52 protein-coding genes, 2 tRNA genes and 2 pseudogenes (1 of these 56 running past the window's edge) are annotated in these 56215 nt (G+C 64.9%); 35 read left to right on the forward strand and 21 right to left on the reverse strand.

The window, feature by feature from the left end:
• The 4 genes from dnaK to hrcA form a co-directional block, all read right to left on the reverse strand.
• A protein-coding gene (gene dnaK / locus ABS761_RS12930; protein ID WP_350408753.1) for a molecular chaperone DnaK crosses the window boundary here: on the reverse strand, window positions 1-1316 show its 5' portion. It extends 607 nt beyond the left edge of the window; the window shows 1316 of its 1923 coding nt (coding positions 1-1316); the start codon lies at window positions 1314-1316; its stop codon lies beyond the left edge, outside the window.
• Window positions 1317-1428: 112 nt separating this feature from the next.
• Complete coding sequence (gene grpE, locus ABS761_RS12935; protein WP_350408754.1) at window positions 1429-2010, reverse strand: nucleotide exchange factor GrpE; 582 nt, start codon at window positions 2008-2010, stop codon at window positions 1429-1431.
• An 88-nt stretch (window positions 2011-2098) separates the two neighbouring features.
• Window positions 2099-3145: a ferrochelatase gene (gene hemH, locus ABS761_RS12940; RefSeq protein ID WP_350408755.1), complete on the reverse strand. Its 1047-nt coding sequence runs from the start codon at window positions 3143-3145 to the stop codon at window positions 2099-2101.
• 54 nt (window positions 3146-3199) lie between these two features.
• Window positions 3200-4213 (reverse strand): heat-inducible transcriptional repressor HrcA, encoded by a 1014-nt coding sequence (gene hrcA / locus ABS761_RS12945; RefSeq protein WP_350408756.1) that lies wholly within the window; start codon window positions 4211-4213, stop codon window positions 3200-3202.
• Between the two features lie 119 nt (window positions 4214-4332).
• Between hrcA and ABS761_RS12950 the strand changes: the two genes are divergently transcribed.
• Entirely contained in the window at window positions 4333-5256 is a 924-nt protein-coding gene (locus ABS761_RS12950) for an NAD kinase (RefSeq protein WP_350408757.1), read from the forward strand.
• A 14-nt stretch (window positions 5257-5270) separates the two neighbouring features.
• Window positions 5271-6920 carry a DNA repair protein RecN gene (gene recN, locus ABS761_RS12955; protein ID WP_350408758.1) on the forward strand — a complete coding sequence of 550 codons (1650 nt, stop codon included), beginning with the start codon at window positions 5271-5273 and terminating at the stop codon, window positions 6918-6920.
• A gap of 19 nt (window positions 6921-6939) precedes the next feature.
• Here recN and fur read toward each other — a convergent pair whose 3' ends face one another.
• Window positions 6940-7362, reverse strand: a complete 423-nt coding sequence (gene fur, locus ABS761_RS12960; RefSeq protein ID WP_350408759.1) for a ferric iron uptake transcriptional regulator — start codon at window positions 7360-7362, stop codon at window positions 6940-6942.
• Between the two features lie 224 nt (window positions 7363-7586).
• On the opposite strand from fur, the gene ABS761_RS12965 reads away from it, so the two are divergent.
• The gene (locus ABS761_RS12965; protein WP_350408849.1) at window positions 7587-7994 is read left to right on the forward strand and encodes an outer membrane protein assembly factor BamE; all 408 of its coding nucleotides are present in this window, start codon (window positions 7587-7589) and stop codon (window positions 7992-7994) included.
• Between the two features lie 3 nt (window positions 7995-7997).
• The gene (gene dapB, locus ABS761_RS12970) at window positions 7998-8789 is read left to right on the forward strand and encodes a 4-hydroxy-tetrahydrodipicolinate reductase (protein WP_350408760.1); all 792 of its coding nucleotides are present in this window, start codon (window positions 7998-8000) and stop codon (window positions 8787-8789) included.
• 84 nt (window positions 8790-8873) lie between these two features.
• Here the strand turns inward: dapB and murB are convergent, their stop codons facing one another.
• Window positions 8874-9875 (reverse strand): UDP-N-acetylmuramate dehydrogenase, encoded by a 1002-nt coding sequence (gene murB, locus ABS761_RS12975; protein WP_350408761.1) that lies wholly within the window; start codon window positions 9873-9875, stop codon window positions 8874-8876.
• Between the two features lie 277 nt (window positions 9876-10152).
• On the opposite strand from murB, the gene ABS761_RS12980 reads away from it, so the two are divergent.
• Window positions 10153-10228: transfer RNA gene (locus ABS761_RS12980), tRNA-Gly, on the forward strand.
• 58 nt (window positions 10229-10286) lie between these two features.
• Here the strand turns inward: ABS761_RS12980 and ABS761_RS12985 are convergent.
• The 3 genes and pseudogenes from ABS761_RS12985 to ABS761_RS16945 all read right to left on the reverse strand — a co-directional run.
• Window positions 10287-10715: pseudogene (locus ABS761_RS12985) on the reverse strand (DDE-type integrase/transposase/recombinase); the annotation flags it as partial.
• 88 nt (window positions 10716-10803) lie between these two features.
• Window positions 10804-10983 (reverse strand): annotated as a pseudogene (locus tag ABS761_RS16940) (type IV toxin-antitoxin system AbiEi family antitoxin domain-containing protein); the annotation flags it as partial.
• Window positions 10901-11179 (reverse strand): AbiEi antitoxin N-terminal domain-containing protein, encoded by a 279-nt coding sequence (locus ABS761_RS16945; RefSeq protein ID WP_502881434.1) that lies wholly within the window; start codon window positions 11177-11179, stop codon window positions 10901-10903. The pseudogene ABS761_RS16940 and the gene ABS761_RS16945, both read right to left, overlap by 83 nt.
• A gap of 18 nt (window positions 11180-11197) precedes the next feature.
• On the opposite strand from ABS761_RS16945, the gene ABS761_RS12995 reads away from it, so the two are divergent.
• From ABS761_RS12995 to ABS761_RS13015, 5 genes are all read left to right on the forward strand, one after another.
• Window positions 11198-11329, forward strand: coding sequence for a hypothetical protein (locus ABS761_RS12995; protein ID WP_502881439.1), 132 nt, complete (start codon window positions 11198-11200; stop codon window positions 11327-11329).
• Between the two features lie 94 nt (window positions 11330-11423).
• Window positions 11424-11684 (forward strand): ribbon-helix-helix domain-containing protein, encoded by a 261-nt coding sequence (locus ABS761_RS13000; RefSeq protein WP_350408762.1) that lies wholly within the window; start codon window positions 11424-11426, stop codon window positions 11682-11684.
• A 5-nt stretch (window positions 11685-11689) separates the two neighbouring features.
• Window positions 11690-12010 (forward strand): type II toxin-antitoxin system RelE/ParE family toxin, encoded by a 321-nt coding sequence (locus ABS761_RS13005; protein WP_350408763.1) that lies wholly within the window; start codon window positions 11690-11692, stop codon window positions 12008-12010.
• Between the two features lie 436 nt (window positions 12011-12446).
• Window positions 12447-14228, forward strand: coding sequence for an alkaline phosphatase D family protein (locus ABS761_RS13010; RefSeq protein WP_350408764.1), 1782 nt, complete (start codon window positions 12447-12449; stop codon window positions 14226-14228).
• A gap of 77 nt (window positions 14229-14305) precedes the next feature.
• Window positions 14306-15031 (forward strand): uracil-DNA glycosylase family protein, encoded by a 726-nt coding sequence (locus ABS761_RS13015; RefSeq protein WP_350408765.1) that lies wholly within the window; start codon window positions 14306-14308, stop codon window positions 15029-15031.
• Between the two features lie 70 nt (window positions 15032-15101).
• Here the strand turns inward: ABS761_RS13015 and wrbA are convergent, their stop codons facing one another.
• The gene (gene wrbA, locus ABS761_RS13020) at window positions 15102-15695 is read right to left on the reverse strand and encodes an NAD(P)H:quinone oxidoreductase type IV (RefSeq protein ID WP_350408766.1); all 594 of its coding nucleotides are present in this window, start codon (window positions 15693-15695) and stop codon (window positions 15102-15104) included.
• 175 nt (window positions 15696-15870) lie between these two features.
• Window positions 15871-18636, reverse strand: a complete 2766-nt coding sequence (mgtA, locus tag ABS761_RS13025) for a magnesium-translocating P-type ATPase (protein WP_350408767.1) — start codon at window positions 18634-18636, stop codon at window positions 15871-15873.
• A gap of 527 nt (window positions 18637-19163) precedes the next feature.
• On the opposite strand from mgtA, the gene ABS761_RS13030 reads away from it, so the two are divergent.
• Together ABS761_RS13030 and ABS761_RS13035 are read left to right on the forward strand one after the other, a co-directional pair.
• Complete coding sequence (locus ABS761_RS13030; protein WP_350408768.1) at window positions 19164-20402, forward strand: FAD-dependent oxidoreductase; 1239 nt, start codon at window positions 19164-19166, stop codon at window positions 20400-20402.
• Between the two features lie 137 nt (window positions 20403-20539).
• Window positions 20540-22075, forward strand: coding sequence for a phospholipase D family protein (locus ABS761_RS13035; protein ID WP_502881436.1), 1536 nt, complete (start codon window positions 20540-20542; stop codon window positions 22073-22075).
• A gap of 121 nt (window positions 22076-22196) precedes the next feature.
• Here the strand turns inward: ABS761_RS13035 and ABS761_RS13040 are convergent, their stop codons facing one another.
• Window positions 22197-22985 (reverse strand): alpha/beta hydrolase, encoded by a 789-nt coding sequence (locus ABS761_RS13040; RefSeq protein ID WP_350408770.1) that lies wholly within the window; start codon window positions 22983-22985, stop codon window positions 22197-22199.
• Between the two features lie 256 nt (window positions 22986-23241).
• The gene (locus ABS761_RS13045; protein WP_350408850.1) at window positions 23242-23856 is read right to left on the reverse strand and encodes an ABC transporter ATP-binding protein; all 615 of its coding nucleotides are present in this window, start codon (window positions 23854-23856) and stop codon (window positions 23242-23244) included.
• Window positions 23857-24074: 218 nt separating this feature from the next.
• Here ABS761_RS13045 and ABS761_RS13050 point away from each other — a divergent pair, with 218 nt between their 5' ends.
• Window positions 24075-24689 (forward strand): hypothetical protein, encoded by a 615-nt coding sequence (locus ABS761_RS13050; protein WP_350408771.1) that lies wholly within the window; start codon window positions 24075-24077, stop codon window positions 24687-24689.
• A 99-nt stretch (window positions 24690-24788) separates the two neighbouring features.
• Here ABS761_RS13050 and ABS761_RS13055 read toward each other — a convergent pair whose 3' ends face one another.
• On the reverse strand, window positions 24789-25598 hold the full coding sequence (locus ABS761_RS13055; RefSeq protein ID WP_350408772.1) for a family 1 encapsulin nanocompartment shell protein: 810 nt from the start codon (window positions 25596-25598) through the stop codon (window positions 24789-24791).
• Complete coding sequence (locus tag ABS761_RS13060) at window positions 25591-26613, reverse strand: Dyp-type peroxidase (RefSeq protein WP_350408773.1); 1023 nt, start codon at window positions 26611-26613, stop codon at window positions 25591-25593. The genes ABS761_RS13055 and ABS761_RS13060 overlap by 8 nt, the downstream gene beginning before the upstream one ends.
• A gap of 154 nt (window positions 26614-26767) precedes the next feature.
• Here ABS761_RS13060 and ABS761_RS13065 point away from each other — a divergent pair, with 154 nt between their 5' ends.
• On the forward strand, window positions 26768-27433 hold the full coding sequence (locus ABS761_RS13065; protein ID WP_350408774.1) for a 7-cyano-7-deazaguanine/7-aminomethyl-7-deazaguanine transporter: 666 nt from the start codon (window positions 26768-26770) through the stop codon (window positions 27431-27433).
• A gap of 13 nt (window positions 27434-27446) precedes the next feature.
• Here ABS761_RS13065 and ABS761_RS13070 read toward each other — a convergent pair whose 3' ends face one another.
• The 4 genes from ABS761_RS13070 to ABS761_RS13085 form a co-directional block, all read right to left on the reverse strand.
• A complete protein-coding gene (locus tag ABS761_RS13070) occupies window positions 27447-28781 on the reverse strand; it encodes a cytochrome c (protein WP_350408775.1) in 1335 nt (444 codons plus the stop codon).
• A gap of 10 nt (window positions 28782-28791) precedes the next feature.
• Window positions 28792-29337: a (2Fe-2S)-binding protein gene (locus tag ABS761_RS13075; RefSeq protein ID WP_350408776.1), complete on the reverse strand. Its 546-nt coding sequence runs from the start codon at window positions 29335-29337 to the stop codon at window positions 28792-28794.
• Entirely contained in the window at window positions 29334-32264 is a 2931-nt protein-coding gene (locus tag ABS761_RS13080) for a xanthine dehydrogenase family protein molybdopterin-binding subunit (RefSeq protein ID WP_350408777.1), read from the reverse strand. The genes ABS761_RS13075 and ABS761_RS13080 overlap by 4 nt, the downstream gene beginning before the upstream one ends.
• A gap of 230 nt (window positions 32265-32494) precedes the next feature.
• Complete coding sequence (locus tag ABS761_RS13085; protein ID WP_350408778.1) at window positions 32495-32830, reverse strand: Mpo1-like protein; 336 nt, start codon at window positions 32828-32830, stop codon at window positions 32495-32497.
• 63 nt (window positions 32831-32893) lie between these two features.
• Here ABS761_RS13085 and ABS761_RS13090 point away from each other — a divergent pair, with 63 nt between their 5' ends.
• The 13 genes from ABS761_RS13090 (at window position 32894) to cuyB (ending at window position 45827) form a co-directional block, all read left to right on the forward strand.
• Window positions 32894-33514, forward strand: coding sequence for a TetR/AcrR family transcriptional regulator (locus ABS761_RS13090; protein WP_350408779.1), 621 nt, complete (start codon window positions 32894-32896; stop codon window positions 33512-33514).
• A gap of 67 nt (window positions 33515-33581) precedes the next feature.
• Entirely contained in the window at window positions 33582-34517 is a 936-nt protein-coding gene (locus tag ABS761_RS13095) for an N-carbamoyl-D-amino-acid hydrolase (protein WP_350408780.1), read from the forward strand.
• Window positions 34518-34537: 20 nt separating this feature from the next.
• Window positions 34538-36019: a dihydropyrimidinase gene (gene hydA, locus ABS761_RS13100; RefSeq protein ID WP_350408781.1), complete on the forward strand. Its 1482-nt coding sequence runs from the start codon at window positions 34538-34540 to the stop codon at window positions 36017-36019.
• Window positions 36020-36088: 69 nt separating this feature from the next.
• A complete protein-coding gene (locus ABS761_RS13105) occupies window positions 36089-37045 on the forward strand; it encodes an ornithine cyclodeaminase family protein (protein ID WP_350408782.1) in 957 nt (318 codons plus the stop codon).
• A 95-nt stretch (window positions 37046-37140) separates the two neighbouring features.
• On the forward strand, window positions 37141-38394 hold the full coding sequence (locus ABS761_RS13110) for an ABC transporter substrate-binding protein (protein ID WP_350408783.1): 1254 nt from the start codon (window positions 37141-37143) through the stop codon (window positions 38392-38394).
• Window positions 38395-38532: 138 nt separating this feature from the next.
• Window positions 38533-39414: a branched-chain amino acid ABC transporter permease gene (locus ABS761_RS13115; RefSeq protein ID WP_350408784.1), complete on the forward strand. Its 882-nt coding sequence runs from the start codon at window positions 38533-38535 to the stop codon at window positions 39412-39414.
• Entirely contained in the window at window positions 39414-40418 is a 1005-nt protein-coding gene (locus tag ABS761_RS13120) for a branched-chain amino acid ABC transporter permease (protein WP_350408785.1), read from the forward strand. Before ABS761_RS13115 ends, ABS761_RS13120 begins: the two co-directional genes overlap by 1 nt.
• Window positions 40415-41137: an ABC transporter ATP-binding protein gene (locus ABS761_RS13125; protein ID WP_350408786.1), complete on the forward strand. Its 723-nt coding sequence runs from the start codon at window positions 40415-40417 to the stop codon at window positions 41135-41137. Before ABS761_RS13120 ends, ABS761_RS13125 begins: the two co-directional genes overlap by 4 nt.
• Window positions 41138-41845 carry an ABC transporter ATP-binding protein gene (locus ABS761_RS13130; RefSeq protein ID WP_350408787.1) on the forward strand — a complete coding sequence of 236 codons (708 nt, stop codon included), beginning with the start codon at window positions 41138-41140 and terminating at the stop codon, window positions 41843-41845. It abuts the gene before it with no gap.
• An 11-nt stretch (window positions 41846-41856) separates the two neighbouring features.
• Window positions 41857-43194, forward strand: coding sequence for an MmgE/PrpD family protein (locus ABS761_RS13135; protein WP_350408788.1), 1338 nt, complete (start codon window positions 41857-41859; stop codon window positions 43192-43194).
• Window positions 43184-44152: an asparaginase gene (locus tag ABS761_RS13140; protein ID WP_350408789.1), complete on the forward strand. Its 969-nt coding sequence runs from the start codon at window positions 43184-43186 to the stop codon at window positions 44150-44152. Before ABS761_RS13135 ends, ABS761_RS13140 begins: the two co-directional genes overlap by 11 nt.
• Window positions 44149-45066, forward strand: coding sequence for a polysaccharide deacetylase family protein (locus tag ABS761_RS13145; protein WP_350408790.1), 918 nt, complete (start codon window positions 44149-44151; stop codon window positions 45064-45066). Before ABS761_RS13140 ends, ABS761_RS13145 begins: the two co-directional genes overlap by 4 nt.
• Window positions 45067-45080: 14 nt before the next feature.
• Complete coding sequence (gene cuyB, locus ABS761_RS13150) at window positions 45081-45827, forward strand: cysteate racemase (protein ID WP_350408791.1); 747 nt, start codon at window positions 45081-45083, stop codon at window positions 45825-45827.
• A gap of 6 nt (window positions 45828-45833) precedes the next feature.
• Here the strand turns inward: cuyB and ABS761_RS13155 are convergent, their stop codons facing one another.
• Window positions 45834-46742 carry a LysR family transcriptional regulator gene (locus ABS761_RS13155; RefSeq protein ID WP_350408792.1) on the reverse strand — a complete coding sequence of 303 codons (909 nt, stop codon included), beginning with the start codon at window positions 46740-46742 and terminating at the stop codon, window positions 45834-45836.
• A gap of 70 nt (window positions 46743-46812) precedes the next feature.
• The gene (locus ABS761_RS13160) at window positions 46813-47526 is read right to left on the reverse strand and encodes a GntR family transcriptional regulator (RefSeq protein ID WP_350408793.1); all 714 of its coding nucleotides are present in this window, start codon (window positions 47524-47526) and stop codon (window positions 46813-46815) included.
• 401 nt (window positions 47527-47927) lie between these two features.
• Between ABS761_RS13160 and ABS761_RS13165 the strand changes: the two genes are divergently transcribed.
• The 8 genes from ABS761_RS13165 (at window position 47928) to ABS761_RS13200 (ending at window position 55785) form a co-directional block, all read left to right on the forward strand.
• Window positions 47928-48977 carry a TRAP transporter substrate-binding protein gene (locus ABS761_RS13165; protein WP_350408794.1) on the forward strand — a complete coding sequence of 350 codons (1050 nt, stop codon included), beginning with the start codon at window positions 47928-47930 and terminating at the stop codon, window positions 48975-48977.
• Window positions 48977-49642 (forward strand): TRAP transporter small permease subunit, encoded by a 666-nt coding sequence (locus ABS761_RS13170; RefSeq protein ID WP_350408795.1) that lies wholly within the window; start codon window positions 48977-48979, stop codon window positions 49640-49642. The genes ABS761_RS13165 and ABS761_RS13170 overlap by 1 nt, the downstream gene beginning before the upstream one ends.
• Window positions 49639-50931: a TRAP transporter large permease gene (locus tag ABS761_RS13175; protein WP_350408796.1), complete on the forward strand. Its 1293-nt coding sequence runs from the start codon at window positions 49639-49641 to the stop codon at window positions 50929-50931. The genes ABS761_RS13170 and ABS761_RS13175 overlap by 4 nt, the downstream gene beginning before the upstream one ends.
• A 94-nt stretch (window positions 50932-51025) precedes the next feature.
• Window positions 51026-52273, forward strand: coding sequence for a M20/M25/M40 family metallo-hydrolase (locus ABS761_RS13180; protein WP_350408797.1), 1248 nt, complete (start codon window positions 51026-51028; stop codon window positions 52271-52273).
• A gap of 62 nt (window positions 52274-52335) precedes the next feature.
• On the forward strand, window positions 52336-53466 hold the full coding sequence (locus ABS761_RS13185; RefSeq protein WP_350408798.1) for a metallophosphoesterase: 1131 nt from the start codon (window positions 52336-52338) through the stop codon (window positions 53464-53466).
• A gap of 65 nt (window positions 53467-53531) precedes the next feature.
• Window positions 53532-54773, forward strand: a complete 1242-nt coding sequence (locus tag ABS761_RS13190) for an MFS transporter (protein WP_350408799.1) — start codon at window positions 53532-53534, stop codon at window positions 54771-54773.
• Window positions 54770-55669: a DMT family transporter gene (locus tag ABS761_RS13195; protein WP_350408800.1), complete on the forward strand. Its 900-nt coding sequence runs from the start codon at window positions 54770-54772 to the stop codon at window positions 55667-55669. The genes ABS761_RS13190 and ABS761_RS13195 overlap by 4 nt, the downstream gene beginning before the upstream one ends.
• Before the next feature lie 42 nt (window positions 55670-55711).
• Window positions 55712-55785: transfer RNA gene (locus ABS761_RS13200), tRNA-Cys, on the forward strand.
• Window positions 55786-56215 lie beyond the last annotated feature (430 nt).

The raw sequence follows: 56215 nt of genomic DNA on the forward strand, positions 1-56215 counted from the left end.
ATGGTCACGGCCGGCTGGTTGTCATCGGCCGTCGAGAACACCTGCGAGAATCGCGTCGGAATGGTGGTGTTCTTTTTGATCATCTTGGTCATGACGCCGCCCAGGGTCTCGATGCCCAGCGACAGCGGCGTCACGTCCAGCAGCAGCACGTCCTTGCGGTCGCCCGAGAGCACGGAGCCCTGGATGGCGGCGCCCGCGGCGACCGCCTCGTCGGGGTTCACGTCCTTGCGCGGATCGCGGCCGAAGAACTCCTTGACCTTGTCCTGGACCTTGGGCATGCGCGTCATCCCGCCCACCAGGATCACGTCGTCGATGTCCGAGACTTTGACGCCGGCGTCCTTGATGGCGATGCGGCAGGGCTCGATCGTGCGTTCGATCAGCTCTTCGACCAGGGCCTCGAGCTTGGAGCGCGTGATCTTGAGGTTCAGGTGCTTGGGGCCCGACGCGTCGGCCGTGATGTACGGCAGGTTGATCTCGGTCTGCTGGGTCGAGGACAACTCGATCTTGGCCTTTTCGGCGGCCTCTTTCAGGCGCTGCAGGGCCAGCACGTCCTTGGACAAGTCGGCGCCGGATTCCTTCTTGAACTCGGTGATGATGTAGTCGATGATGCGCTGGTCGAAATCCTCGCCGCCCAGGAAGGTGTCGCCATTGGTCGAGAGCACCTCGAACTGCTTTTCGCCATCCACGTCGGCAATCTCGATGATGGACACGTCGAATGTCCCACCGCCCAGGTCATAGACGGCGATCTTGCGATCGCCCTTTTCCGCCTTGTCCAGGCCGAAGGCCAGGGCCGCGGCGGTGGGCTCGTTGATGATGCGCTTGACCTCGAGGCCGGCAATGCGGCCGGCATCCTTGGTGGCTTGGCGCTGGCTGTCGTTGAAGTACGCCGGGACGGTGATGACGGCCTCGGTGACCTCATCGCCAAGGTAGTCCTCGGCGGTCTTTTTCATCTTGCGCAGAATGTCGGCCGAGATCTGCTGCGGGGCGAGCTTTTTGTCCTGGGCCTCGACCCAGGCGTCGCCATTATCGGCCTTGATGATGCGGTAGGGCATCAAGTCGATGTCCTTTTGCACGGCCTTCTCGTCGAACTTGCGGCCGATCAGGCGCTTGACCGCGAACAGGGTGTTCCTGGGGTTGGTGACCGCCTGGCGCTTGGCCGGCGCGCCCACCAGGATTTCCCCGTCGGGCATGTAGGCGACGATGGAGGGCGTGGTGCGCGTGCCCTCGGAGTTTTCAATGATTTTGACCTTGCCGCCTTCCAGCACCGATACGCAGCTGTTGGTCGTTCCCAGGTCGATGCCGATGATCTTGCTCATGTTTGCAAATCCTGTCGATGATTGGATGAATGGGGTGGATATCCACCAATGACTCTAATGTGGGGGTCTCCGGCACGATTTCAAGCGAAACCGGCACCGGACCCGCCAGAGGTCAGGCGGTGCCCGCCGGGCCGGCCGAGACCATGACCAGCGCCGGACGCAGGACGCGGTCGGCGAGCAGGTAGCCCTTCTGCAGTCTCTGGGCGACGGTGCCCTGGGGATGCTCCGAGGGCACATTGGAGATCGCCTGGTGCCGGTGCGGATCGAAGGCCTCGCCGGGCTCGGGGGCGATCTCGTGCATCTGATTGCGCTCGAAGGCGCCGTTCAACTGGCGCAAAGTGGCCTCGACGCCTTCCTGCCAGGCCTGGGCGGTCTGCCCGGTCTGCGCCAGGGCGGCCTCGAGGCTGTCGCGCACCGGAATGAGGCTCTCGGCAAAGGACTCGGTGCCGAACTTGCGGGCCTTGGCGACATCCTCCTGGGCGCGGCGCCGGACATTCTCGACCTCGGCGTGGGCGCGCAGCATCTGATCATGATACTGAGCCACCTTGGCCTCGGCGTCGGCCAGCAGGGCGGCCAGGTCCTCGCCCTCGCCGGCCGGGACGGCGCCCCCGGCGGGGGCGTCCTCCGGGCCGGACGGGCCGGGCTCGGGAATCGGATTGTCTTGGGGATCCAGGTCTTGCTCGGATGCCGACATACGGGGGTCTCCACTACGGATGAAATTATTGGGGATGAAAAACGATGAGATGTCACTTGGGGGCGGTGCCGCCGATTTCAAGGCCCCCTCAAGCCCAGCCGCCCAGATCGCGCGCGATCAGGCCCGCATAGCCCCGCGCCCAGCCCGGCGCCGCGTTCAGACAGGGCACGTAGCGGAATTGCCCACCGCCCGCGCCGAGAAAGGCCTCGCGACACTGCATATCGATTTCCTCGAGGGTCTCCAGGCAGTCGGCCAGGAAGCCCGGACACATCACGTCGACCGTGCCCACCCCCTCGCGCGCCCAATCCCGCAAGGTGGGCAGCGTATAGGGCTGCAACCAGGGCGCGGCGCCGAAACGGCTCTGGAAGGCCACGTGCAGGCGGGCGCCGTCGGCGCCCAGTCGCTCGCGCAAGGCGCGGGCGGTGGTCATGCATTCGCGGAAATAGGGGTCGCCCCGGCGCACCGAGGCCTCGGGCAGGCCATGAAAGCTCAGCAGCACGCGGTCGGGAACGCCGGCGGCCGCCCAATGCGTCCGCAGGGCCTCCAGCAGCGCCTCGATATAGGCCGGATCCCGGGGAAACGAGGCCATGAAACGCAGCGCCGGCTGGCGGCGCAGTCGCGCGGCGTAAGCGCACACCGCATCGACCGCGGTCGCCATCGTGCTGGCGGCGTACTGTGGATACATGGGCGCCACCAGGATGCGGCCGCAGCCCTCCGCGCGCAGGGCGTCGACACCCGCGGGGATCGAGGGATTTCCATAGCGCATCGCCAGGCGCACGCGCGCGTCGAGGCCGCGCCCGGCCAGGTCCGCGGCCACCGCATCGGCCAGGTCGCGGCTGTACACCAGCAGCGGCGAACCGCGCTCGAACCAGATCTCGCGGTACTTCGGCGCCACGGCCGCCGGGCGCCGGGTAAGCACGAACAGGCGCAGGATCACCTGCCACAGCGCGGCCGGCAGCTCGACCACGCGGGGGTCCGACAGGAACTCGCCCAGGTAGCGGCGCACCGCCGCGGGCGTCGGCTCGTCGGGCGTGCCGAGGTTGATCAGCAAGACGCCCAGCGGGCCGGGCCCCGCATCGGGGGCATCGAGATCCAAGGCGGTGGGATCCGGGAGTTCGGGCAGGAAACGGGACATGTGAATGGATGGCGGAAACGAGGGGTCTATCGAGGTGCGGGGGGCCCAGCGCCCTCAGGAGGCCGAATGGCCAAGGGCGTTTGAGAGCATGCGGGCGGTGAGATCGACGATGGGGATGACGCGCTCGTAGGCCATGCGCGAGGGGCCGATCACCCCCAGCGTGCCGATGACCTTGCCGTCCACGCCGTAGGGCGCGGTGATGACCGAGACATCCTCGAGAGGCACCAGTCGCGAGTCGCCTCCGATATAGATCTGCACCCCCTGGGCATGGCTGGAGACATCGAGCAGATGCAGCAGGTCGGTCTTTTGCTCGAACAGGGCGAACAGGCGCCGCAGGCGGTCCATGTCGGCGGTCATCTCGGAGATCCCGAGCAGCTTTCCCTCGCCCGAGATCACCACCGCCTCGTCGTCGGACGTCTCGGTGCTGGTGCCCGCCTCGACCGCCGCCTGCATCAGCCGGGAGATGTCGGTCCGCAGGGACGAGAGCTCGCCGGCCAGCGCCCGGCGCACCTCGTGGAAAGATCGCCCCGAGAAATTCCGGTTGAAGAAATTACTGGCCTCGAGCAGTTCGACCTCGGTGTACTCGCGAGTCACGAACAAGATGCGATTCTGGACATCGCCCTCGGGCGTGACAATGATCAGCAGGACGCGCCGGTCGGACAGCCGGATGAACTCGATGTGGCGAAACACCTGCGAGCGCTTGGGGGTCAGCACCACGCCCGCGAACTGCGACAGGTTCGACAACAGCGAGGCGGCCGCGGCCACCGCCCGGCCGGGCTCGGCCGCCGGCAGGAATTCCTGCATGCGCTCCGCCGAGCCAGCCTCGTAGGGCTGCACCGTCAACAAGGTATCGACAAACATCCGGTAGCCCAGCGGCGTGGGCACGCGCCCCGCCGAGGTGTGGGGGCTGTGGATCAGACCCAGGTCCTCGAGATCGGCCATCACATTGCGGATGGTCGCCGGCGACAGATCGAACATCTTTGAAAGCGTGCGCGAGCCCACCGGCTGTCCATCGTCGATGTAGCGTTCGATCAGCGCCTTGAGCAGCGCCTTGGCTCTGTCATCCATGTGCCGTCCCAGTACCGGGAGGCTCGTCCTGCGGCATCTACCGCAGCGCAGCGCCGAGCATCCCCCTATAATCGGATTCTGCCCCTATTATTCCATTAATCGGCGAGGTATTCCGTCCCATGCACTTCAAAACCGTGGCCATCGTGGGCCGATACCAGGATAGCGGCCTCGATGCGCCGCTGCGCCGGCTCGCCGGCACCCTGCGCCACGCGGGCTGCGACGTGCTGATCGAGGCGGATACCGGCCGCAACACCGGTATCGCGGAATACCCCCTGGCCTCATTCGAGGACATCGGCCAGCGCGCCGACCTGGCCATCATCATGGGGGGCGACGGCACCATGCTGGGCGCCGCCCGGCGCCTGGCCACCAGCGGCGTCTCCATGATCGGCATCAACCACGGCCGCTTGGGCTTCATCACCGACATTCCCCTGGGCAGCGCCGACGAGGCCATCGCCAGCATCCTCAATGGCGGCTACGAGCTCGACGAACGCATCCTGCTCGAAGGCCGCGTCATGCGCGGCGCCGAGCAGATGTATTCCGGGCTGGCGCTCAACGACGTCATCATCAACCGCGCCGGACGCGGCGGCATGATCGAGCTGCGCGTCCAGTTCAACGGCGCCTTCATGTACAGCCAGCGCGCCGACGGCCTGATCATCGCCACACCCACCGGCTCCACCGCCTATGCCCTGTCGGCCAACGGCCCCATTCTGCATCCGCAGGTCAAGGCCCTGGTGCTGGTGCCGGTCGCTCCCCAGACCTTGTCCAACCGCCCGATCGCCCTGCCCGAGGACGGCGTGCTGAATATCACCATCCGGGCCCTGGGCCGGGTCGAGTCGGGCGCCAGTATCCACTTCGACATGCAGACCTGGTCCAACTGCCAAGAAGGCGACCGCATCGACGTGCGCCGCAGCCCCCATCGCGTGCGCTTCCTGCACCCGACCGGCTACAGCTATTTCGCCACCCTGCGCAGCAAACTCAACTGGAACCGCATGCTGCACCCCTGGGGCGACCCCGATGCGGACGCCGACACGGACACCGACTGAGACCGGTCCATGCCATGCTGCGCGAGCTGCACATCAACGACTTCGTCATCGTCACCCAGGCCGGCCTCGACTTCGAAGCCGGCTTCACCGTGTTCTCGGGCGAGACCGGCGCCGGCAAGTCCATCCTGATCGATGCCCTGTCCCTGGCGCTGGGCGAGCGCGGCGAGGCCTCGTTGCTGCGCGAGGGCGCCGAACGCGCCGACATCAGCGCCCGATTCGACGCCCCCGAGGCCGCCCTCGATTGGCTCGCCGAACAGGCCCTCGAAGGCCCCGAGCTCATTCTGCGGCGGGTGATCGACCGCCAGGGTCGCAGCAAGGCCTATATCAACGGCACGCCCGCGACTCTGGCCCAACTGCGCGACCTGGGCGCCCTGCTGGTCGACATTCACGGGCAACACGCCCACCAGAGCCTGCTGCGCGTTGCCGGCCAGCGCGAACTGCTCGACGCTCAGGGCGGCCACCAGGCCCTGGCGCGCGCGGTCGCCGGCGCCTGGCAGGACTGGCGCGCGGCCGCCTCCACCCTCGACGAGGCTCGCCGCGATGCCGAGGGCCAGGCCCAGGCCCGAGAGCGTCTCGCCGACGACCTGGCCGCGCTGGACGCCATCGATCCCCAGCCCGGCCAATGGCAGGATTTGTGCGCGCGCCAGGCGCGCCTCGCCCATGCCCAGACCCTGCTCGAGGGCGCGGGCCAGGCCATCGAGGCACTGGACGGCGAACAGGGCTCCGCCGCCCAGGCCCTACACGCCGCGCGACACGCGCTGCAACCCCTGCTGCGCCACGACACCGCTCTGGACGAGTTCTACCAAGCCGTCGAATCCGCGCGCATCGTCTGCGCCGACGCGGTCTCCGGGCTCAACGCCTACCTCGACCGCATCGAGCTGGACCCCGATGCCCTGGCGCAGGCCGAGCAACGCATGACGCGGCTGTTCGATGCGGCGCGCCGTTTCCATACCGAACCCGAGGCCCTGCCCGAACTGCACGAGCGCCTGCTCGAGCAAGCCCGGGCCGACGCGGCCGCGCTCGACCTCGAGGCCCTCGCCGCCGCATGCCGCGAGGCCGAGACCCGCTACCGGCGAGAGGCCGCCGCCCTCAGCCAGGCACGCGCCGCCACGGCCGCCCGGCTGGGCGCAGAGGTCGGACAAGCCATGCAGACCCTGGCGATGGCGGGCGGCGCCTTCGAGGTCGCACTGCACGAGGCCAAGCCCGGGCCGCATGGCCTCGAATCAATCGAATTCCTGGTGTCCGGCCATGCCGGGGTGCCGCCGCGCCCGCTCGCCAAGATCGCCTCGGGCGGCGAACTCGCGCGCATCTCGCTCGCCTTGTCGGTGATCGCCAGCCGCGCCGCGCGCGTCCCCACGCTGATCTTTGACGAGGTGGACGCCGGCATCGGCGGCGCGGTGGCCGAGGTCGTGGGCCGCCTGCTGCGGCAACTGGGCGAGCGTCACCAGGTGCTGTGCGTGACCCACCTGCCCCAGGTCGCCGCCTGCGCCACGCACCATTTCCAAGTCAGCAAATCCACTAATGGCGGCGCCACCTCGACCTCGATCCAGGGGCTGGGCCGGGCCGCGCGCGTCGACGAACTCGCCCGCATGCTGGGCGGCCTCACGATTACCGAGACCACCCGCAAGCACGCGCGGGAAATGCTGGGGCCTGACGCGCGCTAAGCGGCGCGCCAGCGGCGGATCATTTGCTGCTGGCCGAGCACTTTGGACAGATCCCGTACAGCATGACGGTATGGCTCTCGAGCGTGAAGCCGCTGTCCTTGGCAATGCGATGCTGGCGCTTTTCGATCTCGGGGTCCGAGAACTCCACCACCTTGCCGCAATTGGTGCAAATCAGGTGGTCGTGATGATCGCCGTCGTTGAGCTCGAAGACGGCCTTGCCGCCGTCGAACTGGCTGCGCAGCAAAATGCCGGCCTGTTCGAACTGAGTCAGCACCCGATAGACCGTCGCCAGGCCGATGTCGACATCCTCGGCGATCAGGGCGCGATAGACGTCCTCGGCGCTGTGGTGGCGGTGTTCGGCCTTGCGAAATATGTCAAGGATCTTGAGGCGAGGAAAAGTCGCCTTCAAGCCCATGTTTTTAAGTTCAAGCTGGTCATTCATGATTGAAGTATCCCGGGTAATGCCCTGAAAGGCAAGTTGCCCAAAATCCCCCGGCGCCTGCACGGAAGCTGCCCGCGCTATGATGCGCAAGTTCGAATACCTTTATGATAGCGGTTTTGGGGGGCTTCGAACCGGACGCCCCCATTTTCGACACAGGGAAAATTGTGCGAATCCTTGCCACCGAACACCTTTGCCGGATCAGGGCCTGCCTGGTCGCCGGAATCATGGCGGCCACGCTATCGGCCTGCGGCTCGACGAACTGGGGCTTTCCCTACCGCGCGACCATCCAGCAGGGCAATTGGATCACAACCGGACAGGTTGCCCAACTCGAGGTCGGCATGACGCGCGACCAAGTCCGCTTTGTCCTGGGCACCCCGACGCTGCAGGATCCGCTGCACGCCGACCGCTGGGACTACCCCTATTACAACCAGCCAGGCTACGGCAAAGACGAGTTGCGCAAATTCACCGTCTGGTTCGAAAACGACCAGTTGACCCGCTGGTCCGGTGATCCGCAGCCCGACCGCCAGCCCTTCCAGAAAGCCGACAGCGGCAAGGAGGCCATCGCCCTCCCCGGCAATGCCGGCACGGACGAGGATGCGGCGGGCGCGACACCGGAAGCGGTAAAGGAGTAAGCAATGCGTATTGCCATCGCGGGTGCCGAAGGGCGCATGGGCCGCATGCTGATCGAGGCCGTGCTGGACACCGCCGACCTGAAGCTGACCGTGGCGCTGGACCGCCAGGGTGCGGCATCGCTGGGCGACGACGCCGGCGCCTTTCTCGGGCGCGACACGGGCGTGCGGATCACCGACGACCTCGACGCCCTGGCCGGGGCTGACTGCCTGATCGACTTCACCCGCCCCGAAGGCACCCTCGCCCATCTGCAAGCCTGCGTGCGCCATAACGTCAAGGCCGTCATCGGCACCACCGGGTTCGATACGGCGGGCAAGCAGGCCATCCGCGCCGCCGGCCAAAAGACCGCCATTGTGTTCGCCCCCAACATGAGTGTCGGCGTCAACGCCACGCTCAAGCTGCTGGACATGGCCGCCCGCCTGCTCAACAGCGGCTACGACGCCGAGGTCTTCGAGGCCCACCACCGCAACAAGGTCGATGCCCCCTCGGGCACCGCGCTCGCCATGGGCGAGGCCGTCGCCCACGCCTGGGGCGTATCCCTGGACGAGGTCGCCGACTGGGCGCGCCATGGCAACACCGGCGTGCGCGAAACCGGCCATATCGGGTTCTCGGTGGTGCGCGGCGGCGACATCGTCGGCGACCACACCGTGTATTTCTGCGGCACCGGCGAGCGCATTGAAATCACCCACCGCTCCAGCAGCCGCGCCACCTATGCCCAGGGCAGCCTGCGCGCCGCGCGCTACCTGGCGCGCAAGGAATTCGGGCTGTTCGACATGCAGGACGTCCTGGCGACCTGAGGCCCCGATCGACGCCCCCGACCCTGGCCCGCAAACGCCGGACCGGGGCGCGCGGCGGATGGGCGCCTCGCCCCACAGCAAGACTCAGTCCAGCAGCACCGGCTCGCGCTCCAGTTCCACCCCGAACCGCGCCCGCACGTCCTCGCACACCGCCCGCGCCAGCCGCAACACATCCGCCGCCGCCGCCCCGCCGTGATTGACCAGCACCAGCGCCTGGCGCTCGTGCATGCCCACCGGCCCCAGGCGCCGGCCCTTCCAGCCCGCCTGCTCGATCAGCCAGCCCGCCGCGAGCTTCACCCGGCCATCCGGCTGCCCATAGGCCGGCAGGCCCGGGAATCGCTCGCGCAGGGCCTCGGCCCGCACAGCCGGCACCACCGGGTTCTTGAAAAAACTGCCGGCGTTGCCCAGCAGCGCCGGATCGGGCAGCTTGCGGCGACGGATGTCGCAGACCGCGTCGAACACTGCGCCCGGGGTCGCCTCGCCACCGGCCAGCGCGGGATGCGTGCGCAGATCCGGATAGTCCAGCACGGGATGCCACACCTTGGGCAGGCGAAACCGCACCGCCAGGATCAGCCAGCGGCCCGCGCCCGCCCGCTTGAACAGGCTGTCGCGATAGGCAAAGCCGCAACCCTCGGGCGCCAGCTCGACGCGGCGCGCCGCCTGGATGTCCCAAGCCACCACGCCCTCCAGGCGCTGGTCCAGCTCGAGGCCATAGGCGCCGATGTTCTGCACCGGCGCCGCGCCCACCGTGCCGGGAATCAGCGCCAGATTCTCGAGGCCGGGCCAACCCTGGCTCAGGCAATAGGCCACGAAATCATGCCAGGGCTCGCCCGCCGCCGCCTCGATCACCCACGCCTCGCGATCCTCGCGTCGCAGGCCAATGCCGCGCAGGCCCACCCGGGCCACCAGGTGGCGTGGCCGCTCGCACATCACCACATTGCTGCCGCCGCCAAGCACAAACACCTCGTGTCCCGCATCCGCCAGTGTGCTCAGGATACGGGCGTCCGCCTCGCCCTCGACATACAGCGCGCGCGCGCGCGCTGGCAGGCCCAGGGTATTGAAGCCTTGCAGATCCTGTTCGGTCATGTCCGGTGCCATGCGCATCCCAGCCCGCGGCAAAATCGTAAGCATAACGCGCGGATGCCGCACGGAGCCCGCGACCGCCACAAGCCCGATTGACAAGCCATGCCGAGGACATGCTAGAATTCGCCTCCCTGCATCGGTGGCGACGGGTTTGTCCAGCGCCTGGCGAGGTGCTCCAGGCCAGTGGAAACATCGTCTTCCGGGCGCCCGGGGCGGCCCGGGTTAATTTGACAGACGCCCCGATCGGAACTAGAATGCAGGGCTTAGCTTGATAGCTAACGCGGGAATAGCTCAGTTGGTAGAGCGCAACCTTGCCAAGGTTGAGGTCGCGAGTTCGAGACTCGTTTCCCGCTCCAGGATTTTTGTCCATGGACATCCACCAACGTCCATAGATGATTCAAAAAAGGCCGGAAACTTTGTTTTTCGGCTTTTTTTCGTCCAGAAATGAGCACCGCGATCAGAGTGCACAACAGGCCGGTCGGCGCTATCGGTGATCGTCTCAATGGCGACATCCAGCATGGTATTCACCAGGTCAGCATCGGGGCGCGTGCCCACGGACCAACTGACCACTAACCCATCGAAGCAATCGATCACGGACGACAGAGACACCTTGCCTGCCGGCAGATGGAACTCGGTAATGTCGGTGAGCCACTTTCTGTTCGATGCGCCAGCCTGAAAGTCGCGATTGAGCAGGTTCTGTGGCGCCGTACCCACCTCACCTTGGTAGGAGCGGTACCGGCGCCGCTTTACGGCAACGACGACGAGTCGCTCCTGTTTCATCAGGCGTCGCACAACCTTTTCAGAGACGCGGGTGTGCGCCCTGGACAGTGCCGCATGGATCCGACATTACGCTGGAATACGTGTGGGGACAAGAAAGAAAAATGTCTGCGTACGGATGAACGTGATGGCAGACGTTGTGTCGGCGTCATGTTTATCCATGAGGATTCAGGCTTAACAGGGTTCCATCGTCCAGCCGGCTCATCCAGCGCTTGGCGCTGCCGGAGCGTACCGGGTATTGCGCCAGCAACTCATCCACGTCGATGACGCCGGTTTCCCGCGCCCAGGTCAGGAACAGGCGCACGGTCTTGACGCTGGTGCAGCAGGCCAGCAACCCGCTCTTGCAGAAGCTGCAATGCACCGCTAGCATCAAAGTTGTCGTTGGGATAGGCATAGACGCCGTGCCCCAGGCGCACCAGCCAGCCGCTCTCGGCGTAGCGAGCGGCCAAATTGACCTTATGGTGGAACTTAACGACAAAATCCAATCGAAATCCGTCAGGTTGAGAAACGCGGCTGGATCGGCCCACCATCACTGACGACGGGCCAAGATTGGAAGGCGGTTCCGGTTGTTCTCCCAGTACGACTCGAAGGCAAAGATCATCGCCTATGCTTGGGTCAACGATGAATCATCGGTCAACCTCATGCAAGACATCTGCCTCTGCTTCGCCATCATCCATTGAGGAGACCAATGATTGAGGCCTTCAGCCCCCGACTCTTGCCATCGTATTCAAATTTAATTATATTGAATACCAATACCTCAGGTAGGAGCACACCATGCCAAGAGCAAGCACGACGACCATGACGGTCCGCCTCAGCGGGACTCTCAGCGACTTCGTCGCCACCAATGTGGGGGACCAGGGCGCCTACGAAAACGTCAGTGAGTACATGCGCGATCTGATCCGCCGGGACAAGGAGCGCACCGAGCGGGAAGCGTTTGACCGGCTGAAGACGGAGCTGGCCCATGCCTACGCAGCCCCAGAGTCTTCGTACCAGCCCCAGACAGCGGCTGACGTGATTGCACGCAACCAGGCTTAAACGCGTTGGCCAAGGTACAGATCCGAGTCCAGGAGGCAGCCTCCTACCGGATCGACGAGATCTATCGCTACACGAGAGATCATTGGGGCATGCAACAGGCTGACCGCTATATCACCGGCTTGTTCGAGGCTTTTGACGGAATCGAGAGCCGACGGACAACATCACGTCCCATCCCCGCTAAGTTCGGCATCAACGGTTACTTCTTCCGCTACGAACAACACTTCGTCTATTGGCGCCGGCTGTCAAACAACGGCATCGGTATCGTGACGATCCTCCACACGCGGATGCACCAGATTGACCGATTCAAAGAGGATTTTGATTTGTAACAACCGCTGTGCCTTCTCGTGAGACCGGAATTTGCCCATAATCTTGCCCATCCCGTTCGGATAGGATAGAAAAACCCTATTTTCATCAAAAAGTTAGAACCTGATCCAGTGACTCGTTTCCCGCTCCAGGATTCAAAAAGGCCCAAATTTCGGTTTGGGCCTTTTTTCGACCCCATGCCACCCACGAACGATGAACATCCGCCAGGCCATGGCGATCAGCGCTACCCTATGAACAGGGTCGAGCGCTCATCAGGCGCGACTCATCACACCGCCCCAACCGCATCGAGCCAGGACCCTCATGCGGTCATCCGTGCGGAAAAGAAAATCATCGATAACACCGGACCGATGTCGCTGGTGCCACTACGATAATATTTTCATGAGACGACTGCGACGCGGCGTGGCGTACGAATGCATTTGTCTAAAGAGGGGCTTGACGATGAATGAAAAAGATCTTGTGCTGGGGCCAGTCCTGTCGTTCCGAGGCACCGGCAAAGGCGATACCTGGAGAGTAACGGCGTTGATTGGCCTCAAGGCAGGTGTAGAGGCTCCAGGCTTCCAGGTGGATGGCAAGGCATGTCCACCTCCGCAGGAGCTCTTGCTCACGCGCGGCGAACGCTATCTGCGCTACGACGTATCCTGCAAAGTCTTGAAGGACGAGCGCACGGTGAACTACGGCATCCCTCGCGGGCTGACGTGGAACATGACAGTGCCGGGCAAGGATCTCCGTCCGCGCATGGCCTACGTATCGTGCAATGGGTTTTCCGACCCTGCCGTGATGAGAAAAATCATCCGGACTTCGAACGCAGTCTGGGAAGACCTGCTCTATAGCCATGATCGCACTCTGCGCAGAGCGCCCGGGGCTGGCGAGGTCAAGCTCCTGGACAAGGAACAGCTGTGGCACGAGGAGCGCATTCATGCCAGGGGGCTGCAGCGCTTCCACTTGATGCTCATGGGGGGCGACCAGATCTATTTCGACTCCATCTGGGAAGACGTCAAAGCGCTTCGACAATGGGTTGCCATGCCTCGCCAAGCCCAACTGGATTTCAAAGTGACCAAGCCCCTCGAACGTGAGATCGAGGCCTACTACCTGAATCTGTACAAGCAACGATGGCTCCCCACTGAAAGGCAGCCGTGGTCAACGACCACGGCTGCACTCGATGCAGGAGCAGCGATGGCATCCATGCCCACCATCATGATGTGGGACGATCACGACATCTTTGACGGCTGGGGATCGTATAGCTGCGAGATGCAGAACTGCGAGCTCTTTCAAACTCTGTTTCGCCACGCGCGCAGGGCATTCTGGGTGTTCCAGATGCAACATGCGGTGGCGGATCTGCCTAAGCTGGAGGACGCGACACCCATGGGCTTCTCCCGCCAGGACCCCATTTTCAAACCCATCCTGTGGAGCAAGGTCCTCAGCAAGGACCCGCTTGCGCTCCCGCTGCTCGATAATCAGCCAGGCTTTACATCAGCATATTCGATCGGCCCCGTCGCTATCGTCGCCGCCGACTTGCGCACCGAGCGCTCGCGCACCCAAGTGATGGGACCGGACACATGGCGGCAGATCAAAGCATGGACCGGTAATCTCAAACCCAGAGGGTTTGGGCCACAACCAAAGAATGGATGCCAACACCTGCTGCTCATGTCCTCCGTACCGGTGGTCCACCCGAAACTGCCCTTGGCAGAGCTTTTCCTGGATAAATTCGGACAAGACCACGTCACCGACAGCAACGCCGACGACCTGAAAGATCACTGGTCCCATGATGATCACGAAGGTGAACGAAAGCGCCTCCTGGAAGTGCTCTCCAGCGTAGCTCGCGACAAGAAAATCCGCGTTTCCCTGATTTCCGGAGACGTGCATGTGGCGGCTTGGGGAACAGCCTACCGCAGGGACCTCCCGGCCTCGGAGACTTGGTCCCAGATGCATCAATTCACGTCGTCCGCCGTGGTGCACCCCTCGTTGATGGGGGTGACAGAGCGGCTGTTTCTGGCCTGGTTGAACTCCAATGCCAAAAAGCCTCAAAACATCGACGTACAGTATGTCGCCGAGGTCATGACCTTTCCGGGCCATGACGCGCATGTCATGGCGGCGCGCAACTGGCTCGCTCTGGAGCTGGATCCCGGGACTGCTGGGGAATGCAAACTATGGGCAAGCTGGCGATGTGAAACCGAAACGAGTTTCTCAAACCATTTGGTGGCAGTGGCGCCCATTTCCTAAGTCGAAAAACAAGAGCGCACAGTACTGGGCGACCCAACCGCATCAAAATGCTCAACACCAGAACCTAGGCGAAATACATGACTGCACGACCCGACCTCGACATGGACAACCCCAGCACGGCCATCGCGCGCGTGCTTGCGGGCAGCTTGCAAACGCTGGCATTTGCCAGTGCCAGCCATGTCTATAACCCGCTGATCTACATGTGGGCGGCGCACCGGGAATACTTGCAGCGCCACGGCAATCGGGCTGGCCGGATTCTGCTGGTGGGGATGAATCCCGGCCCCTGGGGCATGGCTCAGACCGGAGTCCCCTTTGGTCAGGTCGCCATGGCGCGCGACTGGCTGGGGATCGAAAAACCCCTGGGCAGCCCCCTGCCGGAGCAGCACGACAAATACCCCATTACCGGCTTTGGCTGCCACCGCAGCGAAGGCAGCGGGGATCGTTTCTGGGGCTGGGCGCGCGCGCGCTTCGACAGCCCCGACCGATTCTTCCAGGATGTCTTCGTCTGGAACTATTGCCCCTTGCTGTTCCTGCGCAATAACCGCAACCTCGTCCCCGAGCAATTGCACAAGGCCGAACGCGAGCCACTGTTCGGCATCTGCGACGCGGCGCTGGACGCTGTCATTCACGCAACCCGGCCACGCGTGGTGATCGGGATCGGGCGCTTTGCCCATGGCCGCGCGCAGGCCATCGTGGGCGACACCGTGCCTACGGCGTACCTGCTGCACCCCAGTCCGGCCAATCCCACGGCCAACCAGGGCTGGGCCGAGGTTGCCGACCAGACCCTGGCCCCCTGGCTGTGATGGCGCTGGCGCTGCCGGCCTCAGACCACCCCCGGGCGCCACATGCTATCCGCGCGCCCCGGATCAGCCCTCAGGACGCGATTTTGCCTGCGAACTCGACCAGCCGCCGGCTCTGGAAACGGACGGCGGCCTTGGTCTCGTCGCTCAGTGCGCCCATGTTGGAGCTCGTGCCATAGGGGTTGCCGCCAGCCGCAAACAACGAGGGATCGGTATAGCCGGGCGCGACGATGATCGAGCCCCAATGCATGAAGGTCGTATACAGGCCAAGCAGCGTGGATTCCTGGCCGCCATGCATGTTCTGGGCGCTGGTCATCGCGCTGACGGCCTTGTTTGCCAGGTGGCCGCCCTGCCAGGCGCCGCCCAGCGTATCGATGAACGCGCGCATCTGGCTTGCCACGGTACCAAAGCGCGTGGGCGCGCTGAACAAGTAGGCGTTGGCCCATTCCATGTCGGCGGCACTGGCTTCGGGCACACTGGCGGTACGCTCGGCTTGCGCCTTCCAGGCCGCTTGCCCGGCCACCACCGATTCCGGCGCTGTTTCGCGCACCTTCAGGAGACGCACCTCGGCACCGGCTTCGCGCGCGGCGGCCGCGCCCTCTTGCGCCATTGCGTAATTGGTGCCATAGGTGCTGTAGTAAATGACCGCCAGCCGAACGTTGCTCATGGGTATTCTCCATTGGAAAAAGAAGCCGCCTTGCTTGTCGCCAAACAATTCCAGCAAGCCGCAGGCCATTCTTTTGCCAAAAGCCCGCGCGACGGTTCGAAGCGCGCGGGACCCCTCATTGGCGGGTAAAAATGATGCCATGCGGGTCGATCGTCAGCTTATAGCGAAAACAGGCTCATTGCCAGCCCCAACGACGACGATAGACTCCCTTCAGGGCTTGCGTCAGCGCCATATAGGCCAGCAGGATCAAGGGCAGCAGCACGAAGTACAACAGCGGCAACGCCTGCATCTTGAAGTAATCGGCCAACGGACCCATGGGCAGGAAAATACCCACCGCCATGATGAGGCCCGTCATGACCAAGAGGGGCGCGGCAGCGCGGCTCTGGATGAAGGGCAATTTGGAGGTACGAATCATGTGTACCACCAATGTTTGCGTCAGCAAGCCGACAACGAACCAACCCGACTGGAACAGCGTTTGTTGTTCCGGCGTTTTCGCGCCGAACACAAACCACATCATCGCAAACGTGAGGATGTCGAACAGCGAGCTGATTGGCCCGAAGAACGCCATGAACCGGCCGATATCGTCCGGCTGCCAGCGTTGCGGACGACGCAGCAATTCTTCGTCGACACGATCGAAGGGAATGGCGATTTGCGAAACGTCATACAGCAAGTTCTGCACCAAAAGCTGCATGGGCAGCATGGGCAGGAAAGGTAGAAAGGCCGAGGCCACCAGCACTGAAAACACATTGCCGAAATTCGAACTGGCGGTCATCTTGATGTACTTGAGCATGTTCGCGAAAGTGCGGCGGCCCTCGAGAACGCCCTCTTCCAGGACCATCAAGCTTTTTTCCAACAGAATAATATCGGCGGCCTCCTTGGCGATATCCACGGCCGTATCAACGGAGATCCCTATATCGGCCGCGCGCAGCGCCGGCGCATCGTTGATGCCATCCCCCATGAACCCAACCACATGGCCATTGGCTTTCAGCAGGCGCACGAGGCGCTCCTTGTGCGAGGGCGTAAGCTTGGCGAACACATTGTGGCTTTCCACGGCCTTGGCGAGTTCGCCATCGCTCATGCGCTCGAGGTCGCTGCCCAGCAACATGCCTTGTGGCGCCAGGCCAACCTCGCGGCAAATCTTTGCAGTGACCAACTCGTTGTCGCCTGTCAGCACCTTGACGGCCACACCGTGGTCGGCCAAGGCGCGCAGCGCCGGCGCCGTGGACTCCTTCGGGGGGTCCAGGAAGGCGACATAACCAATCAGGGTGAGATCCCGCTCGTCGGCAACGCCATACGTACGTTGTGCCGGCGCACCCTGCTTTGCCGCCACGGCAACGACACGCAGTCCTTCCTCGTTCAAACTTGCCGTCACACCCCGGATCCGGGCCAATAGCCGCGGCGTCAGAGGCTCGACGGCATCGCCATGGCGCACCCGGGCGCAGACAGCCAGGATCTCCTCGACGGCGCCCTTGCTGATAAGCCACTTGTTTTGATCATGATCAGCCACGACCACCGACATGCGGCGGCGATTGAAGTCGAACGGAATCTCATCGAACTTGCAATAGTTTCCGGCGAATTTCAGTGGGCGGTTGGCTTCCGCGTGCTCCAGCACAGCCACGTCCAGAAGGTTCTTGAGGCCCGTCTGGTAATAGCTGTTGAGGTAGGCCAGCTCCATGACCTCGTCGGATTCCTCGCCCCAGGCATCCAAATGCTGTGAGAGAAATATCTTATCCTGCGTCAACGTACCGGTCTTGTCGGTGCAAAGCACATCCATTGCGCCAAAGTTCTGGATCGCGTCCAGCCGCTTGACGATCACCTTCTTGCGCGACAGGAACACAGCGCCCTTGGCCAGGGTCGAGGTCACAATCATGGGCAGCATCTCAGGCGTCAGACCCACCGCAACGGACAAGGCAAAGAGCAATGCCTCCTGCCAGTCGCCTTTGGTGAAGCCATTCAGAAAGAGCACCAGCGGCGCCATCAAGAACATGAAACGAATCAGCAGCCAGCTCACGTTGTTGACACCGGTCTGAAACGATGTCGGCGCACGGCCCCTGGCGCCGAGGCGGCTGGCCAACGCCCCAAAGTAGGTGCTGTTGCCTGTGTCCAGCACGAGAGCCGTGGCTGAACCGGACACCACGTTGGTGCCCATGAACAAAATATTGTCCAGCTCCATCGGGTTGACCGCGTCGACGTTGCGCTGAGCGGCAAACTTCTCTACAGGCATCGACTCGCCCGTCATCGCGGTCTGGGATACGAACAGGTCCTTGGCCACCAGCACGCGGCAGTCGGCCGGCACCATGTCCCCCGCCGACAAGACGACCCAATCGCCGGGCACGAGGAGTTTGATGGGAAGCTCCACGTTCCGAGCCGGCTTGACGTGCAAGGCCACGCCGAAGAACTGTTCGGCCTGTGGCGCGGCATCCACGGACGGATTCCGGCGAACAACGGTCGCCGTGTTGCTGACCATCGCCTTGAGCGCATCAGCGGCCCTGTTCGACTTCCCTTCCTGCCAGAAGCGCAGCAGCGTGGACAACACCACCATCGCGCTGATCACGATGGTGGCTTGCATATCTTCGGTCAGAAAAGAAATGGCCGCCAACAAGGTCAGCAGCAGGTTGAACGGATTCCTGTAGCAATGCCACAGATGAGCCCACCAAGGCAGCGGCTTCTCGTGCTCGACCTCGTTATACCCTACGCGCGCACGAATGGCCTGGGCCTGCGTCTCGGACAGGCCATCATTGTGGCTGTCGAGCTGCTCGAGCAGCACCGCGGGATTCGCGACGGCGGCCATGATCAAAGTCTTGGACAATCGAGCCGGCACGTCACGGCTGATGTCCGACCGGGTCAGGCTGTCCAGCAGCGCCAGGCGGCGAAAGTGTCGCGCAATATGGCGGGACCGGAGAAAGCCCGCAAAGAACTCTTTCAAGAGGGTGAAACGCATGTGATCTCCCGGAATCACCAGGCCGGCGCATAAAGTCGCACGGCCACACCCGCTCTTGCCGCGGACGCGGCAAAGCGGAAAGGACGGAAAAGGGAGGGGTGGGAAACAGCCGAAAGCCGGCTGCTTGACACCGCTGCCCGCCAAGTCGGCAAGGCAGCGGCCAGGCGATGAGGCGCCTGCGGTTACCTTGCCTGCGGTCCGTCGGTCAACGACCGACTACTAGGACTATCCACAGGGGGAAACTCCGAAGATAAAGAGGGGGAACATTCTAAACACTCCAAAAATGAGTGGCAAGCCTTCAACCCAGCCTTCAACCCAGGCCTGCCCAAAGTTTTTTGCGGCTGGGCCGCCTCGATGGCGATGTGAACGGCCTGGGGGCTTATACCGATTCCCGGACTATTTTCCCGGCTCGCTTTTTTACCGGACCGGCACACACCTGCGCTACTATCGACTGGACAAGCCGCAACGCCCCCACCCGAGCACCCAGGAGCTCCAGCCGGCGGGCCAATAGTCTCGAGGACACATCCATGACACTCGGTGCGAAACCCCATCACCCCCCACGATGCTGCGTTGTCGGCGGCGGCCCCGCGGGTATCATGCTGGCGCTATTGCTCGCCCGGGCGGGCATATCGGTCGTCATCCTGGAGAAGCACGGCGATTTCCTCCGCGACTTTCGCGGCGACACCGTGCACCCTTCGACCTTGCAGATCCTCAAGGAGCTCGATCTGTTGAAACAGTTCGAGCTGCTGCCCCAACGGCGCGAAAGCCACCTGAGCGGACTGGTCGCCGGACGCGAGCAGCCGGTCGTGGATTTTCGCGGCTTGCGGCCATTTGACTACTTGGCGCTGGTGCCCCAGTGGGATTTCCTGAACTTGCTGGCGGATGCGGGCCGGCGCTACGAGGCATTCGACCTGCGGATGCGACACAAAGCCACCGGACTGATCCAGGCGGGCGGGCGCGTCGCCGGTGTCCATGTCGAATCCCCTACCGGAGCCTACGAGCTCCGTGCCGACCTGGTGGTCGCCTGCGACGGACGGCGCTCTACCATACGCGATGCGGCCGGCTTGAAAGCCAAGGACTACGGGGCTCCGATGGACGTGCTGTGGTTCCGGGTCCCCCGCTCGGCGAGCGACCCGCAAGGCACGTTCGGAATCGTGAACGGCGGCCACCTGATGGTCTTGCTCAACCGCAACGACTACTGGCAGACCGCGTTCGTGGTGCCCAAAGGCAGCGATGCGACACTGAGGGCCCAGCCGATCGATGGCCTGCGCGAGGCGGTTGGCCGACTTGCGCCATTCCTATCCGACCGGAAGGACAGTATAGAAAGCTGGGACAAGGTCAGCACGCTGACGGTACAGGTCGACCGCCTCGAGCGCTGGCACAAGCCGGGCTTGCTCCTCATAGGGGACGCTGCGCACGCGATGTCGCCGATCGGCGGTGTGGGTATCAATCTGGCCATCCAAGACGCCGTGGCCACCGCAAACGCCCTGGCGCTTCCGCTGCGCGAGGGGCGCGCACTCGACGAAGCGTTGCTCGCATCCGTCCAGCGCCGGCGGGAAATGCCGGTGCATGTGGTGCAAAGGGTGCAACTGGCCATCCAGAACCGCGTCATCAGCCGGGCGCTCGAGGAAGGCGGCAGGCCGCCTCGTATCCCGTGGCTGCTGCGCATGCTGCTGAAATCCCGCATTGTGCGCAACCGCCCCGCCCGGCTGTTCGGCTATGGAATCCGCCAGGAGCATGTGCGGACGCCCGAGTTCACCGCCTGACCACCCTTCAGGCGGGCCCGCCACTGTCGTGTCCTGGACGTTCGCGCGCAAGATGCCGGGCGGGCATCCGCCTCCCTCCAGCCGGAAAACCGCCCAAACCGTATAAAATCTCGCTCTATCTGGCACAGGGATATGCGATGTTGAGGCGTTGGGTTCTGATCTTGACCGCCGGACTCTTGTCGGCATGTGGCCTGCCCTCCCAAGAAGGAGGGGTCGCATCACAGGCACTCATGACACAGAACGGATCCGCCACGAGGCTGGGGCAAAGCCTGGCGCCGCTGATAGAACAGCACCCCGGGGCGTCGGGCGTGGTGCCGCTCGCCGATTCGCTGGATGCTTTTGCGGCGCGCATGCACTTGATCTCGACGGCCCAACGCGCAATCGACATCCAATACTACATCTGGCGCGACGATACGACCGGCAACCTGCTGCTCCGAGCACTGCGCGAAGCGGCGCGGCGCGGCGTGCGCGTCAGGCTGCTGCTCGACGACAACGGCACCACGGGACTGGACGGCAAGCTGGCATTGCTCAATGCGGAACCGAACGCCGAGGCCCGTCTGTTCAACCCTTTTCCATTTCGCACCGCCAAGCAACTGGGCTTTCTAACGGATTTCAACCGACTGAATCGGCGCATGCACAACAAGTCGCTGACCGTCGACGGCCAGGCGACGATCGTCGGTGGACGCAATATCGGAGACGAGTACTTCGATGCCACCCATGACATCACCTTCACCGACCTCGATGTCATGGCTGTCGGCAGCGTCGTCGACGACGTCTCACGAGACTTCGACCGCTATTGGAACAGCGAGTCGGCCTACCCTTTGGAGCAACTCGTCGCCATGCCTGGCAAACGCGAGGCACAGTCGCTAGCGCGGGACGACACCCACCGCACCCGTGACCCCAAAACCCATGCCTATATCGAAGCCGTAAAGAAATCAGCCTTTATCGAGGGCCTGCTGGCGGGCACGCTCGAATTTTATTGGGTGCCCGTACGCATGGTCAGCGACGATCCCGGTAAAGTCCTGGGCCGCGCAGGGCCCGAAGCCATGTTGGCGACGCGACTGGCGAGCATCCTCGGCAAGCCCAGGCACTCGGTCGATCTGATCTCCCCGTATTTCATCCCCACGCGACAAGGGGTGGAAATATTCGATTCGCTGGCGAAACAGGGAGTGCGCGTGCGCATACTGACAAATGCCATGGAAGCCACGGACGTGCTGGCCGTTCACGCGGGATACGCAAAATACCGCCGCCCCCTGCTGCACTCCGGCATCACGCTATTTGAAATGCGGCGCGCCGCCGACCCGGAGGCACCCAAAGAGAAGGCGGGACCATTCGGCAGCTCAGGATCGAGCCTGCATGCCAAGACATTCGCCGTGGACGGCCAGCGGGTGTTCGTGGGCTCTTTCAATTTCGATCCCCGCTCCGCCCTCCTGAATACGGAACTCGGGTTCGTCATCGAAAGCGAAGCGATGGCGCACGCCATGTCGAACATTTTCGACCACAAGATTCCGGGCCGTGCCTACCAACTCGCGCTGGATGACCAGGACCATATCATCTGGCTGGAACGTCTCCCAGATGAAACCAGGACACTGACCACCGAGCCTTCCACCCCCTTCTGGAAACGCTGGTATGTCGGCGCCTTGTCTTTGCTGCCCATAGAGCACTTGTTGTAAGTGCGCCCGGCCGTCAAATCCGCAGCGTGGCGACAAGCCAATCGGCATGACCTTGAGATTGTTGGCGTTTGCCGCGGTGTGGCCGACGCTGTGTGTCGACCGTCCCGGCCCCCGAGCCCTGCTACCTCGCAAGAACCCAGGCGGCGATTTGTTGGACGACATCCTGTTCGAGGCCATTGAACCCATGATAGGCGTGGGCCTTGCACGGATCCCCTGTGCTCACGCCGCCCCTGAAGGGCAGCAACCGGCTCTCGGGCGCATTGCCAAACCGAGCCATCAAGGCCGGAACTTTGTCGAAAGCGCAGTGCCCACAGCCGTCTTTCTCATGATGCACCACCAGCACGGGCACGCGGATATCCTCCAGCGGCAGGGACGGCACGGGACGCGACTTGCCGTCCGTGAGGATCGTAGCGGTGAGGACGATGCCATCCGGGCCTTCGGGGCCGGTCAGCTTGGTGGCCAGGTAGGCGACTGACTGGGTGCCACGGCTGGTTCCGATGAGCCAGATGGGAACCTGGGCGATACCGCGTATCCACGCGATGATGGCTTTGACATCAGCGGCGTGCGCGGGTGTCTGGCGAAAATCCGCGAGAAAAGGCGGAGCCTGCCGGTCCGATGGGGCGTCGAGGACCGCGACCAAGAGCCCTCGATCCGCAAACATCCGCCGCGTCCGGACGAGAAAGTTATCGTCCCCCCATCTCATGGAACCGTTCCCGGCAATCTGCAAGCCGCCATGGCCGCCCGGGAACAATATCACCGCAGCCTTCGGGTCAGGCGGCGAGAGCACGAGTATCCGCTGTGTGACCCCGGACCTCGTGGGAATGTCGGCCACTTGCTGGCCGATCTGAGCCCAAGCATGGGGCTGCATCCCGAGCAGCAACATCGCACAAAAGAAAATGAACCTGCCCATATCGAATCCCCAGAAGCCTCATCCTCAGAGTTTCTTCTTCTATTCCACGGCCCTCCTTGATCTATCACAAGAAAGGAATCGTCCACATCAATGGCGCAAAGACTCGCCGGCCAAGAAACGTCGGCGCGGCGATTCAAATCGCAGCACGCCGGCAGACGGGCAGCGACAAGGTACGGAAAACGGATGAGGCCCGGACCCGCAACGCCGCTCGCGAACCGCCGTTTGCGCCAATCTGCAGCGTCCTAAAACGAGCGGTTTAACGCAGCGCGGCGACCTCGATTGTTTTTGCGCCGCAGGCCCGCACCAGTTCGGGATCATGGCTGGCAAACAGCACGACGCGATCCCTGGACCAGACCTCGAACTGCTCGGCCAGCACGGCGCACGCCTGAGCATCCAGCCCGTTGCTCGGGCCGTCCGCGATGACGACGGCCGGATCGCCCAAGGCGGCGGCCGCGAGAAAGACCTTGCGGCGCGTGCCCGTCGACATCTGTTCGAAGCGCTTGTCCAAATGGGGCTCCAGCCCCAGGCGGCGGGCCAAGTCCAGTACGGCATCGTCGAGGCTCGTGTTTTTTTCCGAGGCGATCCGCTCGAGCAGCCCCCGCCCCGTCTGCTTGGGAAACGCCAGGCAGTTATCGGGCACATAGGCCAGGCGGGCCTTGGCTTGCAATGGCGCGTGGACCAGAGAATGGCCATCGATCCAGACGTCGCCGCCGTCCGGCGCGACGACGCCCGCGATGATGCCCAGCACGCTGGATTTGCCGGTACTGCTTTCCTCGCACAGCGCCACGCACCCGGGCGCAAAGGTATGGGTCAGGCCCTCGAATACGAGGTGGTCGCCGTAGCGCTTGCTGAGATTGTCGATGCGTAGCATGGCCAAAAGTGTACGCATGAATGGGGCGCGCGACCAGGCTCAGGACGGGCGATGCCGTCATTTTCGCGGAATTGTGTATGATCTGCTTCGATGGGCCCGCGCTCGGGCCCATCCCTCTTGAGCGGGCCGGAATCCAGCACCAGAAAAGCCAAAACCTCGGTCAGGGTTTTTTATTTTATGCGCCGGCATTCCGGTTGGACGACGAAGGAACACGAGCCGTGGATACTGGATTGACGCTATTGATGGCCGCGGCGGCATGGATAGCGCTGCGCGTGCTATACCAGCGCACGCATATCGCGCTGCTGGGACGCCACCTGGCCGCCTTGCAGCTCGAACGCCACATGGAAACCCTGACGCAAGGCTACACCCGCGCCATCCACGAAGACTCCGAGGCGCGTCAGATCCAGGTCTTGGAAACCTTCGCTCCGACCGAACGCGCGGTGGCGGCACAGGTGCGGTCGTTGGCCGACGCCATGCAAAAGGAAAGCGCACAAGCAACCGGCATGGGCGTGCTCCCCTTCTGTGTGCCTTACGCCGAGCGTTTTCTCCCCGCGTCGACGCGGGACTTTCGCGAACTACTGCACATCCATGCGACCGGCTTGCGCCGCGTGGTGGACAACGACGGCGGCTGGGATGCGAAAACCCGCGCCTATCACCTGTCGGCGGAGCTATACCTGCTGCAGCACAGTTGCCACTGGTTTTGCAAATCGCGCGCAGTGGCCGATGCGCGGCTGACGCTGCGCCACCAGGTCAAACACCAGAAAGTGCTCGAGTCGGTCTCTGGTGCCACCCGCACGGCTTACCAGCATTGGTTGCGAGGCAACAATGGATAGCCAATAGATCTACGATGCTCCTCCGCGGGATCAAACGCGGCAAAGCGGACGAGGCCCGGATCGGCCGCCGCGATATTCGGCGAGCCGACCCGGAGACCCTCATTTTTCGGCGGACGGCGTCAAGGACACCGCGGCTTCGGGCGACAGCAGCCGGAAGGTAAAGCTCTCTTGGAAGTACAGGCTGACGACGCTGTCTGTGTGCGACTGATAGCCGATCGAGACATCCTGACCGAGATGCAGCGAGAAGTCGCCGCCGCGGGTACTGAGCAGCACACCGCCCTCGATGCCTGGCGCCCAGATGATGTCGCCCCCCAGCAACGGCCGGATGTGCTTGAGCAAGGGGTAGCCTTCGTCGCTGGCGCCGCTGACGGCGGCATACGCCTTTTCGCCAAGGACCAGGATGTACGGGCCATTGACGCCCGCCAGGCGCAGTTGGCTCAAGGCCTGCGCCACAACGGCGGGATAGCGCCGGATGTCGGCCGGCAGCTTTGCCGCCGGATTGCCGGCGCCGGGGCGGATGCCCTGGATGCCCGCCGCGGCGTAGCCGTCGAACACGGCCCGGTCTTCGGCATAGGCGATCTTGCGCGCGGCATCCTTGAGGGCTTGCAGGTCGGGATCGTCGGACCCTCTTTCGACGTCGTCCAGCGACTGGCGTGACAGCTCGAACGGCACGCGCAGCTCGACCAAGGCCTGGGCCTGATGCTGGCCGGCCAGAACGCCCTCATCCGGCGCCTTGATCGCCTTGAGATGGCCGGTGCCGACGGCGGCAAGGGCGGCCCCCTGCGGGTCGGCGACGTCCACGACGCGCCGGGCGGCGAGATAACGTTTGAGCGTCCGGGAGGCTTCTTCTTCGATTTGGCTCCACGCCGCATCCGATATCGGCGCCAGTTCACGATGCAGGTTATTCATACGAGGATTCTCCTTTGAGTGAGCCGATGCCCAGCGAGCCGTCGGGCGCATCCGACGCGGACGCACCCGGGGCCGGCGCTGCGCCGAACCCGGGTGCGTCCTCAAGAAAGCCGGCGGAAGGCACGAAAAACAGCGAACCCGTGACGGCACGGCTGAAATCCAGCAGCCGGTCGTAATTGCCCGGTGGGCGCCCGATGAACATGTTCTCGAGCATCCGCTCGATGCGACTCGGGGATCTGGCGTAGCCGATGAAATAGGTGCCGAATTCCCCTTTGCCCACATCGCCGAACGGCATGTTGCCGCGCACGATATCCAGCTCCTCGCCGTCCTCCTCGATCACGGTCAGCGCGTTGTGGGCCCAGCTTGGTTTGACGTCTTCGGCCAGTTCGATATTGGTCTGCTTGGTGCGACCGATGATGCGTTCCTGCATTTCCACCGGCAGCGCGTTCCAGCCCGCAAGGTCATGCAGGTACTTTTGCACGATCACGTAGCTGCCGCCGGCAAAATCGCCGTCCTCATCGCCAACGACCGTGGCGGCGACCGCTGCGGCGCCGTCGGGGTTCTCGGTGCCGTCCACGAAGCCGATCAGATCCCGGGCATCGAAGTACCTGAAGCCGTGCACCTCGTCGACAACGGCGGCCGCGGCGCCCAGCCGCAGGGTGATCTGCGTGGCCAGCTCGAAACACAGGTCCATGCGCGTGGCGCGGATATGCAGCAGGATGTCGCCCGGCGTGGAGACGGCATGATGCACGCCCTGGATTTCCTTGAAGGGGTGCAGTTCCCTCGGTCGCGGCGTGCCGAACAGGCGATCCCAGGCATCGGAGCCAAACCCCACGATGCAGGACAGGCGGCCGTCGAGGTCGCGGAACCCGACCGAGCGCAGCAGCCCGGACAAGCCCGCGCAAAACGAGCGCACGGCGTCCAAGGGCTCGGGCCCCGGATTGAGGGTCAGAACCAGATACATGGCCGCTTGCGTGAGCGGCGCGTCAACGGGCTGGTGGGTCACGGAAGACAAATTTTTCTCCTTGCGGATCGGCTAACCCAAGTGATTAGTTTACCCTGTGATCAAGGCCTGTTTCAGGGTACCGCCTTGCCCGGTCGGCGTATAATGCGGCCCAGTATTGCCTCCATCCATGGGTTCCCTCACCCCATCCACCAAAAAGGCCCACATGACATCCGCATTCCGCCCGCAATCGCGGGCATCCTGGCACCTCGCGCTGCTGGTCGCCTTTCACATCCTCATCATCATCGTCAGCAACTACTTGGTGCAGTTGCCCATCGACCTGTTCGGTTTCCACAGCACCTGGGGCGCCTTCAGCTTCCCCTTCATTTTCCTCGCGACGGACCTGACCGTGCGCCTCATCGGCAAGGCCGAGGCGCGCCGGGTGATCCTGCGCGCCATGCTCCCGGCGCTGATCGTCTCCTATATCGTGTCGGTACTGTTTCACGAGGGCGCCTTCAACGGCATCGGCGCGCTGGGCGAGTTCAACCTCTTTGTGTTCCGCATCGCGTTCGCGAGTTTCGCCGCCTACGTCCTGGGTCAACTGCTGGACGTGCACGTGTTCGACCGCATGCGCCGCGGCTACGTCCAGTGGTGGGTCGCGCCGGCGGCCGCCTCGGTGCTGGGGCAGGCGTTGGACACGGCCGCGTTCTTTGGCATCGCCTTTTGGCGCAGCGACAATCCCTTCATGGCCGCGCACTGGGTCGAGATCGCGGCCGTGGACTACGTCATCAAGCTGTCCGTCAGCCTGCTGCTGTTCGTACCGATGTACGGCGTCGCCCTGAATGCCCTCATCCGGATCATGAAACAGCGCGAGGCCCTGCCGACCGCCTGACCTCGCGCCTGGATCAGGGCGCCTTGCGCAGCTTCCGGACCGTGTCCTCCGTGGCGGCGGGCGCCTGCCCGCCCCACTGCCCTCTGGACCAGTTCGTCAACCGCGCGATGGCCTCGTCGCTCAACTGATCCGCGAATCCCGGCATGGCGTCCATGCGCTGGTTACCGGCGAACCGCTGCGCGGGAATGCCTTCCAGCACGACTTTGACGAAGTTGCGCGGATCGTCGTTGATCAAGGTGGCGTTGCCTCTCATGGCGGGCGCGACATTGGGGATGCCCTCGCCCGCCAAACCGTGGCAGCCCGCGCAAGCGGAAAGATAGGCCAGTCGTCCCGCCGTCAGTTCAGCGCTGTCGGCGAGCGAGGCCGCCGCCTTCCATGGCCGCGGCGGCGCGTCCGCCGGCACGATCACGCCGTCCTCGCCCGTGAGCAGGTACACCGCCATGGCCTCGACATCCTCGACCCTCATGTCGCTGGTCGAGGCGTGCGTGACGGTGTACATGCCGGCGAAGGAGGAGCCCTGCGGCGAAACCCCCGTGCGCAGGAACCGCGTCAGGGAATCAAGGTCGAAACCCTGCCTGCCCAAGGTTTCGGCACGGATGTCGGGCGCCTGCATCCCATCGATGACAGCGCCCTGGAAATGGCGCGAGAAGTCGGTGCCCATGGTCACGTTCATGGGTGTGTGACAAGCGGCGCAATGGGCCAGGCCCTCGACCAGGTAGGCTCCGCGCACCCACTGATCGGCGCGCTCCGGCGCGGCCTCCGAGACCGCCGGCGCCGGGGCGCTCACGGCATCCCGCCCGGGAAAGTTCAGCAGGTTCCAGAAATTCATGAACCCGCGAACCGGCAGCCTGTAGATCCCCGTCGGCGGGGTGTCGGCCTCGGCGATCGGCGGAATGCTCATCATGTAGGCATACAGGGCATCCACGTCCGCCGCAGTCGTGCGATGCGTGAACACATAAGGCATGGCCGGGTACAGGTTGCGGCCGCCCTTGGCCACGCCATCGAGCAGCGCCCGATGAAAATCGGCGCGAGTGTACCGGCCAATGCCATGTTCCGGATCGGGTGTGATGTTGGTGGAATACAGCGTGCCGAAAGGCGTGGCGAGCGCCACGCCGCCGGCCGCCCGCGGGCCCTCGGGCTTGGAGTGGCAACCGAAGCAATCGCCGGCCATGGCCAACTGCCGGCCGCGCGGCAACAGCTCGCGCACCTCGTCCTCGGACAGGGGACGAGCGACCGCTTCGGTGACGCTGGTGGCCCGAAACAAGCCCAGAAAGACGGCCGCCAATCCCAGCAACAGGATCAGGGCCAAGGCCAGCCACAGGGCGCGCTGCGGACGTGATCTCTGCATGATTTCCCCCTCAGCCGATGACGCAGCCCGGCGTGGCCAGGGCGACGTCCCTGACGGCCTCGTAGTAGCGCACGTAGCCGGTGCAGCGGCAGATGTGCGCATTCAGCGCCGATTCGATGGCGGATTCCAACTGGCCGCGGGGAATGGGCTTGCGCTTGAGTTCCTCGATGAACACCGTGGCCCCGGCCACGAAGCCCGGCGTGCAATAGCCACACTGGAAAGAGAAGTGATCGATGAAGGCCTGCTGCACGGGCGACAACGACCGCACCTCACCCTGATCGTCGAGCAGGGCATGGCCTTCAATGGTGACGATGGATTTTCCGTTGAAAAAATGAGCATCGAACACACAGGTCCGGTGTTCGACGGGCGGGGCGTCGCCACGCTCCTCCATGATCACGCAGGCATGGCAGATGCCTTGACCGCAGCCAAACCGCGTGCCGGTCAGGTTCAGGTGCTCGTGCAGGAAATCGATCATCGGCATGCCGACCGGCACGTCCAGCGGACCGACGGGCTCGCCATTGATCGTCATGGACAAAGAACGCATTTCGAGCGTCATGCCAAGGCCCCCCTGATTTTTTCCGCCGTGATGGGAAATTGGTAGAACCGCTTGCCAATGGCGTGGTGGATCGCATTGGCAATGCCGGCGACGACGGGAATCATCACCACTTCGGCCACGCCCTTGGGGGGCGAGGTCTCGGACGACGGCGGCAAGTATTCCGCCGTCTGCCGCCAGACCGCCACATCGCTGGCGCGCGGCAAGGTGTAGCGGTTGAAGTTCCAGGTGCCGTTGCCGGGGCCGTCGTCATACAACGGGAGCGCCTCCATCAGGGCATGGCCGATCCCCATGGCCAGCCCGCCTTGCTGCTGCCCGGACACCAGTTCGGGCACGATGACCCTGCCGGTATCCAGCAGGCTGTGCAAATGCAGGACGCGGACGTCGCCCGTATGGGTGTTGACGTCCAGCTCGACGAAGCAGGCAGCCGGCGTATACGTGGTGACGCCTGCGTTATTGCGTTCAACGGCTGGAAAATGGACTTGGCCGCGTTCAATAAAATCGTAGCCGCCGGTCGTCATGCGCCGCTTCAGGCCGTCCGGGGCGCCATCGCCATAACGCACGGCCAGCGCGTCCACCGGCAGCTCGAGCCGACCCACGCCGGGGACCTCGAACTGCGCGCGAGCCCATTCCCAGCGACTGAAGCAATGCAATGCCACGCCAGTGATCAAGCCCATGTCGTGCGCCTTGCGGGCGACCTGTTTGAAAGGCAGCGGCGACATGCCGCCGCCACCGATGCCACCGGGTACGGCACGCAGATCGGTGGACCGCATGGCGCCGCTGGCGATCTGCCCCTGGCCGGGGCCTTCGCTCCAGAGGGCGCGCGCAGCAGGCCAGAGCGCGTGCTCCAACAGGAATCGCGCCGCCTGACGGGTGCCGAAACCCAGGAAGTACGCGCTGTTGGACGCGCTCATGGCCGGCAAGAGGCAAGGCACCCAGAAGGGGTTCCCGGAGAGCGAGTCCTGTTGCGCCTGATCGATGGTGAAGGGCAGCTCGTTGCTGACCAGGGGCAACTGCTCGAACCCGGTTTCGCCGAATACGGCGAGATCCGGCGCCTTGCCCAGGATGCGCTGAATCATGACCTGCTGAGCGGTGGTGGCGCCGGTGCCGATTTCCTGCAGACAATGCCGCATGGTGATCCGCCCTTCGGCGTCGAACTCCAGCACCAGGGCGCTGGTGTCGGCACCCGACCCATAGTCCTTCTGGACTTGCGCAAAGCCCAGGCCATAGCGATGACCGGGGTGCTTGCCGTCGTAGGCCGCCTTGTTGGCGTCCCGGTTCAGCCACAACGGATTCCGGGCCGCCCGCTCCAGCATCTCGAGATTGCGCGGATCGCCCATCGGCACCGCACCCTGGGTATTGGGTTCGCCGGGACGCAGGGCATTGCGGCGGCGCAGTTCGATCGCGTCGATGCCCAGCTCGGCGGACAGCTCGTCGATCATGAGCTCGGTCATCGTCATTGACTGCAAAGTGCCATAACCCCGCATCGAACCCGCCTCGACAGCCGTGGACGAGAGGGCGACGCCCGCCACGTCGGACCGGGGGAAATAGTAGATGGACTGTGCCGCGGTCGCCGCCACCTGGGCGACGGAAAATGAGAAATTGGCGCGACCGCCACCATTGCAGGTGTACTCGCCTTTCAGAATATCGAACTTGCCGCTATTGCGATCCACGGCGATGGTGACATCCATGTCGACCGAATGCCGCTTCATGCCCATCTGGAACTGCTCGTAGCGATCGTTGGCCACGCGTACGGGCTGGCCGGCTCCATAGAAACAGGCCGCGATGGCGTAGAGCGGAAAAATAGAATGGTCCTTTGAGCCGTAGCCGACGGTGGTGCCGGTCGACAGCTCGATCTTGTCGACGGGAAAACGCGGATTACCCTTGACCATCAAAGCCGCCACACGAGCGACCTCGTAGGGCGATTGCGTGGCGGTGATCAGATGCAGAGTCCGTGTCCTGGCGTCGTACCAGGCATTGCCGTTGTCCGCCTCCATGGCGCAAGGGTCGATCGATTGCGAGAATCCCCGGCGTTGCAAGATCAGCTTGGCGGGATCGGCGCGCCCATCCTCGATCGCCTGCGCGATGACTTGCGCGGCATCCATCCCACGGCGCATGGCGTCGCGGGTGTCGCGCGCGACCTGGGCGGGATCGCGCGGGGCGCTGCCGCCACGGTGCTTGAGCGTCACGGCCCGCGGCACGAAAGGGTTGTCGGAATCGGCGACGGGCCACACCGGCGCAGCGCCGTCAAAGGTGCCCCAGATGACGGCATCCTGCATGGACGAGAACACCGGCGGGGCGCCAGGGGCTTCCCCGGCAATGCGAACATAGCGCGCCGCGCCATAGTGGGGTGGCGGCTTGGGCCCGGTGTCCGCCCCATAGCGGACGACCTCGGGGGCGAACCGCAGCCGTCGCTTGGCGGCCTGGAACCGCCCAAAATCCCCATACACCAGCAGGGCTACTGGTTGGCCCAGCATGGGTGGTGTCTCGCCTTGCGGCGTCAGCAGCGTGCGGCCGTAGAAATCCGGGCCCAGGTCCGCGGGCTTGGGCGCCTCGATGCCATCGCGGGCTAAATCCTCGTGCAGCAGCAGGCGGTCGGGCTGCAAATCCGCGCCCAGCATCGAAAGATCGACCCCCTCGAAGCTGCGATCGGCCCGCGTGGCTTTGATGAAGAAGGCATGCGCCTGCTGGTCCGGCCAGCCGGGTAGATCCCGGGCACGAAAGTCGCGCGCGAAAATCTTTTGCCCCGTGACCTTGCGCACCGCGTCCCAGCGGTAACGGGCCGTCCCGTCGGCCGCCAGCCAGTCCTTGGCGCGCCGCCCGGAATCGATCTCAACCCCCTGGGCAGTGGACAGGCGGGACAACAGGACAGTAATGCCACTGAATACGCCAAGCTTGATGAAGCCGCGCCGAGAGAGTCCATCACCCATACATCATCCTCCTGTGCGATGCCGTCCCGGTTCGACGTGTGGCCCCGTATTCCCGGTGGTGATTCCACCGCGAATGACGAGGACCTGGACGTGCGCGACCTCCCGAGGACATCCCTTTATCTATTTTCCGGGCGCGAAACGATGCCATGCCAAGCGCCTGCTTCTGTGCGCCAGTGTACAGGCCCATCCGCCAGGCTGTCCGGGATTGCCTGTTCCAGGCGGCGCAGCCGTCATCGGGCACGCCGGATCCGGTACAGCACATACCGTGGGAACGTCAGCCACTGCTCGAACACGATCCGGGCGAATGCATTGACCGGGCCGGTGAATGGAGCGGGTGGATGCGATTCCAGCCGGTGGCCCCAGGCTTGCGCGGCCAAGGCCGCCATCATGGCGGACAGCCCCGTCAAGCACGACGCCGCCGATCCCGTGCACAAGCCCCCGAAAAGGGCCACAGTCCCGGCCATGAAGAGCGGCACCGTCGCCAAATGGACCACGAAATTGACCCGATTGGCGTGCGCCCGCGGATAGTCGGCCCACTGCGTGCTCAGCATCGATGAAATAGACATGGCTCATTTCCCTGGTTCTTGTTTACTATGTAAACATACGAATTCTAGGAATTGATGTTTACGATGTCAACATCTTCGCAAAAATACCATCATGGGGATTTGCGCAAGGCGCTGCTGAACGAAGGCATGGCCCTCGTCCAGGAAAGCGGGCCCGAGGCCCTCACCCTGCGCGCGCTCGCGAGGCGGCTGGGCGTATCCGCCATGGCGCCCTACCGCCACTATTCGGACAAACAGGCGCTGCTGACCGCCATCGCCGCCGACGGCTTCCGTCAACTGCAGACGCGGCTCGAGGCGGCGGAAGACGCCGACGAGCCGTCCCGCTCGCCGCTGCTGCGCGAAGGCATCGCCTACGTCCTGTTTGCCCTGGACCAGCCGGCCTTGTTTCGCCTGATGTTCGGCGCCAACCGGCCCAAGGACCAGGATCCGGAGCTCGACACCGCCCGCGCCGGCGCATTTGGCGCACTGCTGCGGCATATGCGGGGCGACGCCACAAGCGATGAACGCGCCGTCCAGGCGCGCGGCTGCTGGTCGCTGGTGCACGGCCTGGCATCCTTGCTGCTGGACGGCTTGCTGCGGGTCCCCGAGGGAACGGCGCCGAGCGACTGGCTCGCCGAGATCATCGGCACCACGATCGCCGGCCGGCCCGGTCTTAACCCAGGCTTAAGGCGGAGCCACAAAATGTGAGTCGGCAAGACGCGTGCCCGGGCTGATAATCAAAAATATTTTTGATTTCATGAAGGCATGTATCAACATGGATAGCAATCGCACGCTGGGCCTGGCCGTCGCCCAGATGGGGCCGGTGAATCTCGCGGACTCGCGCAAGGCCGTGGTGGGCCGGCTGATCGAGATGCTGCGCGAGGCCAAAAGCCGCGGCTCCGAGGTCGTGGTTTTCCCCGAGCTCGCCCTGACCACGTTCTTTCCCCGCTACTGGATGGAGGACGCCGAGGAGATCGACCGGTACTTTGAAAAGGCCATGCCCAACCCGGACGTCCAGCCGCTGTTCGACGAGGCGCGGAAACTCTCGATGAGTTTCTACCTTGGATACGCCGAGCTCACGCCCGAAGGCCATCGCTTCAACACCTCGATTCTCGTCGACAAGACCGGCGGCATCATCGGCAAATACCGCAAAATACATCTGCCAGGCCATTCCGACCACAAGCTCGACGCGCCGTTCCAGCACCTCGAGAAAAAATACTTCGAGGTGGGCGATCTCGGTTTCCGGGCATTCGACATGGACGGGACGCGCTTCGGCATGTGCCTGTGCAACGACAGGCGCTGGCCCGAGACGTATCGGGTCCTGTCCCTGCAAACCGCCGAGGTCGTCGTCCTCGGCTACAACACGCCGTCGATCAACATCCACTGGAACGAGCCTGTCCATCTGCGCACGTCCACGCACCTCATCTCGCTGCAGGCCAATGCCTACCAGAACGCCCTGTGGGTCGCGGCGGCGGGCAAATGCGGGTCCGAGGACGGCTTCCACATGATCGGCAGCTCGGTCATCGTCGCGCCCACCGGCGAAATCGTCGCCCGCACCTTGTCCGAGGACGACGAGGTGATCTCGGTCAAGGCCGATCTGCGGATCGGCGAGAATTTCCGCCAGCACGTCTTCAATTTCGCCAAGCACCGCAGCCCTGAACACTACCGCCTCATTGTCGACCGTGTCGGCGCGGGCGAACCCCTGGTCTGAAGACCGCCGGGAACCAGGCCATGGAACCACACTTCGATCTGACCATCCGCCACGCCCGCATCGTCACCGACGATACGATCGTCGAAGGCGATGTCGGCATACGCGGGGGCCGCATCGCGGCGATCGGGCCCGACTTGCCGCCCGGGGCGCGCGACATCGATGCCGCCGGCCGCTGGGTGCTGCCGGGAGGCATCGACAGCCACTGCCACGTCGAGCAGCTCTCGGGGATGGGGGTCATGGGGGCCGACGATTTCTACTCGGCGACTGTCTCGGCCGCATTCGGCGGCACCACCACGATCATCCCGTTTGCGGCGCAGCACCGGGGAACGGCGGTGCCGGACATCGTGCGGGACTACGCCGAGCGCGCGCGCGCCAAGGCGGTCATCGATTATGGATTCCATCTCATTCTGGCAAACCCCGACGACCGGACGATGACGCGCGACCTGCCCGAGGCCATCCGCGGCGGGATCTCATCGCTCAAGGTCTACATGACCTACGACAGCATGAGGCTGGACGATTACCAATTGCTCGACGTGCTCGACCTGGCGCGCGAACACGGCGCGCTGGTCATGGTGCACGCCGAGAACAACGACATCATCAAGTGGCTGGCCAAGCGCCTGATCGAGCGCGGGCATACGGCGCCCAAGTTCCATGCGGTGGCGCACGACCCCCTGGCCGAGGCCGAGGCCACGAACCGCGCCATCACGCTGTCGCGCCTCGTCGATACGCCGATCCTCATCGTCCACGTGGCGGGCGGGAGCACCGTCGAGGTGATCCGCAGCGCCCAGAACCTGGGCGCGCGCGTGCTGGCCGAGAGCTGCCCCCAATACCTGTTCCTGACGGCCGAGGACCTCGACCGCGCCGGCCTCGAGGGTGCCAAGTATTGCTGCTCGCCGCCGCCGCGCGACGCCGGATCCCAGGACGCGGTCTGGCAGGGCTTCATGGACGGCACGCTGATGACGTATTCATCCGACCACGCGCCGTACCGATTCGACGAGACGGGCAAGCTGCCCAAGGGCGACCAGACCACCTTCAAGGAAATGGCCAACGGCGTCCCAGGCCTCGAGCTACGCATGCCGCTGCTGTTCAGCGAGGGCGTGCTCAAGGGCCGGATCGACATCCACCAGTTCGTCAAGCTCACCGCCTCGAATCACGCGGACCTGTACGGGCTAGCCCCCGGAAAGGGGCGGATCTCGATTGGCGCCGACGCCGATCTCGCCATTTGGAATCCCGATCGGGAAACCCGCATCACCTACGAAAACCTGCACGATCAGGTGGGATACACCCCTTACGAGGGCCGGGTCATCAAGGGCTGGCCCGAGATCGTCGTCTCGCGCGGGCGGGTGATCGTCGAGGACGGGCAACTGCACGCGGCGCGCGGCAGCGGCCAGTACCTGCCTCGGCAGGCGCCGCGATTCGCATGGCCGCTGCGCCGCCCCGGCGACTCGCGACACCAGGCCGGCCCGTTCGCCAAGGCGCTGGCCGGCGCCAAGGACGACTGACGGCGCGATCGGCGGGTGTCCCCGCCTCTCTCCATCCACGCGGCACCCCCTTTTGCACGAGGAACATGAATGGCGGTTTACCTGAATGACGATGTGGTCGCGAGCCAACTGCCCATCGGGCGGGCCATCGACTGCGTCGAGGCGGCGTTCCGAGACCTTGCGCAAGGCGAGGCCGTGAACGCCGTCCGGGTACGCATGGCCGTCGAGCCCGCCGTCATGAATGTCATGTGGGCCTGCGTCCCCTCGGTGGGGATGATGGGCGTCAAGAGCTACGTGACGGCGCAGCGCGGAGGCACCCGGGGGGCCGCCCTGGCGCTCACGCTCTATTCGATGGAAACCGGGGAAATGCTGGCGCTCGTCGAGGCCAACCGCTTGGGCCAGATCCGCACCGGGGCGGCAACCGCCGTCGCGACCCGGGCGATGGCCAACGACAAACCGGCGGCGCTGTCCATCTATGGGACGGGTTTCCAGGCCGAATACCAGATCCGGGCCTTGCTGAACGCCCTGCCGACGATCACCGAGATCCGCGTCGTGGGGCGGGACGCGCAACGACGCGACGCGTTCATCCAGCGGCTGGCGAGCGAGTTCCGCGACACGCGGTTCATGCCAGCCGACGCGAGAACGGCGGCATCCCAGGCCGATGTCATCGTCACGGCGACGCAATCGTCCGAGCCACTGTTCGACGCCGAGTGGCTGCGACCCGGCACGCACATCAACGCCATCGGGTCCAACGATCCTCGAAAAATGGAAATCGGCCGACGGGTGCTCGAACGCGCCGGCCTGATTCTCGTGGACGACCTGGCGGTCGCCCGCCAGGAATGCGGCGATCTGCTTGCGAATCAGTGGGACATGACGCAGGTCGGGACGCTGGGCGAACTGCTCATCGGCGCAAGGCCGGGGCGCGCGCAGCGCGACGAGATCACCGTCTTCGAATCCCAGGGGCTGGCCGTGCAGGACGTCGCGTGCGGCGCGGTCGTCGTGGCGCGGGCACACCAGGAGGGCCTGGGAATCCGGCTGTCCCGCTGATCCGCGGCGGGCTGGCGCCTGCCGATCCATGCGGGAACCATTGCAGCACTGCATTCAACCAAGGTGGCTTTCACCTCAAAACAGGAGACAACATCATGACAAGGATACGCTTCGGAACACGCAAGACACCCGGCCATGGGGTGAAAATCGCGGCGGCGGGCGTCGCGGCGCTCATGGGGCTGGCATACCCCGCCGCCAACAGCCTGGCCGCCGATGCCAAGAACCCGGAAAGCATCACCATCGGGACGATCCTGCCGCTGACCGGCGCCACCGCCCAGAACGGCGAAAACTCGCTGCGCGGCATCCAGCTCGCGGTGGAGGAGATCAATGCGGCCGGCGGCATCAAGTCGATGGGCGGCGCCAAGCTGACGCTGACGGTCGCCGATGCCACCAGCAACCCGGCCAAGGCGGCGTCCGCGGCCATCAATTTCCTGTCCAAGGACGACAAGCCGCTCGCCATGGTGGGCGCCTACGCCAGCGGTCTCACCGAAACAATTGCGCGCGTCACCGAGCGGGCGGGCATCCCACTGCTGAGCACCTCATTCGCGGACACCCTGACCCAACAGGGCTACAAGTTCTTCTTCCAGTTGCCCGCCGCGGCCTCCAAGATGGGCACGGCCCAGTTCCGATACGCCGCCGAGGTCTCCAAGGCCAACGGCCACTCGCTCGAAAAGGTCGCCATCGTCTACGCGAACAATGCCTACGGCGCGAGCCAGGCGGAATCGCTCAAGAAGCAGGCCGAGGCAAGCGGCACCCAGGTCGTGCTGTTCGAGGGCTACTCGCCCGAGATCACCGACGCCAATCCCATCGTCGCGAAAATCAAGGCGTCGGGCGCGGATAGCACCTTCTCGATTGCCTACGTCACCGACGGCGTCCTGCTGATGCGCGCCCTGAAGTCCTCGGGCAGCACCCTGCCGATGTTCGGTGGCACCGGCGGATACGTGACACCGGACTTCCTCAAGGTGCTGGGCCCGTCGGTCAACGGTGTCTTCAGCGTGACCACCTCCAATCCGGACGGCTACGGCGCCATCGGCGAAGCCTACCAAAAGAAGTTCGGGCAGTTCATGCCCCAAGAGGCGCATGACAATGCCGCCGCCGTGTACGTCATCGCCCAAGCCCTGGAGGAGCACCCGACGACCGATCCGGCCGCGCTCGCCCAGACCATCCACAAGGGCAAGTTCACGCGCGGCGCGGCGGGCTCGATGCCCGGCGGCGTGGTCGAGTTCAACGAGGCCGGCGTCAACATCCATGCCGCGCCGCTGATGGTGCAATGGCAGGACAGCAAACTCGTCGGCGTCTGGCCCAAGGATCTGGTCAAGGGCAAGCCCGAGTGGCCGGCGGCCAAGTGAGCCAGTAAGCGAGGCCGAAAAACGCAGAACCGGCCGCGCCCCCGACGGCGCGGTCGGTTCCCGTCGACCACGTCCCGATCGTCCGCAGGGGGAACCGTTGCCGATGCTCGACGACGCAATCATGGATGACCACACGATATGCTGCATCTGATACTGCAGTCGGTCGCGAACGGGGTGCTCATAGGCAGCGTCTATGGGCTCATCTCGGTCGGGCTGACGCTCATGTTCGGCGTCATGAACATCGTCAACTTCGCCCAGGGCGAGTACTTGATGATCGGCATGATGGCCGCCTACTTCCTGAGCACCTCCCTGCAACTCGACCCATTCCTCGTCGCCCCCCTCGTCGGGATCGGCGGATTTCTGTTCGGCATGCTCAGCGAACGTCTGGTGATCGAGCCCATCATCAAGGCGCCGCAATCCGCGCAGATCATCGCAACGGTCGGCCTGAGCCTGATACTGGCCAACGGCGTCGCCGTCATGAGCGGGAACAACTTCCTGAGCGTCAACACGGCGTATCAGAACCAGACCTTCACCGTACTGGGCCTGTCCTTCCCGGCAAGCTTCGTGTATGCGGCCGCGTGCGCGCTGATCATGGCGGTGCTGCTCAGCCTGTTCCTCAACAAGACCCGCTATGGCAAGGCCATGCGCGCCACCTCGCAGAACCGGTCCGCGGTGCAACTGATGGGCATCAATCCGCGCTGGATGTACATGCTTGCCTTCGGCATCGGCTCGGCGTTGACCATGATCGCGGGCGCGGTGATATTGCCCTACACGCTGACCTATCCCTACATCGGCCAGCACTTCATCCTCATCATGTTCACCGTCGTCGTGCTGGGCGGGCTCGGCTCGGTGCGCGGCGCCATCATCGCCGGCTTGGTGGTGGGAGTGGTGCAATCGATGTCCACCCTGGTGCTGCCGATCGAGATCCAGAACCTCCCGGTGTTCATCGTGTTCTTCTTCGCGCTGGTGCTCATACCCGGAGGCGGCTTCAAACGCATTTTCCGCCGGAGGCAGAACTGATGGCTACGCAAGCGACTCCCCGCGCCAGGCACTCGCGCACTCCGGCAATCATCGGCTGGATCGTCTTTCTGATCGCAGTGTTCACGGCACCGATCTACCTCGACAACCAATACGACATGCGGCTTGCCATCCTTGTCTGCCTGCTCGGCAGCGCCTCGATCGGCTGGAACCTGCTTGGCGGCTACGCCAACCAGATCTCGCTCGGCCACATCACGTTCTTTGGAATCGGCATGTATACCGTGGCGATTTTCCAGACCTCGCTGCAACTGAGCCCCTGGCTCGCCATCCCGGTGGCGGTGATCCTGGCGGTCGCCGTCGCAGCCCTGATCGGCTGGCCCAGTTTTCGCCTCTCGGGCCATTACTTTGCGCTGGCCACGCTGGCGCTGTTGCCGGTGTCCGAGCTGGTCGCCAGCGGCTGGGAGAGCCTGACCGGCGGCGCCCGGGGCCTGTCCGTGCCGATCCTCCCCTCGGGGCTGGCGTCGCTGCAATTCGACACCCCCGAGCCTTTCTTCTATGTGGCGGCGGTCTTTCTGGTGATCGTGCTGGTGATCGCGCGAATCGTGCGCTTTTCCACCCTCGGGATGCGCCTGTCGGCGATACGCTCCAACCCCGAGGCCGCCACCCTGGCGGGGGTCAACCAGTTCCAGTCGAAAATGACGGCGCTGCTCATCAGCGCGGCCATCGTGGCCATCGCCGGCGCGCTGTACGGCGCCTTCCTGCAGTATGTGGATCCGCGCACGGCGTTCTCCTGGGACACCACGCTGAACCTGGTGCTCTTTGCGATCGTGGGCGGGCTGCAATTCTGGTGGGGGCCCCTGCTGGGCGCCGCGATCCTGGTGCCCATCAACGAATACGCGTCGCTCCAGCTCAGCGGCAACCTGGCGGCGCTGGGCCAATTGGCATACGGCGTCATCCTGCTGCTGCTCATCATCTTTCAACCGCGCGGCCTGGGCGGTTTGCTGCAAGCCGCGTTCCAGCGGCTCGAGGGGGGGATCCGGAAATGAGCCGCTCCATACTGAAGGTGGACAAGGTCGATCAGCGCTTTGCCGGCCTGCATGCCCTGAAAGAAGTCAGCTTCGAACTGATCGAAGGCGAGATCCTGGGCATCATCGGGCCGAACGGCGCGGGCAAATCCACACTGTTCAACGCCATCGTGGGCACGGTGCCGCCGGTCTCGGGCGCCATCCACTTCAAGGGCAAGAACATCGTCGGCATGCCCACGCACCGGATCGCCGAGCAGGGCATCGCCAAGACCTCGCAGACCGTGCAGGTGTTCGACGAAATGACGGCGCTCGACAACGTGGCCGTGGCGGCGCTGTTGACCACGACCTCCGTGGCGGCGGCGCGCGCGGCCGCGCGCGGCGAGCTCGAATTCTGGGGGCTGGACGGACACGCCGGCACATTGGCCCAGGACCTGCCCCTCGCCCAGCGTTCCTTGCTGGAACTCGCGCGGGCCATGATGCTGCATCCGCAGATCCTGCTGGTCGACGAGGTCATGGCGGGCCTGAACGAGGTCGAGGTCGACGACATCCTGAGCAAGCTCGTGCGCGTCAACCAAGAGCGCGGCGTCAGCCTGATGGTGATCGAGCACAACATGCGCGCGCTGATGAAGATCTCCTCGCAAATACTCGCGCTCGACTATGGCGCAATCCTCACCCTGGGCAAGCCCGAAGAGGTCAGCCGCCACAAGCAGGTGATCGAAGCTTATCTTGGAGTCGAATAAATGGGTCTCGAGATCAACCAACTGCATGCCGGCTACGGCAAGATTGAGGCCCTGCACGGCATCTCCCTGCAGGTCGCCGATGGCGATTATGTCGCGGTGGTGGGCGCCAACGGCGCGGGCAAATCGACGCTGCTGAAGGCCATTTCCGGCACGGTGCGCTCCTTTGGGGGAACCATCTCGTTCGACGGCAACGAGCTCACCAAAATGCCGCCCTACCAGGTCCCCATGTGCAAGATCGCGCACGTGCCCGAGGGCCGGCAGATATTCCCGGGCCTGAGCGTCTTCGACAACCTCATGATGGGCGCCTGGCTGGTCCGGAACGAGGACCAGCGTGCGCAGCGCCTCAGCCTGGTCTACGACCTGTTTCCGCGGCTCAAGGAACGCGCCGCCCAGATGGCGGGCACCCTGTCCGGCGGTGAACAGCAAATGGTCGCGGTGGGCCGCGCCCTGATGCTGGGACCCAAGCTGATCATGCTCGACGAACCCTCCCAGGGGCTGGCCCCGAAACTGGTCAATGAGATGTACGAGCAACTCAGGCAGGTCCACCAGTTGGGGACCAGCGTACTGCTGGTCGAGCAGAACACGACCTCGGCGCTGAAGTACTCCACCCGGGCCTACGTCATGGAACGCGGCAAGATCATCCTGAGCGGGCTGTCCGAAGAACTCCGCGACAAGGACGAGATCCGGCGCGCTTATCTGGGAATCTGAAGGGGATGGACATGTCGGATGTTTCACTGCTGGACCGCGCCGTCGATATTGCGGCGGGCGTCAACCTGGCCCGCATCCCGGCGGCGCCGCTCAAGCGCGCCGGGCACATCGTCGCGGATACGATCGGGGTGAGCTGCGCGGGCGCCCGCCAGCCCGAGATGGTGCGCCTGGCCGGTATCGAACGCGACCGGCGCGAGGCGGGCGCGGGGCCGCGATACGACGCGACCGTGTTCGGCGGCGCCGCGGTCCGCATGGATCCGGAGCGCGCGGCCTTTCTGAACGCGACGGCGGGCTGCTTCGTCGAACTGGACGAGGGCATGCGGCCCACCGGCCACCCGGGAATGCAGGTCGTCATCCCCGCGGTGGCGGTGGCCGAAGCCGAAAAGGCCCATGGACAGTCGCTGCTGCGCGGCGTCATCGCCGGCTACGAAGTCACCGCCAGGCTGTTCACGGCTTACCGCCTCACGTATCCCGCGCACCCGCACGGGCACTTCGGCGCCATCGGCGGCGCCGTCGCCGTCGCCTTGATCCTCGGCCGCGATCCCCTCGAAGCGGCCCGCATCGCGGCGACGAGCCCGATCCTCTCGATCTGGGACGCGTGCTTCGAGGGGGCGACGGCCAGGAACACCTGGATGGGCAGCGCCGCCGAGCTGGCCATCCGCGCCTCCAAGCTTGCGGAGGCGGGCTTCACCGGCTCGCCCACCAGCCTGGAATCATCGTTCGGCAAGCTGGCCGGCACCCTGGTCGACCCGGACGCGCTCACCGCCCCCTTGAATTACACCGGCCTGGGCCTGACCCGGAATTATTTCAAGATCCACAGCGCATGCGCCCTGAGCCATGCCGCGGTCGACGCGGTCGCACAATTGCCTCCGCTCGCCGCCGAGCGCATCGAGCGGGTCGAGGTCGAGACCGTCGGCAACAACATGAAGCTCGCCCACCAGGCGGCGCCCAATGCCTTGTCCGCAAGGTTTTCCCTGCCCTATGTGGTCGCGGCCGCCCTGCTGCGGCGCGCGCTGGACGCGGACGGCTTTCGCTTCGAGCCAGACACCGCGAAGCTCGCCGCGCGCGTCGAGGTGCGCGTCGCAGAGGACCTGGAGGCCCAGTGGCCGAACGCCTCCCCGGCCAGGATCATCGTGCGGACCTCGGACGGGCAGACCTGTTCGGCGCAGGTCGACAACCCCCATGGCCACTACCACGATCCCTTGACCGAGGACGAGGTCAGGCAGAAGTTCCGCAGCCTCGTGGGCCATGAGGCGATGGCGCAGGCGTGGTGGAGCCGCCTGACGAATCTTTTCCACGTGCCCGATTGTTCGCGCTTGTTCCACGGAGTCGACGACCATGCGAATTAGCCTCCTCGCCACCGGCGGCACGATCTCCACGCAGCCGGGCGCCGCGGGCGCAACGCCCACGCTCGGCGCGGGGTCCCTGGCGGCCGCCGCGCGAGGCGCCGGGGGTGACCTCACCCTGTCCACACGCGACGTTGCGCGCGTATCCGGCCGCAGCATCACGCCGATGGTGATCTGGGACCTGGCCCAGGCCGTCATGGACGAGATCCGCGCCGGCGCCGATGGCGTCATCATCACCCACGGCACCGACACCCTCGAGGAAACCGCCTACGCGCTGTCGCTGCTCGTCGAGACCACCGTCCCGCTTGTCGTGACGGGCGCCATGCGGGTGCCGGGCTCACCAGGCGAGGACGGCCCCGCCAATCTCGCGGCCGCCGTCGCGGTGGCGTCGACGCCGCGCTTCGCGGCCTACGGGCCGGTCGTGGTGCACCAGGACGAGATTCATCTGGCCCGCTGGGCCACCAAGATCCACAGCACCCGCGTCGCCGCCTTCGGCTCGCCGACCGCCGGCCCCGTCGGCATGGTCGTCGAAGGCAGGGCGGTGGCATTCTTCGGCCCCCTGCCCTCGGAACGCCTGCCGCGCATCGCCGCCCCGGACAAGCGGGTCGAGCTGATCTGGGCCATGACCGGGTCGGACGGCCTCATGGTCGACGCGATCCGGGATCGGGTCGACGGCCTGGTGGTGGCGGGACTGGGCGGCGGGCACGTCTCGACCCCCGTGGCCGAGGCCCTGCTGCGGGCCCACGCCCAAGGCGTCGCCGTGATTCTGACGAGCCGCTGCGCCGCGCCGCAGGTGCTGCGCAACACCTATGGTGGAACGGGCGGCGAAATACATCTGCTGGCCTGCGGCCTCGTGTCCGGCGGCACCCTGTCGCCGACCAAGGCCCGTCTGAGGCTGCTGTTCGGACTGGCGGCCGGCTTTACCGCAAACGAGCTGTTCATCACCGAGGAGCATGCATGACCACGCCACGAGAAATCCGGGTGGACACCCACAGGCGCTATCCATATTCCGCCATCAGCGACCGGCCGACCTACGAATGGCCCGGCGGCAAGCGCCTCGCGCTGCACCTCAGCCTGAACGTCGAGCATTTCCGGTTCGGGGCGGGCATCGGCAACGACTACGCGGTTCCACAGCCCGGCCTCAACATCCGGAGCTACGGCTGGCGGGACTATGGCAATCGCGTCGGGGCACTGCGGCTGCTGGACTTGGCCGACGCCTACGACATCCGGTACGGCCTGCTGGTGAATTCGGACGTGTACGCCTACTGCCCAGGCTTGATCGAGCGCTTTTCCGCCAAAGGACACGAAATCGTCGGCCACGGCCGCACCAACTCGGAGCGGCAGCTCGACATGTCCGAGGAGGAGGAAATCGCGTGCATCCACGAGGTGACCGAGACCATCCGCGACCGCGAGGGCACCCCGCCCAAGGGCTGGCTCGCGCCGTACATCTGCCAGACGAGCCGCTCGCTGGACCTGCTCAAGGCCAACGGATACGACTATATGATGGACTGGCCGATCGACGACCAGCCCATGTGGTTCGGCACCCGGCACGGCCGCATCCTGTCCATCCCCTATTCCCACGACCTGAACGACTCGATCGAATGCGTATCGCGGCGCACGCCCTCACAGGTGTTCTGCGACAACCTCATCGATCAGTTCGACGAGATGCTCGAGGAATCGGCGAGGCGCCCACTGGTCATGTGCATCGTCCTGCACACCTTCATCCTGGGGCAACCCTATCGCCTGAGGCAGTTCCGCAAGGTCCTGGACCACGTTCTCCGGCATCGGGGCGACATCTGGATGGCAACCCCCGGACAGATCGCGGACCACGTCAAGGCCTTGCCGCCGGGCACGGTGCCCGGGGACGGCGCCTGACGCGGACGCGCACCATGGATACCACATCGGGGCCGGCCAAAGAACCCAGCCTGGGGGTGCTCGGCGGCATGGGGCCGCTCGCCGGCGCCGCTCTCGCCATGCGCATCGTCGAATTGACGGAGGCCGCGCGAGACCAGGAGCACATTTCCGTCATCCTGGTCAACGACCCTCACGTGCCGGACCGGTCGACCGCCTGTACGGCGGGAGGGGAAACCCCTCTGCCGGCCATGCTCCACGGGATCGACATCCTGGTGCGGGCGGGTGTCGACTGCGTCGTCGTGCCCTGCAATACGGCGCACCTCTGGTTCGATCAGCTACAGGCGGCCTGCCCCCGGCCCATCCTGCACATCGTCGACGCCGTCATCCACGACCTGCAGCGCCACGGCATCCGGGACGGCACGGTCGGCATCCTCGGCACGCCCGCGACGCTGCGGCTCGGCCTATATCAGGACAGGCTGCGCGCCGCCGGCTACCAACCCATCATCCCGGATCCGGCCGAGGCCCAGGCCCTGCTCGTCCCCTCGATCGCGGCGGTCAAGTCCAATCACGTAGACGAGGCATACCCGCTCGCCGCCCGGGCCATCGAATTGCTCAGGCAGCGGGGGGCGGGGTCGATCGTGCTGGGATGCACGGAACTGCCCCTGGCCGTGCCCCACGCGCGCAGGCCCGGACTAGGCATCGTGCTGACGGATTCCATTGATGCCTTGGCGCTCCAGGCCATCGAATGGGTCGGCCGGCGCACTGAAGCCTGCGGCGCCTGAGCCGGCTCACAGAACGGCGGGCGGCTCCAGGCCGCGCTCGGCGAGCACGCCGTTGAACTCCTTGACGAAGGAGGCCGCCGCGGGCGACAGGGGCTCGCTGCGCAGGCACACGAGATCGGCGACGATGTCGGGCGCATCGGACACCGGCATGACGGCAAAGCCGGCGTTGGGCCAGGCTTGCAGCGAAAACTCATCCACCAGCGCGATTCCGGCGCCCGCGTGGATCAACGAGCAGGCGTTCTGCGGCGAGCCGACCTCCATGGCGACCTTCAGGATTTCATTCGCCTTGGCGAACAAGCGCTCGATGCGCGCGCCAAACGGCGTGTCGGGCGGATAGGTGATGAGCGGATAAGGCTGCAGATCGCGTGGCGTGACGGATGCACGCGCGGCCAGAGGATGACGGCGAGGGCAAATGCACAGCAGGCGGCCCCGGGCGATCGGTGTCGTGCTCAGGCTGGGATGATCCACCGGCAGGATCGACACGCCGATCTGCGACTGGCGGCTCAAGAGATGCTCCTTGAGCAGCTGATAGTTCAAGCAATGGAAATGTACGCGCACGCTCGGGAATTTTTCGTTGAAGCGCGCGATGGCCAGCGGAATCAGCACATGCCCGATGCTGGGGCTGGTGACAATGCTGAGCATGCCGTGGCGTCGCTCGGCCAGTTCGTGGGTCAGGCGATCGATTCGCTGGACCCCGCGATAGACCAGTTCGATCTCATGGTGCAGGCGACGGGCTTCCTCGGTGGGGTGCAGGCGGCCCTTGATTCGTTCGAACAACGGGAAACTCAACTGGCTCTCGGCATGGGACAGCACCCGGCTCACGGCGGGTGCCGAGACATGCAACAGGCGGGCGGCGTCGCTCACCGAGCCCGTAATCATGATGGCCCTGAAGACCTCGATCTGTCGTAGATTCATGCCGTTTCACCAGCGGCGCGGGCGGCCGCCCCCCGCCATTATCCCCGAGGCGGGCACAGCGCGCCAAAGTTCAGGGCAGAAAGATATTCTTGAGATCGGGGGTGCCCGCGAGATGGCCGTCGAGATCCAGGCCCTGCTCGATGTGGTTCAGGTGCTCGAGCATCAAGTTCGAAGCGCGCTCGGCCTCGCGCGCCTCGATCATGTCCACGAGCGCGACGTGTTCACTCTGGCGACACGCCGGCGCGTCGGGCTTGTCATACAAGGTGATGATGAGGCAGGTCAATGAGGTCAGCTCGCGCACGACGCGCGCCTGGATGCCAGTGGCGACCATGTCCACCAGCCGCACATGGAATTCTCCCGACAGCCTGATGACGCCGCGCAGGTCGTCGCACTGGCGGGCACTCAGTTCCTGGTCCAGGTGGACGCGCAGCGCCGCAATATCCGCGGGACGCGCCTGACGGCAAAGCTTGGCGATGAGCGGTGGCTCGATCAGGCGGCGGGTTTCGAACATCTCGCGCGCCTCTTGCATGGTGGGTTGCGCCACGTAGGCGCCGCGGTTGGGGATCAGCGTCACCACCTGCTCGTGGGCGAGTCGGGCCAGCACCTCGCGGATTTTCATGCGGCTGACGCCGGTCGCCTCGACGAGCCGCTCTTCGGCGAGTTTGGCCCCCGGCAGCAGGCGCCGCTCGAGGATGCCGTTCTGGATGCGATGGTAGACGGTCTCGGCATCCAGCTTCCTGGACGCCTTGCCGTGAACGGAATCTTTTCCTGGTGCTGGCCGCATGATCGTCCGAGGTGGGAAGTCTTGGTTTGTCGATCGTATCGGCCACTATTGTATCCAATAGGGCGGATATGAGCTTCATAATTGTAGACAATTATTCTCAAAAAACACTCACATAAATCCATCGCACAGATAACAATTTCTAATTTCAAAGAATATGTGAAGTATGCATCAGCCACACGCTGAATCAATTAATTAATTGATTTATATAAATAAATCAAAGCATATCAACATTCCGGATCGGCCTGGCATTGGCTTCGATCTAGTGTAAACACTAATGTCTGCAATATTTATTGGCAACGTATCATTGGCCGACGCCTGTGCGGAAGCCATAAGACACAACAAGCAGCCGCTCCATCCGGCCCGCACGGCATCCGGGCACTTCCGCCCAAGAGGAGACCAATATGCTCAAGCTTTTCCCCACGCTGCTGGCGGCGACCGCGATCGCCGCGGCGGCCAGCCTTCCCGCCCAGGCGGCCGACACCCTGAAAATCAGGATCATCGGCCAGCCCCTGGCCACCGGCCTGATCCAGGCCAAGAAAGAACAGCCCTTCTTCGAGAATTTCCAGGCCAAGACCGGATTGCCGATCGAGATGGACTACAAGCCCATGGACACGCTGGGGATCAAGGACGCCGAACAACTGCGCGTCCTCAAATCCGGCCTCTTTCAGATGACGTCCCTGCGCTTCTCGCAAAACGCCCGGGACGAGCCCACGCTGCTGGGGTTCGACCTGGTCGGCCTAAACCCCGACTATGCGACCGCGCGCAAGGTGTTCGACGCCTATCTCGACGTCGCCGACGCACGCCTGCAGAAACAGTTCCAGGTCAAGCTGCTCGCCGTCTTCCCCTTTGGCCCCCAAATCCTGTTCTGCAATAAGCCGATCACAAAACTGGCGGACATCAAGGGCCTCAAGGTGCGCACCTACGACCAGAACCTGTCCAAATTCATCGAGACCATCGGCGGCACGCCGGTGCCCATCCCCTTTGCGGACGCCCATCAATCCCTGTCCCTGGGCGTGGTGGATTGCGCGGTCACAGGCCCCAGTTCCGCCAATTCCTCAGGCTGGCCCGAGGTCTCGACGCACCAGATGCCGGTCAGCTTCCAGGTGTCGGCCAACGGATACGTCATCGGGCTGAAGACCTGGCAAAAACTGACGCCGGAGCAACAGAACGAGCTCAAGACCGCGATCAATGCGCTGAATGACGAAATCTGGGAATACTCCGAGGCGCTGTTCAAGGACGCCGCCAACTGCAACGTCGGCAAGGACCCCTGCACCACCGGCAAGAAATTCAACCTGGTCGACGTGCCGGTCTCGGCCGAGGACCACGCGGTGCTGAAGTCCGCGCTCACCGAGGTCTCGCTCCCGGCCTGGGCCGAGATCTGCGAAAAATCCAATCCAGGCTGCCTGCAAGCCTGGAAGCAGACCGTCGGCGGCGTCGTGGGGCTGCAATAATGAACGCGCCGGCAAATGATCGGGCCCCGCTTGCCGCGGGCAAGAATTCCGAGACGGCCGGCGCGGCCTCCGGCGCAAACTCGCAGCGCCTCAAGGACCGCGTCGAATCCGTGCTGGCCACCGTGTTCGGCGCGATCTTTCTCGGGCTCGCCGCGATCGTCTGCGTCGAAACCCTCTCGAGGAAGATCTTCAGCTTTTCTCTGCAGGGCGCCGACGAGCTCGGCGGCTACGTCCTCGCGCTGGGCTCGACGCTGACCTTCAGCCTCGCCCTGATGGGCCGGGCGCACATCCGCGTGGATGTGGTCCACGAGCATTTGCCGGCACGCCTCCAGGCGGCGTTGAACCTGATCTCCATCGTCGCCCTGGCGGCACTCGGCGTCTTCATCTGCTGGGTCGCCACTCAGGTCCTGATGGATACGCTGGCCTACGACAGTACGGCGCCCACGCCCTGGGCGACCCCCCTGTTCTATCCGCAACTGGTGTGGGTCATCGGCTTGGCCGTCTTCGCGGCGATCGCCAGCGTCTATGCACTGATCGCCATCGGGTACTGCATCCGTGGCCGCCAGGATCGCCTGCTCAGCGATTTTTCACCCAAGAGCACCAAGGAAGAGCTCGAGGAAGAACTCGACGACCTGGCGCAGCGCCAGGAGGAGACGGCGTCATGAGCTTTTCGATGATTGTATTGGGCTTCTTTGCGATGATCGGCATGATGCTGATCGGCCTGCCGATCGCCGTATCCATGGCCCTCATCGGCATCCTGGGCGGCGTATCCGCCTTCGGCACCGCCTTTCTCGATTCGATCGCCCCCGTGGTCTGGGGCGTCCAGAACGACAATCTGCTGACCTGCATCCCGCTGTTCATCCTGCTGGGCGAGCTGCTGCTGCGCTCGGGCATCGCGGACAAGATGTACTCCACGCTGTCGGCCTGGCTGGGGCGCCTGCCCGGCGGCCTGCTGCACACCAACATCAGCAGTTGCGCCCTGTTCGCGGCGACCTCGGGCTCTTCGGTGGCGACCGCCGCCACCGTCGGCACCGTGGCCCTGCCGTCGCTGCAGGCCCGGGGCTATTCGATGCGCTCGTCGCTGGGATCGCTGGCCGCCGGCGGCACGCTGGGCATCCTCATTCCGCCCAGCGTCAACCTGATCGTCTACGGCTCACTCACCAACAACTCGATCGGCAAGCTGTTCATCGCCGGCATCATCCCCGGCCTCCTGCTGACCAGCTTCTTCATGGCCTACATCGCCATGCAGGCCGTGTGGAGTAAGCAGGGCATGCGCGAGGCCAAGGTCCCGATGGACGAGCGCATCCGGCTCCTGCGGCATCTGGTGCCGCCGGCGATCGTCTTCGGCGTCGTGATGGGCAGCATCTACTCGGGCCTCGCGACCACCACCGAGAGCGCGGCGCTGGGCGTCGCGATCGCCCTGCTGTTCGTCTGGCAGTCCGGCCGCCTGAACTGGCCGCTGCTGCGCAACTGCTTTATCTCCAGCGCCCGCATCACCGGCATGATCCTCCTGATCATCATGGCCGCGTTCATCCTGAACCTGCTCATCAGCCTGACCGGGATCGCCGAGACCATGACCAAATGGGTGGTGAGCCTGGGGTTGTCGCCAACCGGCCTGATTCTGGCGCTGATGGTGTTCTACTGCATCCTCGGCATGTTCATGGACGTGTTGTCGATGCAGGTGGCGACGATTCCCATCACCTACCCGATCGCGATGGCCCTGGGCATCGATCCAATCTGGTACGGAATATTCATCATCCTGATGTGCGAACTCGGCCTGATCACGCCGCCCGTGGGCATGAACCTGTTCGTCGTGCACGGCGTGCGCCCGGACAACGGCGGGGTCCAGGACGCCATCTGGGGGGCGCTGCCATACGCCGTCATCATGCTGCTGTTCACCCTGCTGCTGATCGCCGCGCCGTGGATCGCCACCTGGCTGCCCGCGCATATGTGATACCCCCGACGAAACCCCGAACGACCGCGCCGCAGTCCGGCGCGCGCCGGTCGCCGAGCCACGGCGGCCATATATTCCACACACGGACAGGACAATGACGAAACAGACTTTCCAGGACCATTTACGCACAACGATAGACGCGAATTTCGAGCGCCAGGTCGACATGCTCGCCAAGCTCGTGCAATGCCCATCGGACAACCCGCCCGGCGACTGCGCGCCCCACGCCGAGCTCACGGCGCAATGGCTCGAGGATCTGGGCTTCGAGGTCGAGCGCCACTCGGTCGATCCCGAGGCCACGCGCGCCGCGGGCATGCGCAGCGTCACGAACCTGATCGTCCGCGAGACCTTCGGACCCGGCCCCACGATCGCCATGAACGCGCACGGCGACGTCGTGCCCCCCGGGGGCGGCTGGACGACCGACCCCTATGGCGCCGAGATCCGCGATGGCTGGATGTACGGGCGCGGCGCGGCGGTCTCGAAATCGGATTTCACGACCTACACCTATGCCCTGCTGGCCCTGAAGGCGCTGCGCGACCAGGGGACGGCCTTGAACGGCTCTGTCGAGCTGCACTTCACCTACGACGAGGAGACCGGCGGCCTGGTTGGCCCCGGATGGATTCTCGAACAAAAACTGAGCGCGCCGGACTACGTCATCTCCGCGGCGTTCACGCACCATGTCGTCGTCGCCCACAACGGCTGCCTCCACGTGGAAATCGTCATCAAGGGCCGCTCCGCCCATGCCGCGCGGCCCGACACCGGCGTCGACGCCATCGAGGCGGCCGTCCCGGTGCTGGCGGCGCTCTACGCCTACCGCGACGGCCTGTCGCAGCGCGTGTCGCAAACCGACGGGATCGGCTCGCCGACCCTGGTGGTGGGCCTGATCGAGGGCGGCATCAACACCAACGTCGTGGCGGACACGGTAACGCTGCGGATCGACCGCCGCATCATCCCCGAGGAAGTCCCCGAGCAGGTGGAGGCCGAGTTGGCCGCCGCCGTGCGCGAGGCGGCCGGCCGCCTGCCGGGCATCTCGGTGGACACCCGCCGGATACTGCTGGCCCGCCCCTTCAAGCCCACCGCGGCCTCGACCGCATTCGCCCAATTGATGTGCGAGCAGGCCAGCCTCGTCATGGGCAAGCCCGTCACCCCGATCGGGATTCCGCTCTACACCGACGCGCGCCTGTACAGCGAGGCCGGCATCCCCACCGTGATGTTCGGCGCCGGACCCGTCGACCTGCTGGCGGCCAACGGGCATCGCGCCGACGAGCGCGTGCCGCTGGACGAGCTGCGCAAGGCGACCCGCGCCGTGGCCAACACCTTGCTGGAGCTATTGAGCCGTCCATGAGGCCCCGAGCGGCGGCTTGCTAAGATGTGAGATTCTTCGCAACCCGCACCGCTCGAGGAACCATGCTGCCTTTCTTCACCGGCGCCATCTGGCTGTACGTACTGTGGCGTTTTGTCTGGCCCCTGCCCTGCGGGCTTGCGAGCCGGATCGGCCTGGCGCTGGTGCTGCTGCTGATATCCCAGCACCACCAGATCACCCGCCGGTATTTCGGCTCCATGGCCTCGCCGGAGATCCCCCAGGCGGCGCTGGTCGGCCTGGGCTGGGCCTTTGGCGCCGTCCTGCTGCTGGCCATGCTGCTCCTGCTGCGCGACGTGATCGGTGGGCTGGTCTTTCTCGCCTCGCCAGGCGCGGGACGCGCCGTTCTGGGCGGCGGCGTGCTGCCGCAGGCGCTGGGCGCGCTCGCCGTGGCGCTGTCGGCGATCGGCGTGTGGCAGGCGGTGCGCGTGCCCGCGGTCAAGACCCTGGAAATGACGCTGCCCGGCCTGCCACAGGCCTTCGACGGCTATCGGATCGCCCAGCTCACGGATCTGCATATCAGTCGCCTGCTGCCCAAGGCCTGGGCTGCCGCCGTCGTCGCCAGGACCAACGCCCTGGCCCCCGACCTGACGGTCATCACCGGCGACCTGCAAGACGGCACCCCGGCGGCGCGCGCCGCCGACGTGCTGCCCCTGGGCGCGCTCCACGCGCGCGACGGCGTGCTCGCCATCCCCGGCAACCACGAGTACTACGCCGACTACCAGCGCTGGATGGCGGCCCTGCGCGAACTCGGACTGCGCATGCTGGAAAATCAACACGTGATCCTGCGGCGCGGCGACGCCGCGCTTGCCATCGCCGGGATCACCGATCGCCAGGCGGGCGCGTTCGGCCAGCCCAAGCCCGACCTGCAAGCGGCGCTGGCGGGCATCCCGCCGGGCACGGCCACTATCCTGCTGGACCATCGGCCCGGCAACGCGCCGCAAGCCGCGCAGGCCGGCGTCGCGCTGCAGTTGTCCGGGCATACCCATGGCGGCCAGATCCTGGGGGCCCACCTGCTCACCCAATGGGCCAACGACGGCTATGTCTCGGGCCTGTACACGGTCGATGGCATGACGCTGTACGTCAGCAACGGCACCGGTTTGTGGAACGGGCTGCCCATCCGCCTGGGGCGCCCCTCGGAAATCACCCTGATCGTGCTGCGAGCCGCGCGGCGCTGACGTCCCGGGGAAGGATGCAGCCAGCCGAGCGCTGAACGCAATTTACTCATATCTACTATAGTAGCGTGACAGGCTCCACCGTTTACCGGACAGACAGCATCGAAACCCCCGCCGACCGCCCCTCAGCGGCCCCCGAGTCCCAGGCCGCCATCGCCTGGCTGCTGGGGGCCTGCTGCTTTGCCAGCATTGCCTCAATGCGGGTCTGCGACACGCTGCTGCCGACCCTCGCCGCCGAATTCTCGGTCACGGTGGGACAAGCCGCCCGGGTGATCTTCGTCTTTGCGGTCGCCTACGGGGTGTTTCAACTTTGCTTCGGCCCTCTGGGCGACCGCTACGGCAAGCTGCGCGTCGTCGCCCTGTGCGCGCTCGCCTGCGTGATCGGCAACGGCATCGCCTTTTTTGCTCCGAGCCTGGATTGGCTGGTGGCGGCGCGCATCCTCTCGGGCGCTTTCGCAGCGGGGATATTCCCGATGGCCATGGCCTGGGTGGGCGATAACGTGCCCTACGGCGAGCGCCAGGTGGCCCTCGCCCGGCTGGTCAGCGCGGGGGTCACCGGCATGCTCGCCGGACAGTGGCTGAGCGGGCTGATTGCCGAGTGGATCGGCTGGCGCCTGGCATTTGCTCTGATCGCGGTGCTCTTCCTCGTGGCCGGCGGCCTGCTGCTGCGCGCCGCGCGCGGCGACGCGACATCCGCCCAGGACGTCCGCAAGGGACTCTACGCGCTGGCCGGCATCCTGGCACTGCCCCGGGCACGCTGGATCCTCGCCGTGACCACCATCGAGGGGGCGCTCGCCTTCGGGGCCATCGCCTTCATGCCCAGCCTGCTCCAGCGCCACCACGAGGTCTCGCTCTCGATGGCCGGCGGAATCGCGGCGTTCTATGGGGTCGGCGGGTTTCTCTATACGCGGGTGGCCGGACGGCTGCTGCGCCGCATCGGCGAATCGGGGCTCGCGCGCCTGGGAGGCGCGCTGCTCTGCGTGGGGCTCGTGTCCTTCGCTTATGTTCCGGCACTCGCCTGGACCCCAGTGGCCTGCATGCTCTCGGGTTTCGGGTTCTACTGTCTGCACAACACGCTCCAGACCAATGCCACCCAGATGGCGCCCGCGGCGCGCGGCGCCGCCATGTCGCTATTCGCCTGCGTCCTGTTCCTTGGCCAGTCGGTCGGCGTGATGGCGGATGCCTGGATTGCCGACCATCTCACGGACACGCTGATCTTCGCCGCTGCTGGGACGGGGCTGCTGGCCCTGGCCCTGATCGCGGCCCGGCGTTTTCAGGTATATACACCTGTCAAGGAGGCGGCACGATGATCCGCATACGCGGCCAGATCGCCGTCCAAGCCATCCTGCTCGTCTCGATGGCGATCTGGGGGCTGAACGTCACAATCGTCAAGCAGCTCACCGGCAGCCTCGACCCACCGACGATCGCGATGCTGCGCATGCTGGTCGCCACCGCAACACTGACCGCGATCTGGCTGGCGCGACGCCCGGCGCTGGCCCGCCTGGACCGCCGCCAGTGGCTCGGCCTGGCCGCCTGCGCCTTTCTGATGGTCTATATGAACCAGATCCTCTTCACCGAAGGCATGGTGCGCACCAGCGCCACCAACGGCGCCTTGATCATGGCGCTCGGCCCGCTGGTATCGGCCATCCTCGCCGCGCTCGCCTTTCGCGAACGGTTGGGGCCGCTACGCCTGTTCGGCGTGCTGCTGGGCTTTGGCGGGGTCGCCATCATCATCCTCGGCCACAGCGACTCGCAGCTCGCCGTGATGGGGGTCGGCGACCTGCTGGTGGTGGCCGGCATTCTCAGCTTCTCGTGCGGCGGCGCCCTGATCCAGGGCATCGCACGTCGGCTCGATCCCCTGTCGATCAGCGTGATCATCTACGCGATGGGCGCGCTGATGCTGATCGGCCACACCGGGCTCTGGGGCCCGGGGTACGGCGGCGCCCTGCCGGGCAGCGCATGGCTCTGGTTCCTGATCCTGTTCTCGGGATCCGTCTCGACCGCCATCGTCAATCTGATCTGGAACAACGCCATCGCCCGCATCGGCGTGGCGCGCGCCGCGGTCTTCCTCTACTGGGTGCCCGTGTTCGGCGCGGCCTTCGCCGCCCTGCTGCTCGGCGAGCACATGGGCTGGAATCATCTGCTGGGCCTTGTCGCGGTGATGGTGGGCACCTACCTGGGCACGCAGTCGCGGAATCCCGTATAATGGCAGGCTTTCCAGCGCCCCTTCCGGGGCCATATGCACACCGGCGCAATGGCAGAGTGGTGATGCAGCGGACTGCAAATCCGTATACGTCGGTTCGATTCCGGCTTGCGCCTCCAGCATTCATGCGGGTTTCCGGCCCTCAGAAGCACTAAGGCATTTTCCGCAATTCTGAGCGTTTTCCGCAAACAAGGAAATTGGGCCCGCCACAGCGCGGGCTTTTTTGCGTCTGGATTACCCTGCCGCTGAATGCCGGTTTCAGCGCGACGACAGGCCCTCTCACGCGCCTCCTGCTGGCGCCCGCCCCATCAACACGTAGGCAGGTATTTCATAGCGCTTCGATGGCGGGGTAGAACTCATGGTTCTCGCGAACTATCCTTTCGTAGACGGCTATTAGGACCTGCATGGATCCCTCCAAAAGGAGCCCAAGTTTTTGTCCGCACCTCCGGTAGGTCAGTATTACACCGGCGATGACAACAAGGCGGTCTGGAAGCCATCGAGCCCACGGTGAAATAAACCACGCCCCGCGAATCCGAAGACTCAACGGGG

It is taken from the genome of Castellaniella sp. GW247-6E4 (genome assembly GCF_040276065.1).
In the GTDB taxonomy this organism is placed as follows: domain Bacteria; phylum Pseudomonadota; class Gammaproteobacteria; order Burkholderiales; family Burkholderiaceae_B; genus Castellaniella.

Excerpts from the sequence above, each read along its gene's own strand:
- grpE (WP_350408754.1), bottom strand. The coding sequence starts at position 2,010 with ATGTCGGCATCCGAGCAAGACCTGGATCCCCAAGACAATCCGATTCCC.
- hemH (WP_350408755.1), bottom strand. The coding sequence starts at position 3,145 with ATGTCCCGTTTCCTGCCCGAACTCCCGGATCCCACCGCCTTGGATCTC.
- hrcA (WP_350408756.1), bottom strand. The coding sequence starts at position 4,213 with ATGGATGACAGAGCCAAGGCGCTGCTCAAGGCGCTGATCGAACGCTAC.
- ABS761_RS12950 (WP_350408757.1), top strand. The coding sequence starts at position 4,333 with ATGCACTTCAAAACCGTGGCCATCGTGGGCCGATACCAGGATAGCGGC.
- recN (WP_350408758.1), top strand. The coding sequence starts at position 5,271 with ATGCTGCGCGAGCTGCACATCAACGACTTCGTCATCGTCACCCAGGCC.
- fur (WP_350408759.1), bottom strand. The coding sequence starts at position 7,362 with ATGAATGACCAGCTTGAACTTAAAAACATGGGCTTGAAGGCGACTTTT.
- ABS761_RS12965 (WP_350408849.1), top strand. The coding sequence starts at position 7,587 with ATGGCGGCCACGCTATCGGCCTGCGGCTCGACGAACTGGGGCTTTCCC.
- dapB (WP_350408760.1), top strand. The coding sequence starts at position 7,998 with ATGCGTATTGCCATCGCGGGTGCCGAAGGGCGCATGGGCCGCATGCTG.
- murB (WP_350408761.1), bottom strand. The coding sequence starts at position 9,875 with ATGACCGAACAGGATCTGCAAGGCTTCAATACCCTGGGCCTGCCAGCG.
- ABS761_RS16945 (WP_502881434.1), bottom strand. The coding sequence starts at position 11,179 with ATGGTGGGCCGATCCAGCCGCGTTTCTCAACCTGACGGATTTCGATTG.
- ABS761_RS13000 (WP_350408762.1), top strand. The coding sequence starts at position 11,424 with ATGCCAAGAGCAAGCACGACGACCATGACGGTCCGCCTCAGCGGGACT.
- ABS761_RS13010 (WP_350408764.1), top strand. The coding sequence starts at position 12,447 with ATGAATGAAAAAGATCTTGTGCTGGGGCCAGTCCTGTCGTTCCGAGGC.
- ABS761_RS13015 (WP_350408765.1), top strand. The coding sequence starts at position 14,306 with ATGACTGCACGACCCGACCTCGACATGGACAACCCCAGCACGGCCATC.
- wrbA (WP_350408766.1), bottom strand. The coding sequence starts at position 15,695 with ATGAGCAACGTTCGGCTGGCGGTCATTTACTACAGCACCTATGGCACC.
- mgtA (WP_350408767.1), bottom strand. The coding sequence starts at position 18,636 with ATGCGTTTCACCCTCTTGAAAGAGTTCTTTGCGGGCTTTCTCCGGTCC.
- ABS761_RS13030 (WP_350408768.1), top strand. The coding sequence starts at position 19,164 with ATGACACTCGGTGCGAAACCCCATCACCCCCCACGATGCTGCGTTGTC.
- ABS761_RS13035 (WP_502881436.1), top strand. The coding sequence starts at position 20,540 with ATGTTGAGGCGTTGGGTTCTGATCTTGACCGCCGGACTCTTGTCGGCA.
- ABS761_RS13040 (WP_350408770.1), bottom strand. The coding sequence starts at position 22,985 with ATGGGCAGGTTCATTTTCTTTTGTGCGATGTTGCTGCTCGGGATGCAG.
- ABS761_RS13045 (WP_350408850.1), bottom strand. The coding sequence starts at position 23,856 with ATGCTACGCATCGACAATCTCAGCAAGCGCTACGGCGACCACCTCGTA.
- ABS761_RS13055 (WP_350408772.1), bottom strand. The coding sequence starts at position 25,598 with ATGAATAACCTGCATCGTGAACTGGCGCCGATATCGGATGCGGCGTGG.
- ABS761_RS13065 (WP_350408774.1), top strand. The coding sequence starts at position 26,768 with ATGACATCCGCATTCCGCCCGCAATCGCGGGCATCCTGGCACCTCGCG.
- ABS761_RS13070 (WP_350408775.1), bottom strand. The coding sequence starts at position 28,781 with ATGCAGAGATCACGTCCGCAGCGCGCCCTGTGGCTGGCCTTGGCCCTG.
- ABS761_RS13075 (WP_350408776.1), bottom strand. The coding sequence starts at position 29,337 with ATGACGCTCGAAATGCGTTCTTTGTCCATGACGATCAATGGCGAGCCC.
- ABS761_RS13080 (WP_350408777.1), bottom strand. The coding sequence starts at position 32,264 with ATGGGTGATGGACTCTCTCGGCGCGGCTTCATCAAGCTTGGCGTATTC.
- ABS761_RS13085 (WP_350408778.1), bottom strand. The coding sequence starts at position 32,830 with ATGTCTATTTCATCGATGCTGAGCACGCAGTGGGCCGACTATCCGCGG.
- ABS761_RS13090 (WP_350408779.1), top strand. The coding sequence starts at position 32,894 with ATGTCAACATCTTCGCAAAAATACCATCATGGGGATTTGCGCAAGGCG.
- ABS761_RS13095 (WP_350408780.1), top strand. The coding sequence starts at position 33,582 with ATGGATAGCAATCGCACGCTGGGCCTGGCCGTCGCCCAGATGGGGCCG.
- hydA (WP_350408781.1), top strand. The coding sequence starts at position 34,538 with ATGGAACCACACTTCGATCTGACCATCCGCCACGCCCGCATCGTCACC.
- ABS761_RS13105 (WP_350408782.1), top strand. The coding sequence starts at position 36,089 with ATGGCGGTTTACCTGAATGACGATGTGGTCGCGAGCCAACTGCCCATC.
- ABS761_RS13110 (WP_350408783.1), top strand. The coding sequence starts at position 37,141 with ATGACAAGGATACGCTTCGGAACACGCAAGACACCCGGCCATGGGGTG.
- ABS761_RS13115 (WP_350408784.1), top strand. The coding sequence starts at position 38,533 with ATGCTGCATCTGATACTGCAGTCGGTCGCGAACGGGGTGCTCATAGGC.
- ABS761_RS13120 (WP_350408785.1), top strand. The coding sequence starts at position 39,414 with ATGGCTACGCAAGCGACTCCCCGCGCCAGGCACTCGCGCACTCCGGCA.
- ABS761_RS13125 (WP_350408786.1), top strand. The coding sequence starts at position 40,415 with ATGAGCCGCTCCATACTGAAGGTGGACAAGGTCGATCAGCGCTTTGCC.
- ABS761_RS13130 (WP_350408787.1), top strand. The coding sequence starts at position 41,138 with ATGGGTCTCGAGATCAACCAACTGCATGCCGGCTACGGCAAGATTGAG.
- ABS761_RS13135 (WP_350408788.1), top strand. The coding sequence starts at position 41,857 with ATGTCGGATGTTTCACTGCTGGACCGCGCCGTCGATATTGCGGCGGGC.
- ABS761_RS13140 (WP_350408789.1), top strand. The coding sequence starts at position 43,184 with ATGCGAATTAGCCTCCTCGCCACCGGCGGCACGATCTCCACGCAGCCG.
- ABS761_RS13145 (WP_350408790.1), top strand. The coding sequence starts at position 44,149 with ATGACCACGCCACGAGAAATCCGGGTGGACACCCACAGGCGCTATCCA.
- cuyB (WP_350408791.1), top strand. The coding sequence starts at position 45,081 with ATGGATACCACATCGGGGCCGGCCAAAGAACCCAGCCTGGGGGTGCTC.
- ABS761_RS13155 (WP_350408792.1), bottom strand. The coding sequence starts at position 46,742 with ATGAATCTACGACAGATCGAGGTCTTCAGGGCCATCATGATTACGGGC.
- ABS761_RS13160 (WP_350408793.1), bottom strand. The coding sequence starts at position 47,526 with ATGCGGCCAGCACCAGGAAAAGATTCCGTTCACGGCAAGGCGTCCAGG.
- ABS761_RS13165 (WP_350408794.1), top strand. The coding sequence starts at position 47,928 with ATGCTCAAGCTTTTCCCCACGCTGCTGGCGGCGACCGCGATCGCCGCG.
- ABS761_RS13170 (WP_350408795.1), top strand. The coding sequence starts at position 48,977 with ATGAACGCGCCGGCAAATGATCGGGCCCCGCTTGCCGCGGGCAAGAAT.
- ABS761_RS13175 (WP_350408796.1), top strand. The coding sequence starts at position 49,639 with ATGAGCTTTTCGATGATTGTATTGGGCTTCTTTGCGATGATCGGCATG.
- ABS761_RS13180 (WP_350408797.1), top strand. The coding sequence starts at position 51,026 with ATGACGAAACAGACTTTCCAGGACCATTTACGCACAACGATAGACGCG.
- ABS761_RS13185 (WP_350408798.1), top strand. The coding sequence starts at position 52,336 with ATGCTGCCTTTCTTCACCGGCGCCATCTGGCTGTACGTACTGTGGCGT.
- ABS761_RS13195 (WP_350408800.1), top strand. The coding sequence starts at position 54,770 with ATGATCCGCATACGCGGCCAGATCGCCGTCCAAGCCATCCTGCTCGTC.